This is a genomic window from Bacillus sp. XF8, from assembly GCF_017498755.1.
In the GTDB taxonomy this organism is placed as follows: Bacteria; Bacillota; Bacilli; order Bacillales; family Bacillaceae_G; genus Bacillus_A; species Bacillus_A bingmayongensis.
Genome location: NZ_JAGDQK010000046.1, coordinates 1 through 46,872, shown reverse-complemented (window position 1 = coordinate 46,872; position 46,872 = coordinate 1). Strand labels below are relative to the sequence as shown.

60 protein-coding genes are annotated in these 46,872 nt (G+C 39.7%); 4 read left to right on the top strand and 56 right to left on the bottom strand.

Features of this window, described 5'->3' with window-relative positions; all coding sequences use genetic code 11:
* The 19 genes from J4P91_RS24635 to terL all read right to left on the bottom strand — a co-directional run.
* Positions 1-1,409 (bottom strand): SGNH/GDSL hydrolase family protein (locus tag J4P91_RS24635; RefSeq protein ID WP_207996171.1); only part of this gene is annotated, 1,409 nt, incomplete at its 3' end.
* Between the two features lie 15 nt (positions 1,410-1,424).
* The gene (locus J4P91_RS24630) at positions 1,425-1,655 is read right to left on the bottom strand and encodes a BhlA/UviB family holin-like peptide (protein ID WP_374192065.1); all 231 of its coding nucleotides are present in this window, start codon (positions 1,653-1,655) and stop codon (positions 1,425-1,427) included.
* A 43-nt stretch (positions 1,656-1,698) separates the two neighbouring features.
* Positions 1,699-5,232, bottom strand: a complete 3,534-nt coding sequence (locus tag J4P91_RS24625; RefSeq protein WP_207996169.1) for a phage tail spike protein — start codon at positions 5,230-5,232, stop codon at positions 1,699-1,701.
* On the bottom strand, positions 5,229-6,707 hold the full coding sequence (locus J4P91_RS24620) for a distal tail protein Dit (protein WP_207996168.1): 1,479 nt from the start codon (positions 6,705-6,707) through the stop codon (positions 5,229-5,231). Before J4P91_RS24620 ends, J4P91_RS24625 begins: the two co-directional genes overlap by 4 nt.
* Before the next feature lie 12 nt (positions 6,708-6,719).
* Positions 6,720-10,163: a phage tail tape measure protein gene (locus J4P91_RS24615; RefSeq protein WP_207996176.1), complete on the bottom strand. Its 3,444-nt coding sequence runs from the start codon at positions 10,161-10,163 to the stop codon at positions 6,720-6,722.
* Positions 10,164-10,177: 14 nt separating this feature from the next.
* Entirely contained in the window at positions 10,178-10,420 is a 243-nt protein-coding gene (locus J4P91_RS24610) for a hypothetical protein (protein WP_207996167.1), read from the bottom strand.
* Positions 10,421-10,509: 89 nt separating this feature from the next.
* Positions 10,510-10,884 (bottom strand): tail assembly chaperone, encoded by a 375-nt coding sequence (locus J4P91_RS24605; protein ID WP_207996166.1) that lies wholly within the window; start codon positions 10,882-10,884, stop codon positions 10,510-10,512.
* Positions 10,885-10,949: 65 nt separating this feature from the next.
* Positions 10,950-11,432 (bottom strand): phage major tail protein, TP901-1 family, encoded by a 483-nt coding sequence (locus J4P91_RS24600; RefSeq protein ID WP_207996165.1) that lies wholly within the window; start codon positions 11,430-11,432, stop codon positions 10,950-10,952.
* A gap of 12 nt (positions 11,433-11,444) precedes the next feature.
* Positions 11,445-11,858: a hypothetical protein gene (locus J4P91_RS24595; protein WP_207996164.1), complete on the bottom strand. Its 414-nt coding sequence runs from the start codon at positions 11,856-11,858 to the stop codon at positions 11,445-11,447.
* Between the two features lie 2 nt (positions 11,859-11,860).
* Positions 11,861-12,220: a hypothetical protein gene (locus J4P91_RS24590; protein WP_207996163.1), complete on the bottom strand. Its 360-nt coding sequence runs from the start codon at positions 12,218-12,220 to the stop codon at positions 11,861-11,863.
* On the bottom strand, positions 12,220-12,594 hold the full coding sequence (locus tag J4P91_RS24585) for a hypothetical protein (protein WP_207996162.1): 375 nt from the start codon (positions 12,592-12,594) through the stop codon (positions 12,220-12,222). The genes J4P91_RS24590 and J4P91_RS24585 overlap by 1 nt, the downstream gene beginning before the upstream one ends.
* Positions 12,595-12,597: 3 nt before the next feature.
* On the bottom strand, positions 12,598-13,404 hold the full coding sequence (locus J4P91_RS24580; RefSeq protein WP_207996161.1) for a hypothetical protein: 807 nt from the start codon (positions 13,402-13,404) through the stop codon (positions 12,598-12,600).
* Positions 13,405-13,408: 4 nt separating this feature from the next.
* A complete protein-coding gene (locus tag J4P91_RS24575) occupies positions 13,409-13,750 on the bottom strand; it encodes a hypothetical protein (RefSeq protein ID WP_207996160.1) in 342 nt (113 codons plus the stop codon).
* Positions 13,751-13,765: 15 nt separating this feature from the next.
* Positions 13,766-13,975: a hypothetical protein gene (locus tag J4P91_RS24570; RefSeq protein WP_207996159.1), complete on the bottom strand. Its 210-nt coding sequence runs from the start codon at positions 13,973-13,975 to the stop codon at positions 13,766-13,768.
* Positions 13,975-14,313 carry a head fiber protein gene (locus J4P91_RS29125; protein WP_374192064.1) on the bottom strand — a complete coding sequence of 113 codons (339 nt, stop codon included), beginning with the start codon at positions 14,311-14,313 and terminating at the stop codon, positions 13,975-13,977. The genes J4P91_RS24570 and J4P91_RS29125 overlap by 1 nt, the downstream gene beginning before the upstream one ends.
* A 51-nt stretch (positions 14,314-14,364) precedes the next feature.
* A complete protein-coding gene (locus J4P91_RS24560; protein WP_207996158.1) occupies positions 14,365-15,489 on the bottom strand; it encodes an SU10 major capsid protein in 1,125 nt (374 codons plus the stop codon).
* A 64-nt stretch (positions 15,490-15,553) separates the two neighbouring features.
* Positions 15,554-16,207, bottom strand: a complete 654-nt coding sequence (locus J4P91_RS24555) for a phage scaffolding protein (protein WP_207996157.1) — start codon at positions 16,205-16,207, stop codon at positions 15,554-15,556.
* Positions 16,208-16,287: 80 nt separating this feature from the next.
* On the bottom strand, positions 16,288-17,805 hold the full coding sequence (locus tag J4P91_RS24550; protein ID WP_207996156.1) for a phage portal protein: 1,518 nt from the start codon (positions 17,803-17,805) through the stop codon (positions 16,288-16,290).
* A 16-nt stretch (positions 17,806-17,821) separates the two neighbouring features.
* Positions 17,822-19,684, bottom strand: a complete 1,863-nt coding sequence (gene terL / locus J4P91_RS24545; protein ID WP_243763991.1) for a phage terminase large subunit — start codon at positions 19,682-19,684, stop codon at positions 17,822-17,824.
* Between the two features lie 40 nt (positions 19,685-19,724).
* Here terL and J4P91_RS24540 point away from each other — a divergent pair, with 40 nt between their 5' ends.
* On the top strand, positions 19,725-20,273 hold the full coding sequence (locus J4P91_RS24540) for a tyrosine-type recombinase/integrase (RefSeq protein WP_207996155.1): 549 nt from the start codon (positions 19,725-19,727) through the stop codon (positions 20,271-20,273).
* 451 nt (positions 20,274-20,724) lie between these two features.
* Here J4P91_RS24540 and J4P91_RS24535 read toward each other — a convergent pair whose 3' ends face one another.
* The 11 genes from J4P91_RS24535 to J4P91_RS24485 form a co-directional block, all read right to left on the bottom strand.
* Positions 20,725-21,129 (bottom strand): phBC6A51 family helix-turn-helix protein, encoded by a 405-nt coding sequence (locus J4P91_RS24535; RefSeq protein ID WP_207996154.1) that lies wholly within the window; start codon positions 21,127-21,129, stop codon positions 20,725-20,727.
* A gap of 25 nt (positions 21,130-21,154) precedes the next feature.
* Entirely contained in the window at positions 21,155-21,328 is a 174-nt protein-coding gene (locus tag J4P91_RS24530) for a hypothetical protein (RefSeq protein WP_207996153.1), read from the bottom strand.
* A 322-nt stretch (positions 21,329-21,650) separates the two neighbouring features.
* Complete coding sequence (locus J4P91_RS24525; RefSeq protein ID WP_207996152.1) at positions 21,651-22,127, bottom strand: winged helix-turn-helix domain-containing protein; 477 nt, start codon at positions 22,125-22,127, stop codon at positions 21,651-21,653.
* Positions 22,128-22,421: 294 nt separating this feature from the next.
* Positions 22,422-22,616: a hypothetical protein gene (locus tag J4P91_RS24520; RefSeq protein ID WP_207996151.1), complete on the bottom strand. Its 195-nt coding sequence runs from the start codon at positions 22,614-22,616 to the stop codon at positions 22,422-22,424.
* 114 nt (positions 22,617-22,730) lie between these two features.
* The gene (locus J4P91_RS24515) at positions 22,731-24,116 is read right to left on the bottom strand and encodes a KAP family P-loop NTPase fold protein (protein ID WP_207996150.1); all 1,386 of its coding nucleotides are present in this window, start codon (positions 24,114-24,116) and stop codon (positions 22,731-22,733) included.
* Between the two features lie 104 nt (positions 24,117-24,220).
* Entirely contained in the window at positions 24,221-24,481 is a 261-nt protein-coding gene (locus J4P91_RS24510; protein ID WP_207996149.1) for a helix-turn-helix domain-containing protein, read from the bottom strand.
* 491 nt (positions 24,482-24,972) lie between these two features.
* Complete coding sequence (locus tag J4P91_RS24505; RefSeq protein ID WP_207996148.1) at positions 24,973-25,245, bottom strand: hypothetical protein; 273 nt, start codon at positions 25,243-25,245, stop codon at positions 24,973-24,975.
* A 100-nt stretch (positions 25,246-25,345) separates the two neighbouring features.
* A complete protein-coding gene (locus tag J4P91_RS24500; RefSeq protein WP_207996147.1) occupies positions 25,346-26,026 on the bottom strand; it encodes a hypothetical protein in 681 nt (226 codons plus the stop codon).
* Entirely contained in the window at positions 26,026-26,430 is a 405-nt protein-coding gene (locus tag J4P91_RS24495) for a sigma factor-like helix-turn-helix DNA-binding protein (RefSeq protein WP_207996146.1), read from the bottom strand. The genes J4P91_RS24500 and J4P91_RS24495 overlap by 1 nt, the downstream gene beginning before the upstream one ends.
* A gap of 4 nt (positions 26,431-26,434) precedes the next feature.
* Positions 26,435-28,084 (bottom strand): DNA (cytosine-5-)-methyltransferase, encoded by a 1,650-nt coding sequence (gene dcm / locus J4P91_RS24490; RefSeq protein WP_207996145.1) that lies wholly within the window; start codon positions 28,082-28,084, stop codon positions 26,435-26,437.
* A gap of 26 nt (positions 28,085-28,110) precedes the next feature.
* Positions 28,111-28,344 carry a glutaredoxin family protein gene (locus tag J4P91_RS24485; RefSeq protein WP_207996144.1) on the bottom strand — a complete coding sequence of 78 codons (234 nt, stop codon included), beginning with the start codon at positions 28,342-28,344 and terminating at the stop codon, positions 28,111-28,113.
* 87 nt (positions 28,345-28,431) lie between these two features.
* On the opposite strand from J4P91_RS24485, the gene J4P91_RS24480 reads away from it, so the two are divergent.
* Positions 28,432-29,010, top strand: coding sequence for a hypothetical protein (locus J4P91_RS24480; RefSeq protein ID WP_207996143.1), 579 nt, complete (start codon positions 28,432-28,434; stop codon positions 29,008-29,010).
* Positions 29,011-29,038: 28 nt separating this feature from the next.
* On the opposite strand, the gene J4P91_RS29120 is transcribed toward J4P91_RS24480, so the two are convergent.
* The 22 genes from J4P91_RS29120 to J4P91_RS24375 all read right to left on the bottom strand — a co-directional run bounded on the left by J4P91_RS29120 (position 29,039) and on the right by J4P91_RS24375 (position 42,899).
* Positions 29,039-29,425, bottom strand: a complete 387-nt coding sequence (locus tag J4P91_RS29120; RefSeq protein WP_243763990.1) for a hypothetical protein — start codon at positions 29,423-29,425, stop codon at positions 29,039-29,041.
* 241 nt (positions 29,426-29,666) lie between these two features.
* Positions 29,667-30,272 (bottom strand): hypothetical protein, encoded by a 606-nt coding sequence (locus J4P91_RS24470; RefSeq protein WP_207996141.1) that lies wholly within the window; start codon positions 30,270-30,272, stop codon positions 29,667-29,669.
* Between the two features lie 13 nt (positions 30,273-30,285).
* Positions 30,286-30,438 (bottom strand): hypothetical protein, encoded by a 153-nt coding sequence (locus tag J4P91_RS24465; protein ID WP_207996140.1) that lies wholly within the window; start codon positions 30,436-30,438, stop codon positions 30,286-30,288.
* 102 nt (positions 30,439-30,540) lie between these two features.
* Entirely contained in the window at positions 30,541-31,314 is a 774-nt protein-coding gene (gene thyX, locus J4P91_RS24460; RefSeq protein WP_207996139.1) for an FAD-dependent thymidylate synthase, read from the bottom strand.
* Positions 31,311-31,619, bottom strand: a complete 309-nt coding sequence (locus J4P91_RS24455; protein ID WP_207996138.1) for a hypothetical protein — start codon at positions 31,617-31,619, stop codon at positions 31,311-31,313. Before J4P91_RS24455 ends, thyX begins: the two co-directional genes overlap by 4 nt.
* 210 nt (positions 31,620-31,829) lie before the next feature.
* Positions 31,830-31,991, bottom strand: coding sequence for a hypothetical protein (locus J4P91_RS24450; RefSeq protein ID WP_207996137.1), 162 nt, complete (start codon positions 31,989-31,991; stop codon positions 31,830-31,832).
* Positions 31,991-32,386, bottom strand: coding sequence for a dUTPase (locus J4P91_RS24445; protein ID WP_207996136.1), 396 nt, complete (start codon positions 32,384-32,386; stop codon positions 31,991-31,993). Before J4P91_RS24445 ends, J4P91_RS24450 begins: the two co-directional genes overlap by 1 nt.
* Positions 32,386-32,511 carry a hypothetical protein gene (locus J4P91_RS29465; RefSeq protein ID WP_279538699.1) on the bottom strand — a complete coding sequence of 42 codons (126 nt, stop codon included), beginning with the start codon at positions 32,509-32,511 and terminating at the stop codon, positions 32,386-32,388. Before J4P91_RS29465 ends, J4P91_RS24445 begins: the two co-directional genes overlap by 1 nt.
* A complete protein-coding gene (locus tag J4P91_RS24440) occupies positions 32,511-32,666 on the bottom strand; it encodes a hypothetical protein (RefSeq protein ID WP_207996135.1) in 156 nt (51 codons plus the stop codon). Before J4P91_RS24440 ends, J4P91_RS29465 begins: the two co-directional genes overlap by 1 nt.
* Complete coding sequence (locus tag J4P91_RS24435) at positions 32,666-32,845, bottom strand: hypothetical protein (RefSeq protein WP_207996134.1); 180 nt, start codon at positions 32,843-32,845, stop codon at positions 32,666-32,668. The genes J4P91_RS24440 and J4P91_RS24435 overlap by 1 nt, the downstream gene beginning before the upstream one ends.
* The gene (locus tag J4P91_RS24430) at positions 32,842-33,357 is read right to left on the bottom strand and encodes a crossover junction endodeoxyribonuclease RuvC (RefSeq protein WP_207996133.1); all 516 of its coding nucleotides are present in this window, start codon (positions 33,355-33,357) and stop codon (positions 32,842-32,844) included. Before J4P91_RS24430 ends, J4P91_RS24435 begins: the two co-directional genes overlap by 4 nt.
* 2 nt (positions 33,358-33,359) lie before the next feature.
* Positions 33,360-33,707, bottom strand: coding sequence for a hypothetical protein (locus J4P91_RS24425; protein WP_207996132.1), 348 nt, complete (start codon positions 33,705-33,707; stop codon positions 33,360-33,362).
* Positions 33,708-34,466 carry a hypothetical protein gene (locus J4P91_RS24420; protein ID WP_243763989.1) on the bottom strand — a complete coding sequence of 253 codons (759 nt, stop codon included), beginning with the start codon at positions 34,464-34,466 and terminating at the stop codon, positions 33,708-33,710. It abuts the gene before it with no gap.
* A 271-nt stretch (positions 34,467-34,737) separates the two neighbouring features.
* Positions 34,738-34,932 (bottom strand): hypothetical protein, encoded by a 195-nt coding sequence (locus J4P91_RS24415; RefSeq protein WP_207996131.1) that lies wholly within the window; start codon positions 34,930-34,932, stop codon positions 34,738-34,740.
* Positions 34,933-34,953: 21 nt separating this feature from the next.
* Positions 34,954-35,109: a BC1881 family protein gene (locus tag J4P91_RS24410; RefSeq protein ID WP_098709864.1), complete on the bottom strand. Its 156-nt coding sequence runs from the start codon at positions 35,107-35,109 to the stop codon at positions 34,954-34,956.
* Positions 35,102-35,413, bottom strand: a complete 312-nt coding sequence (locus J4P91_RS24405; RefSeq protein ID WP_207996130.1) for a hypothetical protein — start codon at positions 35,411-35,413, stop codon at positions 35,102-35,104. The genes J4P91_RS24410 and J4P91_RS24405 overlap by 8 nt, the downstream gene beginning before the upstream one ends.
* Positions 35,410-37,590, bottom strand: coding sequence for a DNA polymerase (locus J4P91_RS24400; RefSeq protein ID WP_207996129.1), 2,181 nt, complete (start codon positions 37,588-37,590; stop codon positions 35,410-35,412). The genes J4P91_RS24405 and J4P91_RS24400 overlap by 4 nt, the downstream gene beginning before the upstream one ends.
* Positions 37,591-37,762: 172 nt before the next feature.
* Positions 37,763-38,989 (bottom strand): hypothetical protein, encoded by a 1,227-nt coding sequence (locus J4P91_RS24395; RefSeq protein ID WP_207996128.1) that lies wholly within the window; start codon positions 38,987-38,989, stop codon positions 37,763-37,765.
* Between the two features lies 1 nt (position 38,990).
* Positions 38,991-39,389, bottom strand: a complete 399-nt coding sequence (locus J4P91_RS24390; RefSeq protein ID WP_207996127.1) for a hypothetical protein — start codon at positions 39,387-39,389, stop codon at positions 38,991-38,993.
* A 13-nt stretch (positions 39,390-39,402) separates the two neighbouring features.
* The gene (locus J4P91_RS24385; RefSeq protein WP_207996126.1) at positions 39,403-40,164 is read right to left on the bottom strand and encodes a single-stranded DNA-binding protein; all 762 of its coding nucleotides are present in this window, start codon (positions 40,162-40,164) and stop codon (positions 39,403-39,405) included.
* A 559-nt stretch (positions 40,165-40,723) separates the two neighbouring features.
* A complete protein-coding gene (locus tag J4P91_RS24380) occupies positions 40,724-41,368 on the bottom strand; it encodes a sigma-70 family RNA polymerase sigma factor (RefSeq protein ID WP_207996125.1) in 645 nt (214 codons plus the stop codon).
* A 313-nt stretch (positions 41,369-41,681) separates the two neighbouring features.
* The gene (locus tag J4P91_RS24375) at positions 41,682-42,899 is read right to left on the bottom strand and encodes an AimR family lysis-lysogeny pheromone receptor (RefSeq protein ID WP_207996124.1); all 1,218 of its coding nucleotides are present in this window, start codon (positions 42,897-42,899) and stop codon (positions 41,682-41,684) included.
* Between the two features lie 115 nt (positions 42,900-43,014).
* Between J4P91_RS24375 and J4P91_RS24370 the strand changes: the two genes are divergently transcribed.
* Entirely contained in the window at positions 43,015-43,221 is a 207-nt protein-coding gene (locus tag J4P91_RS24370) for a helix-turn-helix domain-containing protein (RefSeq protein WP_207996123.1), read from the top strand.
* A 28-nt stretch (positions 43,222-43,249) separates the two neighbouring features.
* The gene (locus J4P91_RS24365; RefSeq protein WP_307802549.1) at positions 43,250-43,468 is read left to right on the top strand and encodes a helix-turn-helix transcriptional regulator; all 219 of its coding nucleotides are present in this window, start codon (positions 43,250-43,252) and stop codon (positions 43,466-43,468) included.
* Between the two features lie 7 nt (positions 43,469-43,475).
* Here J4P91_RS24365 and J4P91_RS24360 read toward each other — a convergent pair whose 3' ends face one another.
* The 4 genes from J4P91_RS24360 to J4P91_RS24345 form a co-directional block, all read right to left on the bottom strand.
* Entirely contained in the window at positions 43,476-44,492 is a 1,017-nt protein-coding gene (locus J4P91_RS24360) for a toprim domain-containing protein (RefSeq protein WP_207996122.1), read from the bottom strand.
* Between the two features lie 12 nt (positions 44,493-44,504).
* The gene (locus J4P91_RS24355; protein WP_207996121.1) at positions 44,505-45,848 is read right to left on the bottom strand and encodes a DnaB-like helicase C-terminal domain-containing protein; all 1,344 of its coding nucleotides are present in this window, start codon (positions 45,846-45,848) and stop codon (positions 44,505-44,507) included.
* A gap of 28 nt (positions 45,849-45,876) precedes the next feature.
* On the bottom strand, positions 45,877-46,425 hold the full coding sequence (locus J4P91_RS24350) for a hypothetical protein (protein ID WP_207996120.1): 549 nt from the start codon (positions 46,423-46,425) through the stop codon (positions 45,877-45,879).
* A gap of 75 nt (positions 46,426-46,500) precedes the next feature.
* Positions 46,501-46,788: a hypothetical protein gene (locus J4P91_RS24345; protein WP_207996119.1), complete on the bottom strand. Its 288-nt coding sequence runs from the start codon at positions 46,786-46,788 to the stop codon at positions 46,501-46,503.
* Between the last annotated feature and the right edge of the window lie 84 nt (positions 46,789-46,872).

Genomic DNA, 46,872 nt, shown 5'->3' with positions numbered 1-46,872 from the left:
ACAGAGTCTCCTACAGCAAATCCAGTTGTTACGCTATTCCCATTCGCTACAAAATTTCCGTTTGCAGTACTAACAATTTTCTGCCATTCTCCAACTTCTGGAGCTTTACGCACTTCTTTCGAATACGTTAGCCCTGCATTCGTTGGAAATGTCCATCCTGTGGCCACTCCTGCGTTATCACCAAGCATCATTGGATTTTGATTTAAGATGGTTGCATCTGTGTTAGATATACCTAGCATCGGAATTGGTTTAATGAAGTTTTTGAGTACGTTATATACTTCTGTCCCCATTAATATTGCACCAGTTTGAACTGGATGCGTTCCATCAGATGATAAACCTGGTACAAGCGATGCGTCTGCTGCGTTTATTAAAGTTTTTGCCATATCTACTAAAATAACATTTGGATTATTGATAGCGTAATTTCTAATCCATGCATTAGTTTTATCTTTTATAAGCTTTTGAGCAGCCGTTGTATGATAGTGTGACGGTGTAATAGTAGATGTGATAATCACAATGTTGTTTTGAGTCAAGATTTTATAAATGTTTTCTAAGTTTGCGATTAGATCTTCATAGGTAATATTGGCTGATATGTCATTCACGCCACCCATGAAGAAGCAATATTGCGGCTTGTACTGTAGTACGTCTTTATCAATGCGTGCAATCATTTGATCTGTCCTGTTTCCTCCGATACCTGCATTATTAAGGACATTAAAAGGACTCCCTAGCAGAACGTTTGCCCATGAGAAGAAACCCTTTGAATAATTGTAAGCATATGTGCTTGTTATAATAGAATTTTGTTCTGTAATACTGTCGCCAAATAGAACAATCGTATTTGATTTAAACGCAACTTTTTGCGACAAAATCCCAATTTGAGTAGAGTTTTCCTCTGATTTAGCTTTCGCTTCTTCTGCGATTTCTTTTGAGGCGACTAGCGCTGGAACATCGACACCTTCAAGCTTCTCTCCGGCTTCAATCGCTTTCTCAATAATACCTAACTCGTTTGTAGATTCGATTGTACTATCGGACATAAACGATTCTTCAACGTAGAATCTAAACTTTGAAGTTACGATTCTCTTACCTTCTTCCTCGATATGAATCTCGCCAAGCACATCGCCAACAACCGCTACTGTTTGCGTAGTAAGAACGATAGAGATGCTTCCTGTTTCAGCGTCCTCAATTTCGACTTTCTGATCCTGAAATACTAATTTACCGTCCGGCTTTTTAAACGCTGCTTTGACGCCAGCATTCGTTAAAGGTAACGGATTACCGTCTTGCGTAATACCGATGATTAACTTAGCGGAGTTTAAATCGTTCTGCGAAACTTTAATCTTTTCGGAAGTAAGTTCTTTCTTTGTATCTACGATGAGATGAAACGGTTTAAAACGTTCGGATATTTTCACTTCTGCCATAGTATCAACCTCCTATTATTTTCCGTCTTCTTTCGTATTTAATATCTGCTTGATTTCCGTTACATCTTTCGATAACGAGCCGAAGGCTTTCGCTTGTTCTTCGATTACCTCCTGGTTCTTCTCGATGACGGCTTGTAGCTTACCTTCGCGTTCTTTACTTTCCTTACGTGAATCGAAAAAAAGCCAAACAAAAAGGACTGCTAAGAGTCCTTGTGATAATGCTAATTTAAAAATTTCTTCCGGCATAAACATCGTCGCCCTCCTTTTCAAGCAAAATAAAAAAGACCAGCTATTGCTGCTCTGTAGGTTCCGTTTGTTCAGTTGTGCCGCCTTCTGCTGCTCCTTCTGGTCCTTCAGTTGTTGGTGTTTCTGGTTCTTGAGGTTCATTTTTATCATTTATTAATTTTTGTACTAACTCTTCTAATACAGTTACTCTAGTTTCTAATGTCGTTATCTTTTCGTTAAGCTGTTTATTTTCTTCAGTTAAGCGATTATTTACTTCATTTTGTGCTAAGACATGTTCTTTTAACGCAGCCATTGTTACAGATGACATAGTATAAACATCGATTGTCTCGTGCTTTTCACCTGTAAAAATCTCATCAGCATCATCTGCGATTAAACCAACGTTTTTACGAATTTCTTTAATCGTGTGTAAATTATCCGGATCATTTTCTCTTATTTCATACAAATCAGCAATATCAGTTTTTAAGTAATATTCTTTCACATTTGCTTCTAATACTTTTTCTAGAGGTGAAAACGTTAAATCTTTGATATAAGATTTATATTTAGCTAAAGATGTGTTCAAAAATCCAGACGCTTTAACAGGAGCAAATGAATTTAAACCACGATACTTTATTTGTAGTTCTTTATCGTAACCCGCAGCCGCAGAACCCCTTATAGTAAAATAGGATAAGTTTAAATCAGAATCATCTCCCTTTCTAGTGATAGATGCAACATTCGTAAGATTTGTATTGCTATTATGAAAATAAAATTCACCTATATCAGATTGAAAAAAATGGGTACCTTTACTATTCGTTTGTATTTGTCCGGAATTCCTATAAAAATTAATTCTAGCATTTGTGTACAAATTTGTTGGATCACTGTTCTCTACCATCCCAATTGTCCCCACAGCTGTATTCATATTATTCGGATCCATAATATTATAAATCATAAACGAACCGGACGCATTTGTATTTGAATCAGTATCTGTCCCTAAGATGAATGTTGGTTGTAAATATCCATCTCTCCTCTTCCAAAACCCCCAGAATGACCTCGGTGTATTTTGATCAATCAATTTTACATATTGTTCTTTCATTTCAACATATCGATCACTTTTAGCTGTCTTGATCGTTACACCTGATAGTTCGTGTGCTTCTAAAGATTTAGCTACAGTATTTCCATCTAATTCAATTTTTTCTGCTTTTATTTTTACTGCCTCAGCTGTTTGGTTAATTGATGAAATAACCTCGCCTTTTTTTACTGTGTTGAGAATGTTGTTCTCAGTAACCTCAATACGTCCTTCCATCGTCTTTACATATGCATCTGTAGCAAATGTACCATCTGCTTCGATTTTGGTGTATGTCTCTTCTTTAGTTGCTGCTAGTGATATACCTTTTTCATTGGCTGTAATCCTACGTTCTATATCTGTAACCTTTTGGTTATAGTCTTCTGTTGCTATTTTATCCGCCAATTCATCCATGATTTTGTCTTTATCAACCATATCGTTAGGATTTTCAATGAAAGAACTTGCTTTCGTTCCCTTTTGTAACATAGGATGTGCCATCCAAAAAGTACCGTTACGAATAACATAGGCTCTTAATGCTACTTTATCTGCTTCAGGCGGAGCGACTTTTGTGAATTCTTGTCTTGTCCAGGTATCCGCTGGCATTGTAAAATCATGGATTCCTGCCTCTAATTGAGTACCATCTGCCTTCCAAAAGACAGCAACCATACGCATCTTCTGATTTAAATGCTCTTCTAGATTTTTTATTTTAAAGTAAGCTGATACAACAACGTTTTCTCCCGGACTAACAGGAATTCTATCAGCTGTTATATTTCGATATGCATTAGCTGTATTACCACTAACAGAAAGTTTAAGTGATGAATCCCCCCAGTGGGTTTCATTAATATCAACAAAAAAGGGTACTGCACTTGAAAAATACTTTGTCCCTTGTGTGAATCTAGAGTTTCTAATTAAATTAATTGGTCCGATTCCACCGACATAATCCTCCACTTGTTTAATATCAACTTTAGCCTCAATCGCTTGTGAGGTTTGCTCAATTTTTGTGTGAGCATCAGTGATTTGCTTACCATGCTCTGTTGTAGTGATAGATAGTTGGTCAACTGTACTCGTTAATCCCTTTACAGATGTTTGTATGTCAGCAGTTCGTTCATCAAGTTCTTTTACATCTTCGCCATAGTCAGGTATAAGTGCTTCCCATTCTGTACCGTTCCACTTTTTCAAAATACCGGGTTTCCCATTACTAATATCAAGCCAAAGTGTTTTACCAGGCTCTAATCCTGTTGTAGGCGGTGTTTTACTTTCGTTAATAGTCGTTTGATAGTTCTTCAGATTCTCTTGTACTTGCTCTGCTAATTGTTTCGCTGCTTCTGATTCTTTTTGTGCAGTCTCAACCTTTTGATTGTTTTCGTTGACTAGTTTTTCTAGTTGGTCTAACAACTCTTTATTAGCCTTACTGCCCAAAGTAGCGAGGATTCTGTTGTACATTTTTCGTAACTCTTCGTTAGCATCCACAATCTCTCGATAATCACCAAACGTGTATTTATCTTGACTTGGATCAGTGATTGATTCATCGCCAGCGATTGCACGAGCTTCTAAATATAACTTAGGTGTGAACCCTGTATCCTTAATATAAAGCGTGTCGCCCTCGTTAATCATTTCATGAGCTAATCCAAAAACACGCCCGATTGATTGAGCGTCTACTTGGTATGAAACAGATGTATTAACGCGTTTCTTTAACTCGGTTTTCATAAGAGTCAGTAGTCGTTGAGGTGTTATATCTTGTTCTGTCTCTGGAGTATAGAATCCGAATTTATGTTGACCGCGCTCATTCCAACGTTGAAAAGCATCAGGGTCAACGATATAAGGAAGACCGTTATTGATGCTCTCAACAGTAATAAATTTGTCATCTTCACCTTTCACAAAGCCCACAAGTGCTGTACAGATGTTTTGAGAATTCTCAATACGTTTAATTCCCATCAGGTCTTTACCAAGCGTTATTTCTTTTCCTGTCTCATTCCCGCGCTTTTTAACCATATCTACATATCGTCCAACAATTCGTGAACCTACAACCTCAGCACGATATACGATTTCTAATTCAAATAGAGAAGCAATATCTTTTAAGAATTTTAAAGGATCAATAAATTCATCAATGGTCATCGTGTGGAATCCTGCATATTCCGTACGACCTCGTTTCCACTTCGTCCCTGCCAAAGCCATATCAATAAACTCATTAACCGTCTTTCCTTCTATTCGCTGCGGTTTAATGATTCCAACTTTCGCTAATAAAATCCATTCACCCGATGCGTACACAGTGACTGATCTATCATCAGAGTTTTTTTCTATTTCTGTAATAACATAAGGAACAACGCGGCCATCACGTACTTCTTTTAGTACCAGATTTTGTTGCATGAGAGTAGCTGATTGTTCTGTATTATCGAACACCTTAAAATCCAATGTATCGATGTTATTCTTGATTTCCCAGTGCCGCATATCATCCCAGTAATCTTTTGGTTGAATACCTGCTATAATTTGTCCTGTTTTAAAATCAACAACATGCAATTCTCCACTAGGTGTTCTCATCTAAATCGCTCCCTGTATGTTACCTTTGCTGTTCCAATATCTGAAGGCATAATTTCAAATCTATTTATCCCTCTATTTACAATAGGAAAATCACTGAAAATATCTTTTATATTTATAGCGTTCTTACCCTCGATTGTGACTAGACTTTTCTCTGTATCAATTAATATTTTGTCTCCAACATCAGCAATGTAAGGGGGATTGTCCTGTGTGCTCATATTGACTTTCCAAATCTTCAAATCATCGATACTCATGTCTTGAGAAAACATGTTATTCGAAAATTGACAAATACTGATTTGGACTTGTGCTACTTTGTTCATATTGACATTATCCTCGTCTACCCACACCGCAAAGCGTTCCGAATCATCTGTTTCTGTACCATGCAAAAACTTTGATATATACGCTTCCCACCGATTTCCTGTTCGAGCAACCCATAAACGCCCTCGATACTGATTCCAGGTGTGTGGATGATCACCGGATTCATTAATCAGTACTTGAGCACCAGGCTTTGTATTATTACCAATTTTGACGAATCCTGTGTTTTGCTCTGCTTGCCAGTGTACGTCATTCATAGAGATACGGGCTACATATTGACTAGTTTCATCAAGTAAGCCTATTTCCACACGTCCCATTTGATCCCAATGCCAACTTCTAAGTGTCACATATGCCTGCATAATAAAATCTTGCAAAGGCCCGTCTGGAATATTCTTTTTCGCAATAGCCCCATGCCACCCTTTTATATTTTCTGAACCAAAGTGGAGTGGTACAAGCTTATGTCCCTCCGTCTTGAACTCGCCGCCACCAACCATGTCCTCGCTTTTATTTACATTAGTCCAACCAATGGTTGTTGACATCTCATCCCACATCACACGTTGATTCCTTTCAACTGGAACTTGATCCACTTTTAATGGGTAACCAATACGGAAATAATCATCGCCATTCCATACATCTAGAAATGTGGATGGTTTTTCAACCTTAACTTCGATAATAGGGTTCGATTCTACTGTTCCTGTGTTTTTTACGTTTGATACAAATCCTCTACCATCTAATTCGAAATCTACGGATTGCTCTGTTCTTAGTTTGTATGGTGTTGGACAGATAAAGGTAATAGTCGCCTGATGTATGTTAGATTTCTCTAGATTTTCTTCCACAGTTTCTTTAATTCCGTAATAAATAACATCAGGATCATCTGTAAATGAAATTTCGACTGGTTTATCTGTATCTAGTAAGTCGTTCAATTCATCTATCCGTGCTCTAAGTTCAAAAAGAGAGACTCCTTTGAGAGAGAAGTCTACTTCGATCACTCTCTTAGGAGTCCTTTTTCCTAAATAATATGAACCAGGGCGGTGTGGTACTATTAACTCATGTATATCATCACTTAAAATCCCTCGACCTCTTATATCGTTGACCATAAAAAATCCTTCTTTGTATTTCTTCTCGAAGTATTCTTCCAGGTTTATTCCGTTGAATATCAGCAATCTACCACCCTCCTAAAACGCCTCTCTACGCCTTTTTGTAAATTCTTGTTCGCCAGTAATATCGTCCACAAATCTCGAGAATTCTTGCTTACCAAATTGGACGTTAATATACGCTGGTTGCTTATCTCTCGACGGCTGATTAACCGCTGTATCCTTCGCTATCATACTTGGCGTAGATTTAGCCGATTGATACGCACCTAATCCGCTTACTCCTCTCGGTATTGACGCACCTGTGTCCACCGCTAACATTTCCGGTTTCATCCAGTCCGCCATTTGTGCTGACGTTCTCTGAACCGATCCTTTCATAGAATCAATACCAATCATCCACCCTTTAATCATATTGACCCCAATCATATCTCGCATCCAGCGTGAAGGCGAATGTATATCAAGAATTCCCGATATCTTATCCTTAATACCGTTTCCGAGTTCCGTCATCTTACTCCATACCGAACTGAACATCGAACCTATACCGTTTATCAATCCTTTAATAATATCTGCACCGATATCAAATAAATCCACTTCTCCAAGCGTATCTAAGATCTTTACGCCTAGTTCTAACGCGGCGCTTCCTAGCTGTCCTAAAAGCGACAGGATACCTTTAATAAGCGCTTCAATTAACTTTACCCCAGCTTCTAATAACTTCGGTAGATTCTTTATTAATTCGCCAACTAGAGTTACGACTAATTTAACTGCCGCCACTACTAATTGTGGAAGTATCTTAAAAATACCTGCGATTAGCGCCATTAAAATTTTCACGCCTGCCTCGATAATTTTCGGTAAATTTGCAATCAATGTTTCTACGATTTTAGCGATTAACGTTAACGCTGCGTTAATTAATTGAGGTAGTATCTTAACAATCCCGTCAATCAACGACATCAGAATCTTAACACCTGCGTCTATAATTTTCGGTAGATTTTTTAGAATCGTATCAGCTATTTTGGTAATTAAAGTAACCGCTAAATCAATCAACTGAGGTAACATTTTTACGATCCCATCAACAAGCGTCGTCAGAATCTTAACCCCAGCCTGAACAATCGCTGGCAAATTCGCTGTAATCGTATCTACTAACTTAGTGATAACTGTAACGGCTGCTAATACAATCATAGGGAGCGCTTGAGTTATACCGGTGATTAACGAGATTAATAAATTAATACCCATTTCGATTAGTTGCGGTAAAAACGACATCAATCCGTTAACAAGCGTTTCTATTATCGTTACAGCAATCGGAATTAGCTGCGGTATCATTTGCATGATTCCTTGAATTAACGTAAGAATTAACTGTAGTCCCGTTTCTATAATCGTAGGTAACACTTGCGTAATTCCAGTAATTAACGCCTGGATAATTTGCATACCTGATTCGATAATTAGCGGTAGGTTTTCAGCGATTGATTGCATGATCGTATTAATCACGCCGACCATTGCTTCAAGTATCGAAGGTGCCGCTTGGACTAATCCGTTAACGAGAGACATAATAATCTGCGAACCAACTTCGATTAGTTGCGGTAAAGTCGTAGTTATAAATTCCGCTATGGAATTAAAAATATTTGTAATCGCCTCTACGATAATTCCTTTATTAGCGTTAAGGTGTTCGGCTATCGCCGGTAGATAACGAGATACCGAGATGATTACACCGGGGATTCCTCCAATAATAGCTGCTGCAATGGATGGCCCGATTGTTTTAAAAATCTCACCTAGTTGACTAAAATCTCCAGAAAAAGCCGCCATAATAGCCGATTTCAAACGGTTGAAACCTGCGACCACTGCGTCAATAGCCGGACCTGCGAAATTCATAAATGCGGCTGATACTTCAGTGACTTTCGATTTAATAGAATCCCATGCACTGTTGACTCCGTTACGGAATGCTTCGTTACGTTGGTAAAGTTGAGTTAACGCTACACCCATCGCGGTCAATGCCATGATAACAATGCCGATAGGTCCGGTTAAGAATGCGAAAGCGGCTCGGAGAGCAACCATTGCTGCACTCGCTATTTTTGCGACCATTGCACTTCTTCCTAGCCAACTGATAAGCTTGCCGAGAGGGATAAGCGCGGTGCCGATTGCGCTAGCCATAATACCGACTACGGTTCCGATGACTAAAAACGCAGTCGTAGCTGCAACCGTAGTTGCTATTACGGTTTGAACAGGTTTTGATAATCCCGTAAACGCATTTGCTAATTTTTCAATGCCTCCAGCAACCGCAGTAATAGCCGGTGCTAATGCGTCAGTAAACGCACGCGCCGCTACGTCTGTTGCGGACTCCATTTTCGACATTGCACCTGCCCAACCTTCTAGCATTGAGTCCGCTGCCTTTTTCGACGCCCCATCGGATTTAACCAGAGATTCTGTAAGTTTATCGATTTTTTCAGGACCCGCTGCCACAAGCGCCATCATACCGGAAACTGCTTCTGTACCAAAGATTGCCGCTAATGCCGCACCTTTTTGAGCGTTAGTCATACCTTCCATTCCTGTTTTTAATTCACCGATAATTTTACTTAACGGTTTCATGTTACCTTCCTGGTCTGTGATCGTAACGCCTAATGCCTCTAATTGTTCTCTCGCTTGCTTAGGGGGTTTGACTAAACGAAGCATGGACGCCCTTAAAGCCGTACCCGCCGTTTCTCCTTTGATACCTGCGTTAGACATGATACCAACAGAGGCTGCGAGTTCCTCCATCGAAATACCTAATTGCGCTGCCGGACCAGCCGCGTACTTAAAGGCGTATTGCATATCGCCTACACCTGCTGCCGTTGCGTTTGCTGCTTGAGCAAGTACATCGGCAACATGTCCGCTATCTTTCGCTTCCATACTAAACGCATTTAGTGCGGATGTAATAGTATCGGCTACCATTCCGAGGTCTTCACCGGATGCTGCTGCCGCTGATAAGATGCCAGGTAATGCATCAGTTGCTTGTGCCGCTTCGAACCCTTTTGCTCCTAGCTCGGCATAGGCTGCGGCTACTTCACCCGTTGAATAGACAGACGTTTTAGCCATCTCTAAAATATCGGATTTTACTTTGTTATATGCCCCACCCGTAAGTACTGCTGCTTTACGAGTTTGTGATTCGAATTCACGCGAGTCTTGAATCATTCTTCCAAGTGCTAGTCCGGAAGCGGCTGCGGCTGGCGCGAATGCGTTCTGCATTGTTTGACCGGTTTGTTGTACCCGTCCTCCAAGCTGTTGCATACTTTGCCCTACGCCTTGAAAAGTAGAATGCCAAGAGTTCATATTCGGCGGTGGAGGTGGCGTTACGTTTTGAAGCTGGTTATTTAATTGTTGTACTTGCCGCCCAGCGCTTTGGACTGCGGAATTCCAACCACTCATGTTAGGCGTCGGTATATTTATCGGTTGACTTACTGCTTGTTGAAAATTTCGCCAAAGTTGCGTCGCTTGTGTCAAGTTACTTCGTAACGACGTTATATCCGCCAATAGTTGTACTTCTACTCTATTTTGACTAATTTTAATTCACCGCCTTATCCGTTCTGACTTCGTAATGCTCGTTCGATATCATCGAATAGTGACTCATTGGCATGAATCTTTTTCGTAAGAACCTCACGCTCTTTTTCCCTCGCTTCAATCATTCGAGCATTTTCAGGACGCTTGAATATATCGCTTAATGATTTGACCTTGTCGCTTTGGGCATTTCGGTTGAATAACGCTTGAACACTAGCAATCTCGTAAGCATCTAAAAGACGTTCACGGTAGCCGGTAAGCATAATGTGGTACTCTTTAATGCTTAACCGTTTAGACTCAAGCGTCGACATGCCGAAATACCGAAAGCAATCCGACTGTAAGTCATCAACGTTTATTCGTACAGACTCTCGAACGCTTTCTTCTGATCCTCGCCCATGCTCGCTAGTAACTTGTTCACTGTTTTCTTGAAGAAAAAACTGTTAAGAACGACCGCCTTATTTACCTTTAAGATGTCATCGAAAGATAACTCTTCGGATAGTAATTGACGTTCAATTTCTACCTCTACGTCTTTACGTGTAATGCCTTCGCCTGTATGAATCAATGCGTAGTAAATAACATCTACGAAATCTTCAAGACCACCTTGCATTGCCTTTTGCACAAATTCAAACGGGCCGCCATTGCTATCAATTAACTTGATTGCCTCAAACCCATATTTCAACTCATACTCTTTTCCCTTTACTTCAAAGCGTGTAAATGATTTAGCCATGTATGAAAACCTCCGTTATTTTTAATTTCGAAAACAAAAAAGACGAGCGATTAAGCCCGTCCTATTTATGCGCTTGGTGAAGTGATTTCTCCGTCAGGTGCTCCAGGTGGAATAGTCGAAATCGTACCGACTGTTAAATTACCGTTTAATTTTGCTTCAATTGAGTATTTAGAGAACTCTTCGTTCTCATGTGATAATTCAACTGTATTTAACATGTAAGTACCACTTTTCGTCTTAAACGATGTCGTCGTAGCACTGCGTAACGAAACTTCGTGAATTTTAACGAGTTTCTTTTTCGTAATAGCTTCCTCAACGTAATCTAACGCCTCGTCACCTTCTGTACTAACACCCTCGATAGATACCGATTGTGTCACATCTCCGTAATCACTACCGGACTTGTCCTTTGTTTTCAATTCGATTTCGCCCGCTTCAATAGAACGTGACCCCGAAGTTTGGTTAAATAAACGAAGTGTCTTACTGTTTCCGTCTTCTTGTGGAATGTCAATTAAATATAACGTTTCTTTACCTTTAAACTCTGGTGCTGCCATTCGAATTCCTCCTTAATTTCTTATGGTTACTGTGATAAAACTGCGGTGTTTCGCCATTACTTGTTCACCGCTTTCTTGCGGAATTGGTTCAAACGAAGAAACCTCCGCATATAAAAAACCGACTAGCATAGGCGTTTTCGAACTTGTGTCGTACAAGTCGATAGGTCGCCTCTCTAGTCGGTCGATGATTCTATCTTGTATTTCATTTCGATTAGATACTGTATTGGAATAAACTCCAATTTGTATTAGGTGATTTCGTGCGTAATTTTCTTTCGAGTATCTGTCGATAGTTCCCGTTAGTGACTCAATCGTTAGAAACGGTTTTGCTTTCCCGGTTAAAGTAACACCGTCATACATCCAAGTAGTAGGTGCGAACTCTTCTAACGCTTTTTTCAACGAATACATAACGTCATTTACTGTAGCCATCGTTATAAACCTCTCGCTGTTCGTTGTACTGTTTTTTCCAGGTCAGATACTAACGGTTGCTCGCCTTCGAACATTGTCTTACGTATGAAGCCTTTTTTCGTTTTATGCGTGTATTCTTGAACGGCCGCGTATTCGACATCTGAACCGTATAACCATCCGGTTTTATCTCCGTTAAAAGGTTTTACACTCGGCGGAATACTTCCTGATAAAAGCCCTGTGTCTAACGGCGCTCGATTTGAAGCTGTATTCGCTTGTAATCTCGCATGTTTTTCCACAGTATTCGCAACCGGTGTTTTATATCGATCAGGATTGGTCATGCGATAGATATCTTCCATACCTTTAATTCTCGCACTGACTCTCATTAAACCACCCTCTTTACGACTACTTCTCGACGGTTGATTCCGCCCAACCCTCGTTCGTCAATCAACATAATTACGTATTTAATGCCTTTTCTTTCGAGGTATTCGACGTTATTTAAATCGGTATCAAGTCGGAAAGTAACGAGTGCTTCACCTTCTTTTACGTCAGTACCTGCGAATTTTACGTTATCTTCAAGCGTGAATTTCTTCCAAACGACTTGTGCCGCTTCTTGCATATCCTCACCGTGAATTTCTTCGCCTGTAATCGGATCTTTTTCCGTGGTACCTTTTCGCCATAAGACAATAGACTCACGTCGATTCTGCTCAATCAATTCACGATTGGCTCTAATTTGTTCGATGTCTTTTTCAGTTAGCACCCGTTATTCCTCCTCTCCGATAATGTAATTTAAACGAGATGAACATTGTGGATGTGGATTAATCAATTGGGCTAGTAAACTTTCAGGTATCTTTTTCGGATATCTACCTGGACCCAATCCGTAATCATCACGCCTAGCTAACTTGTAACACATATGCTTCGAGTGATAACGATGTCGGTGTCCATTTTCGATTATCTTGTAACCTGTAACAATATCACTTTCATTACCGTTATAAATCGTAGCTGCTCGGTTAGTATTATTGCTCTCTGTGATTGCTACACGTTCGATTTTCCATTTCTCGTTGTCGTGTACTTCTCGTATTTTTTGAGAGATTGAACTAACACTTTCGCCTTTAAGTACAGCCGGTCGGATTACCTTCGTTAACTCCGCTCGCATATCACCTGCTAGATTCCATACTCGGTCAGACAGTATTAAGCCGTCTTCTCCTTTTCGCTTAAGCATGTATTTGACAATGTGCTGATTTACGGAATTCAAAGACGTTACTCCAAGACCAGTCTCTGCAAGTTTAGAAGTCGTCCACTTCGCCGTATCATCTATCATTTTTTCGAATGACACTCCTGCTTTCTTGCGAAACTCCTTTTCGTAATAGTCTAAATCTCGTAATAAAGCATTTATTCTACCTCGTTTAATTACGCCGTCTTTTTGGTAGTCGTTAATTAAGTCCAATAAAAAAAGACGGATCAGCATAATAGCGCCTACCGTCTCTTCTACTTGTTTTTCATTTTCTTTTTCGTATTGCTTCGATATTTCATCGAGCGCTTCGTCAAATTCTCGCTGTAACTCGCTCACAAAACTACCTCCAATCCGCCCTCTTTGCAAATGTTTGACTAGCACCTTTGCCCCGTCTGTATTTTCGATATTGTTTACGTGCGTCTGCGGCTAGTCTTTGGTAGTTCGCAAAAACCATAGATTTGTCGACAGCCTCTTCTCCGTCGGTATACTTAAAAAATCGAGCCGAGTCCGCTGCAATAGCTTCATAAGCGAATGTGAGCGCAAGATAAAATACCGCATTTGCGTTATCTTCTTCCGTAAATTCTGATTCAACTAAAGCTTCGGCTAGCCAAGCGTCAATGTCAGTCGACGTAACGCCTGGAACTTTTGATAAACGAGACTGCAATCGTTCTGACACCGTCATTTGGCGTCACCTCCACTATTCTGATTTTTTATTTGTTGTTTTACCACGTGGTTTTGATTTCGGCTTTTCATCCGGCACATCTACTCTTTCAATAAAAGGAGATTTTTCGCCTAGATATTCGATTTCTGCTTCATCATATGTTACGTAAAACCCTTGTGAGTCGAACTGAATATGAAATTTTGGACGAATTACTTCATAGTTTGGTAACGTTTTGTATTTAGCCATTAACTCATCACCCCTGAAGCTTTAAGTTTCGCAAGTAGCGCATTAAAGTCTGTCACAAGACCAGCTACATCGGTTGCGGTACTATTCGCTTGCGAGGTTGCTTTGCTTGCGGTTAACTTTGCGTCAAGTGTAGTCTGTAGACTCGTTATATTGGCAATTGTATGGGTATGAGTTGAAGGTGGAAATGTACTTGGCTTACCATTGATATCTGCCCATGTAATTGTGACTGCTCCACCCGAAGATTCTTGTAGAGCTTTTATGATGTCGCCCAATTTAACATCACTTGCAATTGGCATCGATAAGTTTAAACGCTTTGCCTCGTTTTCAGAAATAGTCATTCTCATACTCCTTTCTATTGAGTAAAAAGGCGACTCTTTAGCCGCCAGTAATTATGAAACTGTTTTAGAAATTCCGCTTAATACAGCGATTGATTCTTTCGCATTCTTGATTTCGAAACCAAGTTCGCCTCGAATTACACGAGAGAAGTAGTCGCCGCCAGGCAATGTTGCGTCTTGGTCGTAGATTGGAGTTAAGTAACGGACTTTAATGTTGTTAGTATCAAGTAACAACGCACGGTCTTTTGGCATGTTTTGGTCAACAACTACACTAGAGATTGCTCCACCAGGTAAATCGGATACAAATGATAAGATTTGGTAACCGGCTGCTGTATCTTGGCGTGTTGTGCGAATAGTATCGCCACCTAATTTCGTAATTTGTCGTGCAACGTTCGGAGCACATAAGATTGTATTTGCTGAACCCCCTCGAACAAATACTTGCTCAACTGCATCATTTAACGATTTAGCATCGATTTCCTTACCGCCAAATTGTTGAACATGCGAGCCTTGTTCGCTAGCAAATGCAAATAAACCGCCTGTAGAACGTGGTTGTTGTCCTGACCCAATATACTTACGGCCATAGATTAGTGAGTTGTTAGCTTCACGAATAAGTTCTTGTAAACGTAAATTGACTTGGTAATCTAGTTCATCCTCGACTCCGTAAGTATTGACTTGTTGTTGTGTACGAGAAACAGACGCATATCGAGAAAAGATTTGCGAGAAGTTGAACGATACTAAACGATCATTGATTTCATTTTTACGGAAAGTATCTTCACCCTCAGGTCGTGGTCTAGCAATTACCTTCAGTTCTCCCTCGGCTTCAATTGCTTCTGGAGTAGTCGCGTCATAACCACGTTGAACTGTAATTTTGTCCGTTAACTCATCTACCGCTACAACACGTAATACTTCAAGACCATTTTGCACGAGTGCATTCTCGGCAAATTTCTTTGCTTCACCTGAACCTAACTCTAATACAGTCACATCCGCTGCCGCGGCTGTCTTAACGATACCTGTGTCACTGTTTAAGTAATCGTTTTGCCATTCGAATTTTGTTTGCGTAAGTGCGTCTCCTGTACCAATAAGACCGAATAATACCGGTGCTTTTGTAAGAATTAAATCTACATTCGCCTGCATTTGACGAACCTGTTGTTGGAAATCATAAGTATTTGCTACTGCCATATTTAATAGCCTCCTAATTGTTTTTTAATATAAAAAAGCCGCTGACTCTATGCCAACGACTGATCTACTTCTTCGATTTTAATTCGAGTATTTTGTTATATAATTGCGTGACTTTACCAGCAAGTTTAGGATTAACTAACGCTTCAGTCTTCGTTTCAGCTAATTCTTTCTCTAACGCTGTTAACTCGTTAGCTTTAGGATTAGTTTTTGGATTAGAACCGCCTGCTGCGTCTACTCCGATAACTTGTTTAAACATCCACGGCTTACTTTCTTTTAACGCTTCAACTGCTGACTCTACACCTTGTACGTTACCTTCTTCATCGATTTTAATTTCCGATGTATCTAGCAAAGCCAATACATCGTTTGGATCGTTTGCATTCAAAGAACGTGCAACACTCTTAATTTCCGTATTCAAGATTCGAGCGTTTGCTTTTTCTTGTGCTTTCTGAGCTAGTTCCGAAGCCTCAATCGCTTTTTTAGCCGCTTCATCTTTTTCGGCCTGCAAACGTTCTACCTCATTCATTTCCTGTTTCTTACGTTCTTCTTCTGCTTGCTCAAACGCAACTAACTTCGCTTTAATGTCGTCATAGTCTTCGTATTTTTTGCGCTCACGCTCAAGTCGTTTTGCAACTACCTCGTCAACCTGTTCTTGCGTAAGAGTTTTTGTTTCTTGCTTTGTATCTGTTACGACAACATCCTCTTTTACTACTTCACTCATGCTACTACCTCCAACCGTTTTAAGCCCGTCGGCTATATACTAATTAATCCGAAAGTTTAACGCCATTTCGTAAGGCATATTTACGTTTCTTTATAAGGGTCTTGTGTTTGTTTTTTGAGTTGACGTTCTTGGATAATCTCCATGAACTTCTGCTCAGCGTTTTCTTTACCGCTTCGCGTAATAGCGCCTTTAATAGATTCAATTTCGTTAGATATTTCTTCACCTAACTGCTCAATTAAAGCTTTTTGGTCTTGCGGTAACGGTAGACCGAAAATAATCTCACTTGAGTAGTAGTTATCTACCTTTGCAAGCATTTCCTTATCATATTTAAAGCGTGGGTGTTCTTGTCTTGCTTTCATATATCGAAGGATATACTCATTTAAAGTTTGCAAACGTGACTGCCATATTACCCAAGAGCGTTGGGTCTTCGATATAATCGCACTAAACATAAGCTGAACTGCCATGTCGTTTATACCGCCGGTGTTCATGTCGGCTGTATTTACTATTGGTACCTCCGATTTTTCGTGTAGTCGTTTTTGTAATCGGTCAAGATACGCTTCAATTGTTTCCTTGAATTTAAACCCGCTCTCTAGCTTACTTGCACTAGGTACTCCGCTTTCTTTATCTCCATCACCGAGATTCCATTTCGCACCGGGTGCGACTTGTAACGGGTTTTTAGGGTCCTCGTCGACATTAACGAGTAAGTTAATCGCGAACATTTCAAAACGAATGGCATCTGAGTAATCCGACATCTTTCGGTCGATTTCATCCGATAGTTCAATAGTTTTTTCCAATTCACTATAACCTGTAGTTCGACCACTGAGTTTTTCGGTAGGTACGTGAACGACAGGGATAAAATCAAGCCCCATAGATGACCGCTCTACCCTTGACTCCTGCATACTTAAATCCCCATCATAAACAGCTTCTTCAATTTCGCAATCATATTTCCCAACCTCTTCATGCCAAACTAAGTAATACGAAAGTTTCCACATGCGTGTCTGTTCATCGTCAAGCCATGCGATAAAATGTACTGCATCTAATTGATCTTTGTCCCATTCGTTGTGTACCGCAATCACTTCCGTAGATGGGTGCCAAATGATTTTCAATTCACCACGTCGATTATCGTAATGAATACGCGCATATACGCCTGTTCTCGAAATCGACCGGTCTTTCGCTGCTGCTAGTAACTTTTCATGCATTCGATTATCGTCCCATACCCATGTTAATAATCGCTCTTTTGCTTTCGCTCGGCTATTTTCCGTTTGTTGTTCCTCGCTTGGCGAATATCCTGGTTGAATCATTAACGCTGGGTCATCGATAATATCTGGTGGAACTGTTACTTTCGGCTCTTTTTCAAACTGCCATGCCGCAATCGTATCGACTATTTTACGGGGGTAGTTAAGTTCTAATTTCGTAGGTTCATAATCGAGTTGTGATGGCTTCGTATAATCAGACCAAACGTTTAAGTCTCCATCATAGCGTCTATATAGCTTGATTTCATCAAGGATTCTTTGCCATTCACTGTCTCCTAATGCTGTACGTATAGGGACTACATATTCGACTGGATTCATTAGATTTCTATCAGGGAAAATCCGCATATATTGCCTCCTTTCTTTAGTATCGATAGTTACCTGCATTTCCTGCTTTTCTTTTACGTCCTTTATCTGTAACTGAAACAGCCATTTCTAAACTATCAGGTAAATCGTCGTGCATATTCGTTCCATAATACTGAAACTGCTCTAAAAGTAACGAGTGCATTCTATTGAACTGAATTTCTCCGTTCTCTATCCGAGGTAACAACGCTTCTAAACGCAACTCTTTTCGAGAACGTTGCTTAATTTTAACCAATCGAGTTGTTGCGGGATAACCTCTTTCAATTAATCGTTTCGAAACCATATCCGCAAAGAATTCTTGTGCCGCTTGTGCTTCGACGGCAATTACATCCGGTCTAAAGTGTAGAACCTTATCGACGATTACCTTCATAAACTTGTCGGGATGTAATCGTTCACCGTACGAATCGATAACGTAGATTGTATCCGTTTCTCTATGTTTTGCTACGACCGAAATTGCTGAGTAGTCACCGCGCTCTTTCCCCATCGCTAAGTCAACTCCGATAGAAAGGAAGTATTCTTCGCTAGGAAACTTACGGTTTATTTGCTTATCATTCCAGTAGGTGAAATTATCGGGATTGAATACCATCACTTCTTCATCGATAGGGTTATTTTGTAGCTCGGTGTTAAACGCTTTGCTACCGTTATCCCATTTGAATTTCATTAGTTTAAATACCGGCTGCACTTCTTCCCAAAGTACTTCAGCGCCTTCGACCATTTCGTCATGATGGGCTGTAAAGAACAATTCAGCGTCTCTTGCTCTCGCTTTGTTCTCACGGTCCTTATAAATGCTTTCACATTCTGCCCATAAATCTTGTCTAGTAGGTGGAGTAATTAACGCTCTGTACTTACGAGATTCAAAATCCGAACGTCGCTCCATAATATCGATTAATAAGGATTGCGGATGTACTGTTGTACCCATAAATACGATTGCCGTCCGTTTTCCCTCTGGATCCCCCAACGGAATTACTACCTGAGCGAACCAATCTTTTAGTTCTTGGCGCAATTGAGCCGTGTTAGTGTTCCGTTTATCTTCCAAGTCATCACATACGATTAAATCCGGACGCTTACCGTTCCAGTTTCGACCACGTAACGCTTGTCCAGTAGAAGCCGCTTGTACTAACGTTAACATCTTTTTATCGTCTTTCCCTTTCGGCTCCCAAGCAATGAACTCAGAGGTATTATCACGTGGGTTCATTTGTTGCTTCGTATGTAACAATGGTCCGAAATCTCGTCGTAACTTATCATTAGATTGTAACTGAAGCTTGATCCACTCTAAGTTAGCGCTAGAAACGCTAGGAGTTTCCGAGATTAAGATGATGTAAAAACGTTTACGATAACAAATCTCATGAATCGGAAAGGCTTTCGATAAATATGACGACTTAGCATGCGAACGAGGTGCTGCTACGGCTACTCGCTTGTTTATTTCGTCGTTGGATACTACGTTCATGATGTCGCATATCTCTTCGTGGAAATGTGGTGCGTATTCCGTGATGTTATCTAAATTAAACCCATCCGGTAATTGAAATTCAGGTATCCAGTTACCGGTGTTGTCTTTATTTCGGTTCTCTCCGAAGTAGTTATAAGCGAAGAAAAGTAAATCCGTCTCTCCTCGGTTTATATCTTGGAGACGGTTAAACTCGTTGATATACGTTTTAAGTTCGAGTTTTTCATCGTCAGTAAGTTTGTGTCTGTTACGAACCCTAGGAACGATATATTTCCGTAGTTGATTGACTTTTTCTATGCGTTCTTTTCTTTCGAACCATTCTCCGTTAATCCAAGCGATATTTACCGTCTCCTTTCGTAATTTATATTTGACTATGGAAAAAATAACCGTTATACTGAATCTACCGAACGAATGTAACAAAACGAGATAATGTTACATTAAATAACTGGAGGTAATACATATGGCTGGTTTAGTACAACCGATTCGCAAGAAGCGAGATATCGATAAAATGAAAAAGGCGCTAGCCGGAAAGCCACGCGATCTATTGTTATTCACTATCGGAATTAACTCAGCGTTACGTATATCCGATATACTTAAGTTAAAAGTAAAGGACGTTCGTAACAGCGAATCGGTTACTCTAAAAGAGACTAAGACCGGCAAATCAAAGCAATTTCGCTTAAATGACTCTATCAAAAAAGCCGTCCGGGATTTCGTACCCAAGACGGCTAATGATGACGATTGGTTATTTCCTTCTCGAAAAGGTGATAAAGCAATTTCTCGCGTTCAAGCTTATCGAGTGTTAAACGATGCTGTCGAAAGAGCTGGCGTTACAGTCGAAATGGGTACGCACACTCTTCGAAAGACTTTCGCTTATCACGCTTATAAGAAAGGCGTTGATCTATCGTTGCTACAGTCGATACTAAATCACTCTAGCCAACGTGAGACATTACGTTATATTGGTATCGTTCAAGATAATATCGATGATGTATATATCGAAGTAAACCTGTAAGGACTGCGTCTTGACGACGTGGTCTTTTTCGTTTTACACTAGCGTAAAGACTAACGTGAAACCAAAAGTTATTTTTGATACGCGGATTTTTCCCGCACCTGGCAAAACTTTTTTATTTTTTACAGCCCCCGGGCTTTTTTATTCCGTATATTATATGCATTTAATTGTATATCTAATGTAACAGAATCGCATTTTGTTACATTTAAAAAGGAGCCGAAACGTTATTATATCAACGTTTATAGGTTTCTTTTTATTTATTATCGATTAATTAGTTTTATGCATGCGTTATATCAACGTTTGTAGCGTCCAACACATCGATATACATTGCATAAGAACATGTATAAACAGTACGAAAAGTTTCGAGGGTGCGTCCATCTAGAGCGAGCGACTGATAACACGGGAACAAACGGGAAGTAATCGAATCGAGTTTCTTCCTATTATATAGTACGAATTATTCCGCCTTCCCATCGTCATCTATCCTCGCTTCAAACGATGCAATCTCGTTATCTAATTCTTCGTAGTTAATATCGCCTGTCTTAGCCTTCGTTTCTACCTCTACCTTATCGGTAAGCATACCGTTAATCTGTAACGCTAACTTCGCCATAGCCGCATTGCCATCGCGTATAGCAATCTCAGATAAAGAGGCGATTAATTCCGGTAGTTGGTCCTGGCTATTCCGTATCATTTCCTTCTTAAGTTCACGTTCGAATAACGGGTCCTTACGCCATTCTAATAAATAACGTCTAGTAATACCGCACTCATTAGCTATCTCTTCGAAAGTCTTACCGCCTTTATTCGGTAATGCTAACCATTTAATAGCGGTTAAGTGTTCCGTGTTTAATCGTTTAAGCGCCATTTGTTACGTCCTCCTTTCCGTTTATTTAACCTTCGCCTTTATATATCGTTCTGCAATTATCGTTAGTACAAATAATCTCATAGGAACCGTATGATACACCGCTTGCTATTACGTCCTTACCTCCGCATATGTTACAGATTAAAGTAAATTTACGTTCTAACTCCGCTTGCTTTATACGTTCTTCTTCTTCGTAAGTCATTAACGTAATACACCTCCGTACTATAATAATCCGTCCCACCAATACAGTTATGGTTTATCTTTATTACTATTTAGCGGAGTATCTTTTATATAAGTACTTTATCGACTATATAAGATAGTAATTCTTTTCGATAGAAAAGGATTACCGGTAAGTATGAACGTTAGTGAATACTTACTGAATATCTTTTACTCTTTTAATCTCTTAATAGTAAATCTTTATAGTAAGTCTATATAGTAAATATATATACGGAGTAAAAAGTACACACTCAATGGGTAAAAATTACTCATTCAACGTGTAATAATTACTCATTGGATTAATCGTATTACAAATACGCTATGATATCGTCACTATTATCTTGACTATCTTCGTATCTAACCTTTCTTTCATAACGCTCTTTAACGTCTTTCCCCGTTGTCACTTCCGCCTTCTGTCGTTTCTCCCACGCTTGTGGAAACCTCGAATAGAATTCACGTTCATCCTCTATCGGTTTAAGTAACGTATAGGTATCGTTAGTGCTACCGCCACGTTTACTTACTTCGATAAGTTCAGCGTCCTCTAAAACGTTTATATGTTTACCTACTGTCTTTCTCGACATATTCAACGCTAATCCAATCTGATCATGCGTAGGAAATGCGTAACCATATTGTGGATTGTACATAGCGATAATATAACCGTACACTAGAACGACGTTACCATTAAACCCAGGTAAATACGTGTAGTGACGCATTACAGCCGTAGGTATAGCTGTGAATCCTTTCGATAAATCAAACGGTAGTGCACGTTGCTTTTCGTTTTCCATATTCAATTCCTCCATATACAATATATTCGATATAACCTTGCGCAAAAAAAGCTACTTAGGCTTATTCGCTGCCCAAGTAGCTAGTGCTTCGTCTAATTCTGGCGAACTCTTATACTGCCAGAACTTACGTAATGTATTTTCGTTTAGTGCCATGCAGATATAACGTATACCTCGCTCTCGCAAGAATACGTGTAGCGCTGGCGAATAACAGTAGAAGTACTCTTTGTTTTCCATATATAAAACCTCCGATAAATTAAAGTAAAATAAAAAGCGGTCGTAATGACCGCCGTAAGTTTAGTTGAAATATTCGCTTGTTTTAACGACGCGACTCGTAAGTCCGCCAGATAAAGTATCTTCAAATTCGTAATTGTAATCGTCTGCCTCTTCGTATGTTGCAAACGTTAATACTTCAGCGCTACCTTCTACGCAAAGTAAATACGTTTTACCTTCCGAATTATCCTTAATTTCAATCGCATAGTTATCTACCATATTATCGTCTCCTCTTCGATTATAATACGTAAAGTGGGATACTTAGCGTTTCCCTATTACGTATAGATAACTAAAGGAAGAAAAATTAGTATAGATTTATAAAACTAATATAATTTACTGCCCTTTAAAGTCAGGAAATTGATTTAAATACTCAATGGCTACCCTCATTACATAATCACAGTCTATCTCTTCAAACGTATCATTTTCCAATTCGTATTTAAACGATGGGGTTAAATACTGAATATGCATACCAACTTCTTGTATGAATTGTGGTCTATCATCATCTTTACGTTTACTCTTCATTAAAAAATGTAATTCTGTATAATCAGGACATGTATAATGAGAAATAAAAATTAAAAATGATATGTATACAAACTGTTCAATTTCTTTTTCTTTTTCAAATATGTGATTATAGTATCTATCCCATTTTTCAATAAGTATTTCTGCAAACCTTAGAAATGCCCTAGGATTATGTAGGTTAAGCTCCCTCGCCAAAACTCTCGATACAGTATAATATGATTCTCCAATATCACCTTTATCTGTATCATTTCTATAAACATAATTTTCCGATAATGCAGAATCATAGAAACTAGCAACCTCATTTGGTGCATAAATGAAGTAAAAATCTTCTAAATAGAAATATGCTAATAGAGCCTCTCGTAATGCTTTATGTGATTTTTTATGTGAAACAAGATGTTTCATAATAAAATTTTCAGAAAGCGTTTTAATTTGATATTTTGTATTAATAAGATATTTTCTTTGAAAAATCTTTTGTAAGTAATATGGAGGCTTACTTACTCCCTTTTTTATTAAAGCGTCAAATACGACCTCTTCATCCATAGCGACTATGAAAAATAATCCAGGTAAATCGAGGTTAGATTTAATCATTTGAAAGACTGTAACAACTTCATCAGGAAATAATCTATCTAACTCATCAATCATTATTACTATTTTTTGTCCGTCTTCTCTAAGAGTTTGATCTAATATATTATTCAAATCCTGTTTTCTCTTTGATAAAGGTTTCTCATCAAAGAATGCATCACTAACTACTTGTGTGACATCTCCTGCGATTGTGCCTGCTGTGGCAGCCGCTGCTGGCACAATACCGTACATATACGCTCCGGCAAATGTAATAGCTTTTGTTGCTGAAGGTATTATCTTTTGCGCATATTTGAAGAATGTATTTTTCGCATTTTGAAAATCCCCTTCTCCCATTGCATAATATATTTCTTCAAACAAACTTTTTATCAACTCTTCTTTTTCAGTAATCATCCAAGGATTAAATCGTACGACTTTACATTTTCCTTTATCCAATTTGGATTCTATAAAATTTAACATTGTAGATTTACCTGCTCCCCACGAACCATTAATAGAGAGGGCATACGGTAGTTTTGGTGAAAAATCATTAATAAATGTAGCAATTTCCAATGCTTTTTCTTTAAATCCAAGTTTATCTTTTTCTATATCTTCTAAAGGTAAATATTGTAACTCTTCTATCATTTGTTTTCCTCCCTCAATCGATGAACCACTTCACATACCTCATTTTATAATACAATTAATGGATTATTTTAACAATAAAAATAAACCGCCGTTTCCGGCGGCCTCTACTCGTCTTCCTTCGCTGCATTATACGGCTGGTACTTCTCTCGTAAAGCCTCTAATTCCTTACGTTTCTCCTCGACATCTGCCCGTAAAAACAAGCTAACTTTATCGAGTTTCTTCACTGGTGTGATTTTCCCCTGCTTAATTAACTGACTCATACGTGCACGTGTAATACTTAATATTTCGATAGCTTCAGGAGCCGTAAGGACTTCATTACGTACGAAGTCCTCGACTTCCTGGCGTGAATTTAAACTGTACTTCACTTGCGTATACCTCCCACTAAATCCTTAGCGACGACTAAGATCGTAACAATCTGCATTGCCACCGCTATTACATCGGTAAATGTATTCTGCCACATTTGACGGATTCCGATAACGGCGAAGCACGCTAATATTAACGAAAAGATGAACGTTTTGTTATTCTTTTTCATTTTGTAACTAGACGTGTTATAATTTTATTGAGAAGCGAGCGACCAACTCGCTTCCCTTGTGTGAGTTCTTCAGTTATCTTACTCGTCGTCTTTTTTCGAAGCTTGAGCGGCAATCCAAGCGATTGAAACGATGAAGTAGATAATTTGAAGAACTTTTATCATATCGTCTAGCATTTCCTCACCTCCTTATACTTATATTATACCAAACCTATTAACATATGTAAATGGATATAACAAAATAAATTGGCTTATTTTACAAAAAAAGCACCTAAAATGGGCGCCTTTTTTTGGAGATGTGTTATTCTCTATCAACAATAGTTTTTCTTAAAAACCAAAGTATCTAAATGATTCTACCTTTACATAAATAACTTCATTAACTTTTACAGCTTGATTACCGACTAGAAGAAATTCATTTTCATTGTCTTGGTTTTCTATGAATTCTATTAATTCCGTTTGTATTTGCTCTTCTTTATCTTTCTCTGCCAAATCAATACGACCTTTTAATTCAACATCCCTCTTTGTATTTATGTAAATATAATATTGCATCTCTGGGCTTTCCACTTGTTTAAGTGAAAGTACATCTGTTAATTTTTTCATTTTTCCATTTCCCCTTCGTTTTTAAAGTTCGAATTTTCAGCATCTTGATGTTACTATACAATTCTAACATATTGATAAATCATAAAAAAGACCGCTATCTCTAGCGGTCTCCTCCGTAAATATTTCCCATAATCGTATTAAACATGAAGTAATGTTGCGCTTGTTCCTTAGTCAGCAACTCATCGTACTTCCCTTCGTTATATAACATCCGTCCGCCATCGTCATCTAACACTTTCACGTTCTTCTCTCGTTCTAATAATGGAAGCCAATCAACATATTTACGTAATATTTTTACAGGCTGCATCCTCGTAAACTCTCGATATTCCCTCCGTCTCTCCTCGTTCCTAGACTTCGCTTCCCTATCGATTTTCCACGTCTCTTTTCTCGTACGTTTCCTCCGCACTGGAGGCTTGTAATTTCGTCTATCCACGCCATATTCCTCCGCTACTTTCATCGGTACCTCTTTACCATGTCGACGCGGTTCCTGATCACTGCTCATAATCGGATATTCCTCTAACGTCATCTTATCCGGACGAGGGTCCGATAGTTCTTCGTGTAAGAGTAAATCCGTCAATCTTTCAAGTTGTTTCGGTTCAGGTCGTTCTCCCACCACTTCCACATAAGCGTCTGTGAGCGATTTAATTTCCTTCGTACGTACATCTCTATTACTAATCGCCTCAGAATCGCTTTCTCGGTGAGCGGTAATTAGCGTATTTACGTACGTTTCGAACTGCGTTTTGTAATCTCCGTTTGTATCGAAAATATATTTCGCCTGCTCCATTAAGCGACCGCCTCTCTTTCGACCTTTACTACCGTCAATTTATAACCTTCATCTTCCCACGCCCATCGTTCAAACACTGCCGCTATCTTCTGCGTTAACAACCGCTTATACAAATTAACTGTTGGTGCCGTTATCCCAAGCGAGATTGCCACGTCTCGCTGTTTCATATCTTCGAAATATACTAACCGCAAGACTTGACGCTGCCTATCCGTCAAGTCCGCTTGTGAGATTGCCGTCTCTAAGTCGATTAATATAATACTTGCGTCATAATCACCGTTGTACCTACGTTCTCTCATATAGGGTAAGTGTCGTAATAATAAATCGACTGACCTCGGATTATCTAACGCATAAGTATGTTCTAGCATTCTTTCGTTAATAGTAAGGTCACGTTTAACGCTTCCCATATACTCACGCTCCTTTTACATAACGACTGCCTATCTCGTTATGCGCTAAGTATTTCAATAAGCGACTGCCAATCGCTTCAATTACGTTTACCGTGACCGCATTACCGGCTAACTTATAAAGTTGTGAGTTCGATATTCCAGCGCCAACTAACTTATCAAACTCGGAATCTGCAAAGCCCTGTAGTCTAAAACATTCTTTCGGAGTGAGTTTGCGTATTCTGTACGATGGTGGTTCGACTACTCTAGGTTCGTTTCCATGCATTTCTCTTCGTAGTGTAGGCGATATATCCAACGGTTTTAATTTTTTACTTGTACGTCCTTGGTCATCTATTAAGAATCGCTGGTCTTCTACTAACGTCGCTTGATTGCACGATGTCTCTAGCGTTTGAGCGACACCTTTTCCGATTCTTCCTCTACGGGTTTTACTATTTGGAAATTGAACGTTAATTGAATCGCCGACTTCTGCAATTGCGTAACCTTGCTTCGTTGCCTCACGGATTGCCACTCCATGTCTATCTTGTGCGGTTAATGTAAACGATGGTTCGTCGTTCTCTTTGAATCTACGTCCGTTTTGTCGTTTTTCTATACGATCGGGCGTAAGGACTGGGCGGACTTCCTCGATTATTCCTGTCATATCTTGATTGCCAAACCCTTTATAATCCCTCGCCATTAAGCAGTGCGAAATATCCGATTTCCTACCAATATTATTACGATTCATCTGTACCGCTATTTTCGGTTCTTGATGTCCACCGTCTATTTTATAAAGCGATGTTTGTCCTCCTAATCCTCCGACTGATTGGGACGTTAAAGTTGTTGCGATTCCATCTGAGTCGTATACGCGATTGCCTTGTTTAAAATTACGAGATAAGTTTTTTCCATCGTCTAACCACTTGCTTCCGCTATCAATTCCACCAACAAACTTAACATCATTTTCTTTGTCTTCTAATTGCGCAATCAACTTCGCCGTCTTCTCTTCACTAAGATAATAACGCTCGTCCACTTCGTCTTCTAGAATATCTCGTAATCTAGTCGTCACTGTATCTTGCACAGGCCAATCGAAGTTGAACGTTTTGACACCTTCGTATGCACTGATACGTTTTTTACCTTTAGCAATTACGTTGTTCCCTTCGATTTTCCACTCTTCTGTTTCTCCGTTCAGAATACCGATGATAAAAATCCGTTCACGGTTCTGTGGGACACCGAAGTATTTCGAATTCAGTACGTTGAAGTCAACCGTGTAATCAATGTCATTTAATGCTTTGATAATCGTATCTAACGTCTTTCCTTTATCGTGTGAAATAAGACCTTTTACGTTCTCTAGTAGTAATAGTTTCGGTCGTTTCTCCTTTGCAATGCGTGCAACTTCGAAGAATAACGTTCCTCGCGTATCATCGAATCCTAATCGTTTACCTGCTACGGAGAACGCTTGACAAGGGAACCCACCAACTAAAACGTCATGATCCGGGACATCTCCCGCAGCGACCTTCGTCACATCTCCGACTGTTTTATGTCCGTAAAGCACCTCGTAAGCTTGATTTGCGAATTTATCAATCTCGGAGGACATTACGCATTTCCCTCCGAGTTTATTCATCGCCTGTTCGAATCCGCCTACACCAGAGAATAATGATACGTATTTAAATGTGTTATTCGTCATATAATCGCTCCTTATATTCGATATAATTAAAGACCTAATTCATTGGCGAATTCGCCCATATCAAATCCGACTAATTCCTTACCGCTAGGAAATACGGTTACAGGTGCGCTCATATAACCTTTGTCCGCCATCCAGGCTGCATGCGATGGGTCTTCGTCGATATTACGAGTTTCATAGGTTACTCCAGCAGCGTTTAAGCTCCACTTTACTTGCTCGCAATTGGGGCATGCGTTTTTTGTGTAAATGATTACGTTATTCATAGTGATTCCTCCATTTTCTTGGCTATCTATTTACAGACAAATACAGTAATTTTTGGTATTATTTCTTAGAAGGAGCGTGGTTAAATAATGAATTTTAATTTTGAAGACTATATAAAAATGCTTGCAACCGTTGCACCTGCATTAGCTACGTTCTTTATAGGTAGATCGACTATAAAGAACAACCAAACCTTAGACATTCAAAACAAACGCCTTTATAAAGCTTATCTTCCTTTATTCAGAGCTATAGAACCAAATCTCTACAGAGAAATGAGTGAAGAAAAATATAATGAAGCGCTATACAAAATGCTTAAAATAATAGATAAACATTACGAGTTAATAGATCCGTATGTCGTATACCATACTCGTAAAATAAAACAAGAATTAGATAACGGTCAGTTTAAATATGAGTCATTTGAAACTCTTTGTATCGAAATTGATAATGAGTTTGAAAGAATACGAAAAGAACTTAAATTACCGACCCGCTCTCTAATATTTAAAGCACAGTGGGGACATGTAAAAACTTCTACACGTCATACACTTAGCGAGATTTTCAGAGTAATTTTATACGGATGTGCTCTTATATTTATCGCGCTTATTGCATACGCTCTGAAAGAATTGTTCTTATCGATGCTTACTATTTTTTCTTCTCTTGTCTCATCCTTTTAGATGAGACTTTATTTTTTAATACCCTGATTTATAAAATAGCTTTCAAATCACTAAAAGCATCCGCTACAATCTCCCTACTACTAACCGCTTGCACTCCAATATCTCGCATAATCACATCGAACTGATTGTACATATCGCCGACAGTACCAACGTTATTAACCTCGTAATCTACCTCGAAAGTATCGATATGACTTTCCGTTTCATGCGATAAATCAGACTCGGTAAATACATCGCCCGCGCTGTGCGCCCTACCGATACGCAAGTCATCCAATGCGTTTACTCGGATAATTGTAAAACCTTCGTCCTTAAGGAGTCGATACTCATTCGGTTGTCTCACTCCGTTTACTAATACTTTCGGCTTGTGATTCACTTTATTTAGCGAATCCTCGAAACAATATTCGTGCACCTTCGCCATTGTTAACCTTACCCAAATGTCCGGATCAATCTCACGTAACCACTGACCGAATTTTTGATAGTAGGCGCGTGGTTTCGGGTCGCGTGGGATATGTGGAAACAGTCGATGGAACTCGTCCTTTAACACCGCTGAGAAGTCGAATTCTTTGAAGCCATATAACATCCAAGCGTAATGGGATAACTCCGTCTTACCACTTCGGGCTTTACCCGTAATAGCGATTTTCTTAGCGTTACATAACAAATTACTCACGCCCTTTCGTAAAGGATTCAACGATTGCTTTAGCAGATTCGATATCTAAGACGTTAATGTTTATCGTAATGTTTTGCGGTGATTTTACTGCTAACTCGTCTATCTTCTCGTCAAGGAATACGATATCTTCACGCACTAACTCTAACTGTTCGTCTAGAGCGTTCACACCTCCGATTGCTTTCGATGCGGTACTTCGTGCGGATTCTGCCGTTTGTGAGAACGTTAGGATATTACGGTGGTTTTCTTCAGTTCGTTCTTCTAGGCGTGTTAGTTTCGTTTTAAAATCGTCAAACACATCGTAAGGTACACAAGGCATAGGAGTCGGAGTTTCACTTTCGATAGGTTCGACGATTATGAATTCCTCCCAAAGAACATAAGCATCGTCATCTTCATCATCTAAAATATCAATACATCCGTCGCTATATACACGTACTACTTCGTACCTTCCTCCTTCCTCGTAACCGAGACTACCTTTATCTTTAGCAACGATTAACACCGTATCCCCAACCGCTGGCTCTTTTGATAACTCACGGTACCTCTTTCCGCCAACCGCGTAGATATATCCATCTTTACTTTCGAATTTAGTTACGTCTGCCATAATAACGCCCTCCTTAATTGATTAGGTATAAAACGATAAACAATAACGTTGGAAACTGGATTGCTAACGAAAATATTCTTGCGTCACTCTCCATATCATTTGAACCGAGCGTTACTAACGCAATGAATACGTTAATCACTAAACTGACCCACGCTAATATCGTCATCTATTTGCCTCCTAGCACTTGCGAGATAGCCTCTAGAGTATCGCTCTCACTCATACATTCTGCGTCGTATAATTCTATGATTTCTCTAATCGTGTCAATCACTTAGTTTCTACCTCCTTCGAAAAACTCGTCTACCCACGGCTCTACTTTAACGACTTCTTTTCGTAGTTTTTCCGCTAACTCTGCGATTTCGGCTTGTGCCCCGTTTCCTGCACGACGTTTAGCATAGAAGTCTAGTAAACTACGTAAATTCACCGTCATGACTAGATTCGTAGTTGCTGCTTGCGGAAGGACCATTCTCGCATCTTCGGCAGGCACTCCTGCTGCGCGCAGTTCATCGTAATACTCTTGCGCTTTATCCATAAAATCGTTGTACAAGTCGTAGGTAGTAAATACACTCTCACTTTCGCATTTTTTAACATTATCAGGTACTACGTAATCAAACCCGCCCGACTTATCGTCACTGCCAAATCGTACATATCTCTGCGACTGTACCGAAAAGCTAAATCCGACTCGATGTCGAGTGAGTTGTGCTAGTAGAGCTCGGCTTACACCTTCGATAGCAAACGTAAATGTCACTGCTTCCAATGTGGAGGTGTGTTTACTAGCTACTATGTGTCTGATTAAACGGTCTGCATCAGTCCCACCTTTTCCGTCTGTAGCTTCCTTTTTGAAATATCGGTGACCTTCTTTTATAGCAATTTCTGAGGGTTTGTTTGCACTATAACAAGTACGTATTGCTGATAACGTAACAACTTGTCCATCAGTAACCTCATCTAATTCTCCGTATTGATCAAAAGAAATCGAACCATCTTTATACAACTTCTCTTTAAATGATTCAGATAATCTTGTGTGTGCCAACAACTCAATTTTCATACGGCTTTCCTCCTAAAACTCCTATTTTTAAGCTGTTCCTCCATAGTTGCCCATTTGCAATTTTCAGGACAATAGTTACCATCGTTATCTATTCTCTCGATTGTCAAATCGTCTTTATACCCATGAGACATGGCCCAAATGTAAAAATCCATAAAATCAGATAACCACTCATCACATATGATGATCCCTCTTCCACCATAACGATGGTATCGAGGATTATTAGGATTCAAACAACGCTGTTTCATATCTGCATAAGTTTGGTAAATACGTGTATCATGCATACCATGTTTTATTTGTTTCTTCATCTCTCCGCTTTTACAGCCACAACTTTTGACTGGTCCATTAACGACATTGTGTGACAAGATTTCTTTCTCCGTTCCACAATCACATTTGACTAGGAACATAGTACGTCGATACCCGTTTACTTCTTTTCTATAAACATCTAAAACTTCGAGATACCCAAATCTATGTCCAATGAATCTACTTAATGGTTTAGGGATAGTTAATCATCCTCCTTACAAATATGGTTTAATTCCGTAAGTTTCTTTTAAGTAATCACGAATCTCGCTGTACTCCTCCAATGTCAATCCCCACGTATCAAGGAATTCCGTGAAATCACCGTTAGCGGCGTGCTTTGTTAGTGCGTATATTAATCTGCTGAATTTCTCATTATCCATCACTTAACGCCTCCATTTTCGAAATCAAATTCGAGTTGTCCTTCGACCGCATACCCTTCCTTCGTACTCGTTCCGTCCTGCCTTGCGTGATTCTCTCGATTCTTCTCTAGATAAATTCGATATACATCTTCCGCTGATAAACCGCACTTAATCGACAGGCTAATTAAGAAATGCCACATGTCGATTACTTCGCCTTGTAACGCTTCCTTATCGATTGGTTTCTCGTTCTTCCACCACTTCCAATTAACTTCTCGGCGAATCTCGTCAATCTCGCTTTCCATTGCGATTGTAATACCTACGACCCATTCGTCGAGTGACTTATCGATGTTTCTTTCGGAAATGATTCGGTTATCTAAATCGGATTGTAAAGAGAATAGTTCGGTTAACTTGTCCATTACTTAGACGCCTCCTTTTTCGTTTTTAATAACGAGGCAATAAGGTGTACAATCGCTACAGAAGTAAAGAATCCGAGACCTAACGCCATTCCACCTAAAAATTCGAGCAATAAGTAAGTAAACATCAAACGTCCTCCCTTTGCTTACGTAAGAATTCTTCGATTAATCTAATACGTTGTTCAAATCTTTTTCTCGCGGACTTAATAGGAAATGGTCCGACTCCTTTTTGTGTGAGTGACGGTGAAAATACGATTCCTAATCGGTGAAGTACGTATTTCATTACTCAATCTCCTTTGACGCAACCAATGCTTTTAGCGCCAACCTTGCATCTCTTTTCGCTTGTGTATATCCTTCGACAAATTGAGGAAAGTACTGTGCGTCTTTTCCTAAAGCGATGTTTTCGAATGAGTCTAGTAACGTAAAAACCTTTTCGATATCTTCTTCGTAAAATGTTTTCATTCTGTTTCCTCCTTCGTAATAATTCCCTTATCGATTAAATACGCTAAAGCTATGGCAATACTATCCGATTCATCACTCGTCTTAAATTCGCCCCACTCAACGTATCGCCTCACGCCAGCCTCGACCTCTTCCTTTTCTGCACGTCCCTTACCGAGTAGTTTCTTTTTAACGGAAGCTTGTCCGATACTATCATCGACTTTCAAACCGAAATCATTTAACGCACGATCCACCGCATTCCATGCGCTAAACACCGTATAATTCGTATGTGGTATTTTACTAGCGAATCCCTCTCGGACTATCAAATCGTAGGGCGCGTATTTGCGTATGAATAAGTGCGCCCATGCTTCGATTGTTTTCGTGCGTAAAGCGATTGGTTCGGTCGACTTTGTTTTAACGTGCGATACGTCGATTAGTTTCGGCTTGCCGTTAATTACGTCTATGACGGCGATTCCTGGAGAACCTAACGAGGTGTCGATACTTAAAACACGGAAAGCCTTTTTACTTCGAGACATCACTACAAGACCTCTAATTTATTTTCGTCGTATTCATCGTAGGTAATCTCCGCTGGACACCGTTGAATCTTTCCGTTTTTAAAGTACGCTTTCCATAAGTCGCCAGCTTCTTCACCTTTGCCACTTAGTTCGAAAATAACATCGGGATACAAACGAGAGATTGCCGACATTTCCGTTTCGTAGTCGTACCATTTAGTAGAGTCATAAAACTCACCGTACTTATCTACTGCATAGAAAATTTCAGTATCAAAGTCTAAAGAACCAGCTTCCATTTTTTCGTATAAATCGCTTAGTATTTTACTAGTATTAGCGTTTGTGGTTTGTAGTGTATGATCCGTGTAATAACCCATTTACATTCCCTCCCGTACTTTATCGATAAACTCTAACGCCCCGATATACGGAGCTTTCTTCGTATCTGATAAACTCGAACGCTTCACTCGATTGACTTGCGTTTTAATCTCCTCATACTCCTCGTCACTTAACGACTGTGCACACGCTGCCTTAAAGTTGTTAAATGTCCAATGCTCGATATCTAGTTTCGGAGGTTGTTTCGTCTTAACCGCCGCTACGATACTAGCAAACTTGTCCAATACTTCGTTACGCATGTCATCCGTTACCGCAACACCAAACGCTCTGAAATCCGGATACTTCGCATAATCTTCTTCGTTCATATTCCATGCTTTCTTCGATGCGTTCATGTAAAGTACGATGTAATAATCTAAGTCATACATTAACGAGTAGCATGTAACTTGTTTGACGTGGTCGGCGCCAGGTTCGCGCAGCGAATATTCAGAAGTTCTACTGTACGATGTCTGTTTCGATTTAATTTCGAGCCCAACTCGTGTAACTACGCCATTCTCATCGGTGTATTCTAAAATACCGTCACACGTACCGATTAATGAAAAACGTTGACCCTTGTGTTCGATTACCTTACGAGTTTTAACGAAATCCTCAAACGCTGGATAACCGTCTTTCGTTCGTTCAAATTTAAAGCGTGGTTTCTCGCCAGTGAACTTCTTGTAATGTCGTTCCGCTAGTAAAATATCACGTTGGATTGCGTCTCCGATGTTAGTTCCGATGAACTGCCATCGTCGTTGCCACGGTTTCACTTCGTCTTGATCTCGCGGACTACGTAACGCCTTTTCGTAAAGCTCCCTCGGACAACTATTCGCCGAGGAAGGAGAAAAATACGGCAGACTTCGATAATCTAAGTATCCACCTTTACTTAATACTTTCGCATAGCTTTCGTGGAGCCAGACGTCTAAATGCGTGTCGTAAGGTTCCGAATAAGAATGCCATGTTTCGAAGAATTGACGGAATTCCTCTGCGATTTCATAAGCGAATGTTTCCTGCGTGTTCTGACGTAGTAATTGCGCTGCGTTAGTTTTCGTTACGATAAGTCAACGCCTCCTTGAACTGTTTGTACGAACGTCTCTCTACGAAGTAACCTGATACTAAAAGTACCGCTGCTAATAAAGAAATTAAGTAGTGGCCTTTTACTAAAAGACTCAAGGAATTGATAAAAATTACACCAGCAAGAAATACGTTAAATGTATAAAGTTTTAATGACGCCATGTCGCTCACTCCTAAATTGTTTTAGTCTTGATTTATTAAAACGATTGCCGGACCGTTAACCACGATTCCTCCGACTTCTATCTTTTCGTAAGGCTCGACCTGGACGGTGATTACGCCCTGTCGCCTCTCTAATTCCTCGCTTAATTCTTTTGTAGATACTTCGGATAGGTTAATCATTTACGCCCTCCTTTACCGAAACCCATTTCGTAATAGTAACCTGATGTTCTTCAACCTCGTGGATATCATTCGATTGGCAGTGTTTATCAAACCCATAATCTTCGTAGCCATAACGTACGTAGTAAATATCGAACATGAAAAACTTGCCGTCTGTTTCTCGCTTTAAAATATAAAGCTCCCGACGACCATCATCGTCCATGTCCGATGATAACTCGTCATGATACTCGTACTTTACTCCATCAATTATCAAATATCCGTAATCTTCAAACCCTTTGTAATGATCAGCGTTTATTTTAATTTTCATTCCGTTTCCTCCTCTTCGTTAAACCACTTTTCGATACTAACTTTCTCTAACCATCGCTCTGGATTTATCTCAACGTCACATCTGACGGGAACTAATAATTTAACCGCGTTTTCCATCGTAGTTTTTAATTCGAATAGTGCTTCCTTCGAAATATCTCTCGGGCACTCGAATAACAATTCGTCATGTACCTGAAGTAAAATATCTACGTTATGTTTCGATAAAACTGCCTGTAAATCTACGATTGCTTTCTTTAAAATCGAACCGGCTGACGCTTGAATCGGAAAGTTACCGGCCATACGATCCGCACGGAAATGTAAGAAACGGTCTTTCGACTTGTACTCGGTATGCAACCGACGCTTCCTACCGAAAATATCCGTAATGTAACCTTGCTTACGAGCCAATAGTTTCTGCTCGTCCATATATCGTTGAATCCCTTTGTAACCTTTGAAGTAGTTATCGATAATTGTTTGCGCTTCGGTTCTCGTAATACCTAACGTATCGGCTAACCCTTTGTCACTCATTCCGTATACAATTCCGAAGTTAACTACCTTAGCTTGCTTACGGAATTTCTGCTCAGGTGAACCGTCTGTATCTTTTTCAGCCTGAATGTCTTCATACGTATATTTACCGTTACTAATCATCGCTGCCGTAGTCGAGTGGATGTCGCGTCCTTCTTTGAACGCCTTAATTAGTTCCGGTTCCTCAGCCATATGCGCTAATACCCTTAATTCAATTTGCGAGTAATCTATAGAAACGAGTATTTTACCTGCACTCGATGTAAACAGGTGGCGTATTTCAGGACGCTTTGCTGGTATCTGCTGAGTGTTTGGTGATTTACATGTAAACCGTCCTGTCGCCGCTCCATACGTGTTATGCCACGGATGAATTTTATTGTCGTGTTTAATTTCTTTAGGTAGCTTTTGTGTAAATGCTTCGCGTAGTTTGCTGACGCCTCGATAATCGAGAATCTTAGAAATTACGGGATGCTTCCCTTTCAACTTCTTCAACGCTTTTACGCCAGTTGATCCGTTCTCTACATCAGGTAACTTTAAATCTACGAATAACTTTTTCTTTAGTTGAACCGGTGAACCTAAGTTAATTTCTTCATCGAATAATTCGTATATCTCACGCTGTATTTGCGCCTCTTCTTCAGCTAGTTGTCCGTCTAATACATTCGCTTTCTCTTCGTCGAAGTTGATACCGATTAAGTCCGACTTAATGAACTGTCTACATACTGGCATCTCTATGTTAAAAACGAGCGACTTGATTTCTTGTAAATCCTCTCGTTTGTCAAACCATTCCATAATCCAATCGTAAAGTTTCAAGGTTTTCTCCGTGTCACCCGCTGCGTAAACTAACGCTACATCTAAAGGTATTTCATTAAACGGAGTCTTACCGAATAGTTCATCGAAGTTATCGCTAGGCTGACGTAACCAATCCGTTATCAAATCCTTCAGTCTATGGTTACGGTTTTCATCTAATGCCATCGCCATTATTCTTGTATCTGCATGTAAGTTATCGATTAAGTTAATTCCGTAACGCTGCATAAACCATTTACAGTCGAAAGGTGCGTTATGCATTACGGTTTTCACTTGCTCTAATACAGGTTTAACGTATTGTAATAAAACTTCTTTGCTTAAATTCGGGCCTTCTTCGTGATTCAACGGTACGTAGTAATTGTGACCTCTCGTCGATATCGAAAAGCCAGCGACTTCACCATTCCACGGGTCCAATGCTCCGTTATCCTCTCCGAAAGTCTCACAGTCAAATCCGACTAAATCTGACGTCTTCATATCATCTAACATTTGCTTTAATACCTTGCCATCGGTAACTAATACGTAATTTTCCGGTGTAGCCAACACCATCTCACGTATCTTATCTTCTCTCTTATGAGCATGTAACACTTTCCATAACCGTAAAGCTTCCGCCTTACTAAAACGTTTAGCGAGGTCGGAAGGGCTACGACCAATTTCGCCCTTCGTCATCGCTTCTTTTACTTCCGCAAGTCTCTGCCTATCAGACTCACTGTTTTTCATCGATAGAATCCGTTGCCACGCGTCTTCCATCGTTTCGGTCGCCTTTACCTTTCGTTCGACCGCTTTTGCTACTCGTGCCTTCGTTTCTTCAACGGCTTCAGCACCCGGTATTTTTAAGTTCAACGTTAATTTCGGCGTCATAACTTACCGCCCCGTTTCCTTGCAATTTAATCGGTAATAAAAATCCACTACCGTGACGTGATTATCTTCCGCCCACTCTTCGAAACAACGTTTATCGCAAAATGACTTGCCTTCACGATCGTCGTATACGAATTCTTTACGGTTGAGTACGGCGCTACAATTTTCGCAAACCCTACTCAAATCTCTCAGCCGCCTCTGTTACAGGCGCTTGATTAAATAAAGATTCCGATGGAGCAATTAGTACTAAGTCACTTGCCTTTTCAGTACAGATACCATGATTTCTTTCTCCAAAATCAACATAATAACGAGGTTCAGAAGGAGAAGAATGTTTTTCATTAAGTCCTAAAACTTTCCCTATTAGTAAATCGCAATATGCTAAATGCACAGTATCGCCATTACGTAATTCACCAACCTCACGACCGATAGCCGCCCACTTAAGTCGCTCCGCTTCTTTCTCCTCACGTTCTGCTCTCGCCTTTTTCTCTTCCTCAGCTTCACGAGCGATGTGTTCCGTTTCTTCTTTCGTTAGTGGTTCGAGGTCTTTACGGTGTACCCAAGGAGATAAAGCTTCAGAACCATCTAAGTATTTAGTTTTAAACGTATCATCTTCATCGTCATATCTCACGAGTTCGATAACGTCGCCGTTTTTATAACTATGCTCACTGCAAGTATCTTCTGTATGAGTTACACCAATAACCCTCGCGTAATCATTTACTTTCAACAACGCTTGCTTAGCTTCGAGGACTTCTTCGTCGGTTGCTTTTACTAAGCTTTTCACCCATCTCCAGCCAGCATAGTTACCATTTACGTATTCAGTTTTGAAAGGACAACCACTACCATCATCAGCGATAATTTTTACGATATCTCCTGTTGTAGATACACCGTTCCCGTCTCCGACAACTTTCGCATAATCTCCGACCTGTAAACGTTCTGACACCGACTCACTTGCGTCCTCTACTTCGACCGCCTCCTCCGGCATTTCCACCGCCGCTACCTGTTCCGCCTGTAATGCTTGCCAATTATGTATAATCTTGTTTAAGTCAGACGGAGTGCCTACGATTTTAGAACCGTCAGGTGATGTAATTGTAACTACGCCTTCCGCGTCGGTTAGCTTGTCGGTAGTGTCCGTATTAGTTGTGTGGGATTTACGGAACACATCAAAACCCGAATCATCTATATCGAAAAATTGTTCATCATTATCGTTATCCAAAATCTCTACATCACCATCAGAATCAATACGCTTTACCGCATAGAATGCTCCGATATCGATGTCAGTATAATCTTCTTTGAATCGTAATAAATCGTTTGCTTGTGCATCGTCTGCAACTAACCCGTAAACAAACCCGTTATATTCCACCGTATTTTTATTAACCACTTTCACGCCTGTAAGCTTCGCCATATTATTCGTCCTCCCCATTCTCTTCGTTATTAGTTACCGCCGTTAACTCAATCCAACGTTGACTTGCGCTAGTCTCAGTCGCCCAATACTCACGTTGTCCTGCACATTCGAACATGAATACTCGGTCGCCTTCGACTCCTGCGATATAGTCGCAATCATCTTTCGTATAAGCTTCGCCATTACCTTTTTTCGCTTGTACCACCAATGCATCGTCGCGGTCATGGCGTACTCGAATTGTTTTTACCTGTATTGTGTACCACTGTTTGTTAATCGGATCACGCGCTACTAAGTCGTAAACCTCCGGGATGAACGAATTCGCTACTTCCCAACCGAGGTTTAAGAGCGCGAGGGCTACTCGGAGTTCCGAGCAACCACCCTTAACTGTTGTTTCATGTGCCATATAAACGCCCTCCTTAGAACGGTAATGCATCGTCTGAGATATCGATCGGCTGTGATACGTCGCTACTTGTTTTAGGCGTACCTGGCAACTTCGATTTATCAATCGCATCGTCTTCCGCATCTTGTAACAACGTAATGATGTCGCCCTCTTCGCGGTAATTAGCTAAATCTTCGTAACTGAAGTCCGTTCCGATAAACGTTTTAGCCTTTTCGATTTGCTCGTCCGTTGCCTCACCAGATTCAAGCGAATAGGATTTGTCGACTTGCTTAACGTGTACAGCTTCACCTACTAGTGAATATTCCGGATTGAACTTACGGCCCATCTTTTCGGCTTTGTCATAGTCAGCGATAATGTTATTGATATGGAACTCAGCCGTATCGATCACGCGATACGTGCCATACTCTAAGTCGTACACAGGAATCATTGCGTACATTTTACGTTTCGCACCGACTTTACATGACGGACACTCTGATTTACCTGGTTTGAAGTACTGCGTAATGTCTGCGTTTGTTTTACGTGGAGAGTGTAGACACGAATGTTTTCGGAATCGGTGGATCGTTCGCTTACCATCGAATGTTTTGTCTTCGTGTACGAAGTAAAAATACCAATTGTCCGGATCCGCTAATAAGATGAACGTTCGGCCTTCTGCGTTTACTTCACCGTGTTTTCCCATCCGGACGTATCTCGTTACGCCTTCCGGAAAATCGTTATTACCTCCGTTTTGATTAGCTTCACGTTGTTCCTCACGTTTTTTTAACGTTTCTCTAATACCCATTGAAACAACTCCTTCGTTATTATTCGAGCTTGGGTTAATCCCACGCCCGTATCACGCAACTCACTGGAATTACGCAATACCGACGTGGGGGATACATCGGTAGGAAATCTGAAATCATGAATCGGTTTTGTTAGGACGTATATGCCAAACGCCCATATGACGCCACTACCCGTTGTGTATATTCGGGGGAGGTGGATGGTGATAACGACGGGTAATGACGTTATATCGACGTGCATCTATAAACAGCGTTATATTATCTTTTAATATAGGAATAAAACGTAATATGACAGATAATGTCGACCGAATTTACAAATAATTGATTTGTACGTACCACGGTAATACTGTATAATGACAGTGAGGTCCTATAAGTGGACTTCACTTAACTTAAGGCGAGTTAACTTAACTTGTTTTAGCGTTAAGCAAAAGTATTACAATTGATCGACCTGCCAAGTCGGTTAGTTGTAAGTACAAAGGGGCTACTTAACACCCCTCCGTACATCAAACATAATGTGCTATTATGGATTTCTATATGCAATGCCTAAGCATATAGAACGTACTTTTACGCAAGAAGATAATCTCGGTAGTCACCGAATTGTCTTTCATCGAAACGCTTTGCCAGGCGCTCGAGCTTGCGAATCACTGTCGAATGATGAAGGCCCAATTTCTTTCCGATTGCCGTCGGAGTTGTTGGTCCATCATTCGTAATAAACGATTCAACGATTACCGTCGTTGTCTCGTCATTGACCTGTCCAGGGTCGGTAAGGAAGTCGATTAGCTCACGCTGGTCGGCTTCTTTCTTTTTTGTAACGTGTTCTTCTAAATCGTAATCATCTGCGATAGTTTCGAACATTGCCGTGTTCTCTTCCTCATCGCTATCTGGCCCATCATATACTTCGTATTTTCTTCTCGTACGTAACTTTCGTAACAATGACTTGTATCCATTTCCGAGTGATACTGCAAATAGTTTTACGAAATCGCCGCCAACGTTATCTCGTAAGCTATTTAGTACCTTTTGTATTACATCGTGGAACAATCCAGTTATGTCGTGTTCGTTCGCCATGTATGTACTCGTACTCCAATACCGTAGCTTGTCCCGATATACCTCCGATAATCTAGTGTACAAATCCGTAAATACGAAGTCGTCACCTGTTCGAAGATAATCATTTGCCATCTTGTTAATATTCAATTTTTGTTCGTCTTTCACTTCTTATTCCCCCTTACAATAACTATGACGCACTAGCTGCCAAGCCCGCGCACATTTTTTATTTTTTTTTTGATAAAACTTTTTCGTTTATTGCTAATGTTCAAATTGTAGCATATTACCATGGAAGATTTATCAAAGTACACTAACTACTGGAATTTATAGTTTGTATACTTTAGTAAACATTTCTCTAAGCACAAAAAAGAGCGACCAATAAGACCGCCCTCAGTAATCTTATTTAATTAGCAATCAACCACCAGGTCTAGTTTCTTGTGCTTTATATTGTTGGTTATCCGAATGTGCGTCTGCAAATCCGTTAAGCGCAAATACTCCTAGAGCTAGTGTTAAAACTGCGGAAACTCCTAATAAAACTTTTTTCAAAATGAACCTCTCCTTTTACCGTTTGTGATTTAAAGTTAATCAACATCTGAGTCATCATGGAATGATCGCCTCTATCGAAGATTTCTTTTGCAATTAAACTAGAGAAGAAAAAATTCGAATTCGAAAAGAAACGTTGGAAGCACTCGTACAGCTCCGGCAGAGATTCTTGACTGCAAGCTCGATACATCAATAAAAAATCTCGTTCACCTCTCTCGTTTATATAATCATCAATCATTTTTCTATTCCGTTTATTATTCTGATACATCACAAGTCTCGCGTCTGAATCCCTTCCAAGAGGTACTCCTAGGTAAATTTTAACATAATCTAGGTTATCTCTAGTCTGGTTAATCAAATTCTTAATCCCGATAGTTTTAGCGATATCGTGACTTTTTTGAAGATATTTCATACATTTTTCTTTATCTTCAATCAAGTATGTCATCCCTAAATAGTATGACGCATCAGAAACGGTTTTCGCGCAGATATTTGCATTAATAATTAAAGAAGAATAATGTCTTGATAACTCTAACTCATTTCTATGTAGATAAATTGGGGCTAAGATTTCAGCTAGTCTATGGAGGTAACATTCTTTGATGAATAATTTACGACTATTACTTAAGTTTTTTATCATCTCTTCTACTTCTAGAGCTAAATCTAGCATAAGATGAATCTTTTTCTTCGCAAAATAGTCATAACATTTGAGTATATTTACTAAAATTCTAAGTGTCGCATCTTCCGTATAATCAATCTTTTTTAAATTTTCTATTATTTCATATCCTTCCATGCTATAATTCATATATTTGTAAATTATATTATACACATTTACATAATCACCTATTACACCTTTCTCTTTTTTATGTAACTTAAGTAACTTCTTTAACAAAGTAACATTTCTAGTTATTGCTGCATACTCAAAGCTTTGTTGTATTGACTCAGCAGTATCTAATTGTAAACACCAATTTTCCATCTTCTCACGTTGTTCGTCTGGAAACACATAATAGGAGAGTCTCAAGAGCTTTCTAAACCCTATGGTCCCATCCTTTTTAAATTTAGACATACATTGCTTGGACGCTTCTATTTTTTCTGCAACGCTTGAAAATGTTATATCATCTCGATCATTAATAGTATCACATATCTCTCTATGAAACCCCGGCACTTGAAAACCCTCCTATGCTGTATAAGAAAATTTTGGTATAATGTAATTATAATTTATATGTGTACAAAAGTACACATTTGAATATTGAGAAATATTTTTCCAAGGATGTGTTAAAATGATTGATTACACCCCTCTCCATGTCACACTAAAAGAAAAAGATATGGTGATAAGCGATTTAAGAGATAAAATATTACATAGTAAAACAATTGCTAGAATTAACAGAGGAATGTCTGTACACTTAAGTACAATAGAAGATATTTGTCTACACCTAGACGTACCTATAGAAAAAGTTGTTAAAATTACTAGTAACAAAGAACAATAGCTTTTAAGCCTCCGATTTGAGAAAGGAGGTGATTACATCGTTTAAAGTCGGAAGGTGCCGTATTCCCGAACTATGTAAGAAAAACGGCATTACGCAAGCTGATCTCGCTAGGAAACTCGGTGTTACACCGCAATCCATAACGGACTATGTCAGCTTGCGTAATTTGCCGAACGTAGAAAGAGCACGCAACATTGCTACTAAACTACATTGTGACATCGAAGAATTGTACGAATGGGAAACGGAATAACATCTATTTAACGGGAAGGTTTCGCATCTTCCCTCCGACCGTCACTACGTGAATTCACGTATAGTAAGTTTAATCGAACTGGCTCCGCATTATCAATCACGGATCGTAAAGAATCTACCCCTTCTTTCACTAACGCTTCATTCGCATCGTTATATTCGTTTATATATCCATTTGTCAACTGTATTTTGCCGTTTAAATATTTCTCAAGTTCTTTTCGTAATTTCTCGCCTGCCGGGTCGTTATCCGCCACGATAACTAATTCTTCTATTGGCGATTTTAAAATCAACTCTGCCTTTCTTTGATTAAACGACGAGCCTCCGTTTGCCAATCCGAAAACCCCAGCCGTCATAAATGACATCGCATCTATTTCCGCCTCACAATATACTGCACGTCTAATGTTCCGTTTGTAAGCAAGATGTAAACCGTATATCAAGTCGCCTATTGGCTTTCCGTCCTTCTCGTACCAAAACGCTTTGCCGCGCGTCTTTCGGTACTTAATGTTTGCTAGTCTACCGTTTGTATCAAACCACGGAATTACTACCGCCTGCCTAAAGCGGTCGTAACCGATTTTCGTTTGTCTTTGGACGACTTCGCTAATACCTCGCTCACCTAAATACGGATGTCTAAACGCGTACTCTTGCAACCGACCAAAATCGAGTGGACTATGCCCGTTATCAATTCGGAGTTTCGGCGGCTTGAGTGTTAAATTGTCGTAACTATATTCCACACCATATGCCTCGAGTAAATAATCTTCCGTTTCTTCATACGTTTCATTGCGCAAATATGATAACAATCGGGTAAAGTTGCCGCTTTCCCATTCGCTATCAAATGCGCCAGAGTCTTTCCATGTGCCAGCATAGTCTCCATCTAAGTTGACGAAGAAGCTCGGTGTGTGTTCATATCGAAATGGACTCGCTGCAATCAGCTTATCGGATGACCATCTTTCGTTAGTCCAGGAAAACTGACGGAGTTCGTACTCGATATCAATGTTTACGCCTTGATCGCGAATCTTAATCGTTGCCATTCGTTTCCCCTCCTAGAAAACTGAAGTAAATTGCTTCGCTGCCTGTTCGCCGGTTTCCATCTCTTTAATCACGCCAATCTGCGGCATGTAAATAATTTCGGCTGATTCACCTTCGCCACCGTCACGGCCTTTGTTAATACCGATCATACCTCGCCCTTGCTTAGCGTCAGTGTCAACCGCTATCAATAACGCAGCATCTTCTAAGAGCGCTTTCGTTTTCTTTACCTCGCTACGTTTCGGTAAGCGTAATTCACGATTGCCGTCGTCATCTTCACCATTATCTACTTCATCCGCTTGTGTAATAGCGAACATAACTACGCTCGTCTTACCTGCTAATCGACGCAAGGCCTTAGAAGTAGCTGCCGCATCGCCACCAGCCGTCTTACTCGTATTTGTCTCATAGTCGAGATAATAAAACGGATCGATGATAACGACATCAGCGTTCGTCTCCGTAATATCTACTTCTAATTGACGTAAATCTCTTCGGTGAAAGTCGTCGTCATCTACGCCTCGTACGATAATATTTCCAGGTAGGATTTCGTTAATATTCGACAAGAAAGCCTTAAATCCTTCTTCGAATTCCTCCGATAATTTGCCGTGACGGATTTCCTTCGAATCGAAGCCCGCTTCCAAATTTACGCCATCTAATTCGGCTACAGTCGCTCCGATACGGCTAGAAATCGAAGTGTATAAACGGACCATTCCTTCGAACCATCCCATTTCCATTAGCCAAATGAGTACGTTTGCACCTTGGAACGCCATCTCTACGCCTTCTTCGATAGTCGTTGCGGATTTACCACGCCCTGACTTTCCGTAGATTGTGTAGACGTTCGAAGAAACATAACCACCAATCGCCTTATTGATAAATGGAAAACGGGAGTGCCAAATGCGATATGACTCGCCATTTTTACGACGTTCGTATTCTTCTAGGAACTTGTTCGCATCAGCCTTCAAACTTGTTCCTACTTTATCACGAACGTTTGTTCTAATTATAACTCTGTCGACTCTATCTCGCAACCATTCTAGGAAACTATTTCCGTCTTTTTCCTCAAATTGGGTAGGCGCTTCGTTTTGTAAAAGCTCCATCACTTCGATCTTAGCGGAATAAGATTTCACTTGTTTCGTTAAATACTCGAAACTATCATCGACTTGTGGGACGTAAGTGAAACCGTCGACTTCTGCTACTAGCGTACGGAAGTCAGGCGTTTTCCCTCGATTCATTTCTGCGTAATCTTTGATAAAACGGTACGCTTTACGCTCCGCCTCTGTAACAAAATCTCGTTCTGTTACATGGTTCAGCTGAACGGGGTTAGCGGCATCTACTACCTTCGATAAAAGCATTTCTCCGTAGTTCATTAACTACACCTCCATAAGTTATATTTCTTTACTTCACCCTCAATTTTTGAATAGAAATAAATGTGATATTTTCAGGTAAATCTACCGTTAACTTTGAGCCAACGGCTATCCCTTCCACACTACTGTAAACTTCCATATAACGTTTAAGTTGATTTAATGCCTTCTTATCAAATGCTCCTTTTTCCATTTCAACTGGGATATATTTGTCATTAAGTTTCACCCACGAATCTGGTTGATGTTTTTGGTCGTTTTTTCTCTTTACAATTACGGCATCCTCATGAAATACTTCTTTTATCCTTTTATCAAAAAGAGAATGTATGTTAAATTCATTTTCCATATTTAAATAGGTAATATGCATTGCTACTGCACTGTATAAAGAATTAAAAGTAGAATCATCATCAGGATGGAATAGACTTGATGCTAAATTCATTAACTGCCATGCAAATTTTTCATTTTCGTATCCAGCTTCATTTGCCATGGCCAATAACTCGTATCTATCTACCTTAACTCCATCTATTAATAAATGTGAAACCTTATCATTTTCAAAAACTGTGTATACCTTTACATCGTCTATCATATTCGTCACTCCTCACTATTCCTTTACATATAACTCTAGTAAATAAATTAACATTTGCAAAGGACATAATACATATCAACTTATATTATCACGAACCGCCCGCATTCTCTCCGCCATCTCTCGTTTCTGATCCTCGCTATACTGACGTAGTTTTCGCATGCTTATCTGTTTTTCACCTAACGTGCAACGCACCGCCAGTAGTTTATCTTCGTCGTCACTCTCGATAACTGTAACGTTTTCCTCTCCGACTAACTCTACTAATTTACGAATGTGTTTAGGAACGCAAGAATATGCGCTCCATTCCTTCGTTTCGTTGTCGTACGCTAGTACCGTTTCTTGTTCTTTCGTTGAGTATGCGGTCATAATTTGGCCTCACTTTCTATTCAAAGGATTATTTTGTTGAGTTTTTTAGTAACTCTGGATTATCATGAACATTCCCAAGCACTT

What these genes read in the sequence shown, in the direction of transcription:
- J4P91_RS29465 (WP_279538699.1), bottom strand. Translation starts at nt 32,511, where the DNA reads ATGTTTACTTACTTATTGCTCGAATTTTTAGGTGGAATGGCGTTAGGT.
- J4P91_RS24535 (WP_207996154.1), bottom strand. Translation starts at nt 21,129, where the DNA reads ATGGCGCTTAAACGATTAAACACGGAACACTTAACCGCTATTAAATGG.
- J4P91_RS24425 (WP_207996132.1), bottom strand. Translation starts at nt 33,707, where the DNA reads ATGGGTTATTACACGGATCATACACTACAAACCACAAACGCTAATACT.
- J4P91_RS24550 (WP_207996156.1), bottom strand. Translation starts at nt 17,805, where the DNA reads ATGCGGATTTTCCCTGATAGAAATCTAATGAATCCAGTCGAATATGTA.
- J4P91_RS24525 (WP_207996152.1), bottom strand. Translation starts at nt 22,127, where the DNA reads ATGGAAAACGAAAAGCAACGTGCACTACCGTTTGATTTATCGAAAGGA.
- J4P91_RS24575 (WP_207996160.1), bottom strand. Translation starts at nt 13,750, where the DNA reads ATGACGGTGTCAGAACGATTGCAGTCTCGTTTATCAAAAGTTCCAGGC.
- J4P91_RS24350 (WP_207996120.1), bottom strand. Translation starts at nt 46,425, where the DNA reads ATGATAGACGATGTAAAGGTATACACAGTTTTTGAAAATGATAAGGTT.
- J4P91_RS24435 (WP_207996134.1), bottom strand. Translation starts at nt 32,845, where the DNA reads ATGAAAACATTTTACGAAGAAGATATCGAAAAGGTTTTTACGTTACTA.
- J4P91_RS24500 (WP_207996147.1), bottom strand. Translation starts at nt 26,026, where the DNA reads ATGGAGCAGGCGAAATATATTTTCGATACAAACGGAGATTACAAAACG.
- J4P91_RS24625 (WP_207996169.1), bottom strand. Translation starts at nt 5,232, where the DNA reads ATGAGAACACCTAGTGGAGAATTGCATGTTGTTGATTTTAAAACAGGA.
- dcm (WP_207996145.1), bottom strand. Translation starts at nt 28,084, where the DNA reads ATGACGAATAACACATTTAAATACGTATCATTATTCTCTGGTGTAGGC.
- J4P91_RS24445 (WP_207996136.1), bottom strand. Translation starts at nt 32,386, where the DNA reads ATGGACAAGTTAACCGAACTATTCTCTTTACAATCCGATTTAGATAAC.
- J4P91_RS24600 (WP_207996165.1), bottom strand. Translation starts at nt 11,432, where the DNA reads ATGGCAGCACCAGAGTTTAAAGGTAAAGAAACGTTATATTTAATTGAC.
- J4P91_RS24440 (WP_207996135.1), bottom strand. Translation starts at nt 32,666, where the DNA reads ATGAAATACGTACTTCACCGATTAGGAATCGTATTTTCACCGTCACTC.
- J4P91_RS24430 (WP_207996133.1), bottom strand. Translation starts at nt 33,357, where the DNA reads ATGTCTCGAAGTAAAAAGGCTTTCCGTGTTTTAAGTATCGACACCTCG.
- J4P91_RS24465 (WP_207996140.1), bottom strand. Translation starts at nt 30,438, where the DNA reads ATGACGATATTAGCGTGGGTCAGTTTAGTGATTAACGTATTCATTGCG.
- J4P91_RS24480 (WP_207996143.1), top strand. Translation starts at nt 28,432, where the DNA reads ATGAATTTTAATTTTGAAGACTATATAAAAATGCTTGCAACCGTTGCA.
- J4P91_RS24415 (WP_207996131.1), bottom strand. Translation starts at nt 34,932, where the DNA reads ATGGCGTCATTAAAACTTTATACATTTAACGTATTTCTTGCTGGTGTA.
- J4P91_RS24595 (WP_207996164.1), bottom strand. Translation starts at nt 11,858, where the DNA reads ATGGCTACAGTAAATGACGTTATGTATTCGTTGAAAAAAGCGTTAGAA.
- J4P91_RS24385 (WP_207996126.1), bottom strand. Translation starts at nt 40,164, where the DNA reads ATGGGTATTAGAGAAACGTTAAAAAAACGTGAGGAACAACGTGAAGCT.
- J4P91_RS24520 (WP_207996151.1), bottom strand. Translation starts at nt 22,616, where the DNA reads ATGGTAGATAACTATGCGATTGAAATTAAGGATAATTCGGAAGGTAAA.
- J4P91_RS24370 (WP_207996123.1), top strand. Translation starts at nt 43,015, where the DNA reads ATGATTGATTACACCCCTCTCCATGTCACACTAAAAGAAAAAGATATG.
- J4P91_RS24495 (WP_207996146.1), bottom strand. Translation starts at nt 26,430, where the DNA reads ATGGGAAGCGTTAAACGTGACCTTACTATTAACGAAAGAATGCTAGAA.
- J4P91_RS24630 (WP_374192065.1), bottom strand. Translation starts at nt 1,655, where the DNA reads ATGCCGGAAGAAATTTTTAAATTAGCATTATCACAAGGACTCTTAGCA.
- J4P91_RS24560 (WP_207996158.1), bottom strand. Translation starts at nt 15,489, where the DNA reads ATGGCAGTAGCAAATACTTATGATTTCCAACAACAGGTTCGTCAAATG.
- J4P91_RS24590 (WP_207996163.1), bottom strand. Translation starts at nt 12,220, where the DNA reads ATGAGAGTCAGTGCGAGAATTAAAGGTATGGAAGATATCTATCGCATG.
- J4P91_RS24570 (WP_207996159.1), bottom strand. Translation starts at nt 13,975, where the DNA reads ATGGCTAAATACAAAACGTTACCAAACTATGAAGTAATTCGTCCAAAA.
- J4P91_RS24455 (WP_207996138.1), bottom strand. Translation starts at nt 31,619, where the DNA reads ATGAAGAAACAAATAAAACATGGTATGCATGATACACGTATTTACCAA.
- thyX (WP_207996139.1), bottom strand. Translation starts at nt 31,314, where the DNA reads ATGAAAATTGAGTTGTTGGCACACACAAGATTATCTGAATCATTTAAA.
- J4P91_RS24400 (WP_207996129.1), bottom strand. Translation starts at nt 37,590, where the DNA reads ATGACGCCGAAATTAACGTTGAACTTAAAAATACCGGGTGCTGAAGCC.
- J4P91_RS24450 (WP_207996137.1), bottom strand. Translation starts at nt 31,991, where the DNA reads ATGGATAATGAGAAATTCAGCAGATTAATATACGCACTAACAAAGCAC.
- J4P91_RS24540 (WP_207996155.1), top strand. Translation starts at nt 19,725, where the DNA reads ATGGCTGGTTTAGTACAACCGATTCGCAAGAAGCGAGATATCGATAAA.
- J4P91_RS24610 (WP_207996167.1), bottom strand. Translation starts at nt 10,420, where the DNA reads ATGCTTACCGGCTACCGTGAACGTCTTTTAGATGCTTACGAGATTGCT.
- J4P91_RS29125 (WP_374192064.1), bottom strand. Translation starts at nt 14,313, where the DNA reads ATGACTATTTCTGAAAACGAGGCAAAGCGTTTAAACTTATCGATGCCA.
- J4P91_RS24555 (WP_207996157.1), bottom strand. Translation starts at nt 16,207, where the DNA reads ATGAGTGAAGTAGTAAAAGAGGATGTTGTCGTAACAGATACAAAGCAA.
- J4P91_RS24515 (WP_207996150.1), bottom strand. Translation starts at nt 24,116, where the DNA reads ATGATAGAAGAGTTACAATATTTACCTTTAGAAGATATAGAAAAAGAT.
- J4P91_RS24505 (WP_207996148.1), bottom strand. Translation starts at nt 25,245, where the DNA reads ATGAAAAAATTAACAGATGTACTTTCACTTAAACAAGTGGAAAGCCCA.
- J4P91_RS29120 (WP_243763990.1), bottom strand. Translation starts at nt 29,425, where the DNA reads ATGGCGAAGGTGCACGAATATTGTTTCGAGGATTCGCTAAATAAAGTG.
- J4P91_RS24410 (WP_098709864.1), bottom strand. Translation starts at nt 35,109, where the DNA reads ATGATTAACCTATCCGAAGTATCTACAAAAGAATTAAGCGAGGAATTA.
- J4P91_RS24390 (WP_207996127.1), bottom strand. Translation starts at nt 39,389, where the DNA reads ATGGCACATGAAACAACAGTTAAGGGTGGTTGCTCGGAACTCCGAGTA.
- J4P91_RS24345 (WP_207996119.1), bottom strand. Translation starts at nt 46,788, where the DNA reads ATGACCGCATACTCAACGAAAGAACAAGAAACGGTACTAGCGTACGAC.
- J4P91_RS24485 (WP_207996144.1), bottom strand. Translation starts at nt 28,344, where the DNA reads ATGAATAACGTAATCATTTACACAAAAAACGCATGCCCCAATTGCGAG.
- J4P91_RS24405 (WP_207996130.1), bottom strand. Translation starts at nt 35,413, where the DNA reads ATGAAAATTAAAATAAACGCTGATCATTACAAAGGGTTTGAAGATTAC.
- J4P91_RS24605 (WP_207996166.1), bottom strand. Translation starts at nt 10,884, where the DNA reads ATGGCTAAATCATTTACACGCTTTGAAGTAAAGGGAAAAGAGTATGAG.
- J4P91_RS24360 (WP_207996122.1), bottom strand. Translation starts at nt 44,492, where the DNA reads ATGGCAACGATTAAGATTCGCGATCAAGGCGTAAACATTGATATCGAG.
- J4P91_RS24355 (WP_207996121.1), bottom strand. Translation starts at nt 45,848, where the DNA reads ATGAACTACGGAGAAATGCTTTTATCGAAGGTAGTAGATGCCGCTAAC.
- J4P91_RS24470 (WP_207996141.1), bottom strand. Translation starts at nt 30,272, where the DNA reads ATGGCAGACGTAACTAAATTCGAAAGTAAAGATGGATATATCTACGCG.
- J4P91_RS24395 (WP_207996128.1), bottom strand. Translation starts at nt 38,989, where the DNA reads ATGGCGAAGCTTACAGGCGTGAAAGTGGTTAATAAAAATACGGTGGAA.
- J4P91_RS24530 (WP_207996153.1), bottom strand. Translation starts at nt 21,328, where the DNA reads ATGACTTACGAAGAAGAAGAACGTATAAAGCAAGCGGAGTTAGAACGT.